This is a genomic window from Streptomyces sp. NPDC054796, from assembly GCF_053611545.1.
Genome location: NZ_JBSHAO010000053.1, coordinates 1 through 55,072, shown reverse-complemented (window position 1 = coordinate 55,072; position 55,072 = coordinate 1). Strand labels below are relative to the sequence as shown.

General features: G+C 72.9%; 47 protein-coding genes and 1 pseudogene. 17 read left to right on the top strand and 31 right to left on the bottom strand.

The genetic code is table 11. From position 1 onward, the window contains the following. Window positions 1–118 precede the first annotated feature (118 nt). A complete protein-coding gene (locus ACWGJ2_RS32310) occupies window positions 119–1,675 on the bottom strand; it encodes a PucR family transcriptional regulator ligand-binding domain-containing protein (protein ID WP_453349857.1) in 1,557 nt (518 codons plus the stop codon). Between the two features lie 205 nt (window positions 1,676–1,880). Between ACWGJ2_RS32310 and ACWGJ2_RS32305 the strand changes: the two genes are divergently transcribed. The 7 genes and pseudogenes from ACWGJ2_RS32305 to ACWGJ2_RS32275 all read left to right on the top strand — a co-directional run bounded on the left by ACWGJ2_RS32305 (window position 1,881) and on the right by ACWGJ2_RS32275 (window position 13,097). Next, a complete protein-coding gene (locus ACWGJ2_RS32305) occupies window positions 1,881–3,395 on the top strand; it encodes a sodium:solute symporter (protein WP_453349856.1) in 1,515 nt (504 codons plus the stop codon). Between the two features lie 75 nt (window positions 3,396–3,470). Continuing rightward, window positions 3,471–5,111 carry a thiamine pyrophosphate-binding protein gene (locus ACWGJ2_RS32300; RefSeq protein WP_453349855.1) on the top strand — a complete coding sequence of 547 codons (1,641 nt, stop codon included), beginning with the start codon at window positions 3,471–3,473 and terminating at the stop codon, window positions 5,109–5,111. 191 nt (window positions 5,112–5,302) lie between these two features. Further along, window positions 5,303–6,004, top strand: a pseudogene (locus tag ACWGJ2_RS32295) (ABC transporter ATP-binding protein); the annotation flags it as partial. 800 nt (window positions 6,005–6,804) lie between these two features. Next, entirely contained in the window at window positions 6,805–8,073 is a 1,269-nt protein-coding gene (locus tag ACWGJ2_RS32290; protein ID WP_453349854.1) for a hypothetical protein, read from the top strand. Window positions 8,074–8,218: 145 nt separating this feature from the next. Continuing rightward, window positions 8,219–9,322, top strand: a complete 1,104-nt coding sequence (locus tag ACWGJ2_RS32285) for an LOG family protein (RefSeq protein ID WP_453349853.1) — start codon at window positions 8,219–8,221, stop codon at window positions 9,320–9,322. Window positions 9,323–9,416: 94 nt separating this feature from the next. Continuing rightward, on the top strand, window positions 9,417–11,927 hold the full coding sequence (locus ACWGJ2_RS32280) for a LuxR C-terminal-related transcriptional regulator (protein WP_453349852.1): 2,511 nt from the start codon (window positions 9,417–9,419) through the stop codon (window positions 11,925–11,927). 150 nt (window positions 11,928–12,077) lie between these two features. Further along, window positions 12,078–13,097: an ATP-binding protein gene (locus ACWGJ2_RS32275; RefSeq protein ID WP_453349851.1), complete on the top strand. Its 1,020-nt coding sequence runs from the start codon at window positions 12,078–12,080 to the stop codon at window positions 13,095–13,097. Window positions 13,098–13,216: 119 nt separating this feature from the next. On the opposite strand, the gene ACWGJ2_RS32270 is transcribed toward ACWGJ2_RS32275, so the two are convergent. The 10 genes from ACWGJ2_RS32270 to rpsB form a co-directional block, all read right to left on the bottom strand. After that, the gene (locus ACWGJ2_RS32270) at window positions 13,217–14,245 is read right to left on the bottom strand and encodes an ABC transporter ATP-binding protein (RefSeq protein WP_453349850.1); all 1,029 of its coding nucleotides are present in this window, start codon (window positions 14,243–14,245) and stop codon (window positions 13,217–13,219) included. Then, entirely contained in the window at window positions 14,245–15,855 is a 1,611-nt protein-coding gene (locus ACWGJ2_RS32265; RefSeq protein WP_453349849.1) for an ABC transporter permease, read from the bottom strand. The genes ACWGJ2_RS32270 and ACWGJ2_RS32265 overlap by 1 nt, the downstream gene beginning before the upstream one ends. Window positions 15,856–15,950: 95 nt before the next feature. After that, window positions 15,951–17,027: a thiamine ABC transporter substrate-binding protein gene (locus ACWGJ2_RS32260; protein ID WP_453349860.1), complete on the bottom strand. Its 1,077-nt coding sequence runs from the start codon at window positions 17,025–17,027 to the stop codon at window positions 15,951–15,953. Between the two features lie 269 nt (window positions 17,028–17,296). Continuing rightward, window positions 17,297–18,403 (bottom strand): 23S rRNA (adenine(2503)-C(2))-methyltransferase RlmN, encoded by a 1,107-nt coding sequence (gene rlmN / locus ACWGJ2_RS32255; protein ID WP_453349848.1) that lies wholly within the window; start codon window positions 18,401–18,403, stop codon window positions 17,297–17,299. Between the two features lie 101 nt (window positions 18,404–18,504). Beyond that, window positions 18,505–19,281, bottom strand: coding sequence for a hypothetical protein (locus ACWGJ2_RS32250; RefSeq protein WP_453349847.1), 777 nt, complete (start codon window positions 19,279–19,281; stop codon window positions 18,505–18,507). Window positions 19,282–19,466: 185 nt separating this feature from the next. Then, window positions 19,467–20,711: a phosphatidate cytidylyltransferase gene (locus ACWGJ2_RS32245; RefSeq protein ID WP_453349846.1), complete on the bottom strand. Its 1,245-nt coding sequence runs from the start codon at window positions 20,709–20,711 to the stop codon at window positions 19,467–19,469. 47 nt (window positions 20,712–20,758) lie between these two features. Beyond that, the gene (gene frr, locus ACWGJ2_RS32240; protein WP_453349845.1) at window positions 20,759–21,316 is read right to left on the bottom strand and encodes a ribosome recycling factor; all 558 of its coding nucleotides are present in this window, start codon (window positions 21,314–21,316) and stop codon (window positions 20,759–20,761) included. Between the two features lie 183 nt (window positions 21,317–21,499). Beyond that, window positions 21,500–22,273, bottom strand: a complete 774-nt coding sequence (gene pyrH, locus ACWGJ2_RS32235) for a UMP kinase (protein WP_453349844.1) — start codon at window positions 22,271–22,273, stop codon at window positions 21,500–21,502. A gap of 216 nt (window positions 22,274–22,489) precedes the next feature. Continuing rightward, the gene (gene tsf / locus ACWGJ2_RS32230; protein ID WP_453349843.1) at window positions 22,490–23,326 is read right to left on the bottom strand and encodes a translation elongation factor Ts; all 837 of its coding nucleotides are present in this window, start codon (window positions 23,324–23,326) and stop codon (window positions 22,490–22,492) included. A 176-nt stretch (window positions 23,327–23,502) separates the two neighbouring features. Beyond that, window positions 23,503–24,435 carry a 30S ribosomal protein S2 gene (gene rpsB / locus ACWGJ2_RS32225; protein ID WP_453349842.1) on the bottom strand — a complete coding sequence of 311 codons (933 nt, stop codon included), beginning with the start codon at window positions 24,433–24,435 and terminating at the stop codon, window positions 23,503–23,505. A 427-nt stretch (window positions 24,436–24,862) separates the two neighbouring features. Here rpsB and ACWGJ2_RS32220 point away from each other — a divergent pair, with 427 nt between their 5' ends. Continuing rightward, window positions 24,863–25,948, top strand: a complete 1,086-nt coding sequence (locus tag ACWGJ2_RS32220; RefSeq protein ID WP_453349841.1) for a murein hydrolase activator EnvC family protein — start codon at window positions 24,863–24,865, stop codon at window positions 25,946–25,948. Here the strand turns inward: ACWGJ2_RS32220 and ACWGJ2_RS32215 are convergent. The 16 genes from ACWGJ2_RS32215 to ACWGJ2_RS32140 form a co-directional block, all read right to left on the bottom strand. Beyond that, window positions 25,902–26,441, bottom strand: coding sequence for a TetR/AcrR family transcriptional regulator (locus ACWGJ2_RS32215; protein WP_453349859.1), 540 nt, complete (start codon window positions 26,439–26,441; stop codon window positions 25,902–25,904). The genes ACWGJ2_RS32220 and ACWGJ2_RS32215 overlap by 47 nt on opposite strands. Before the next feature lie 71 nt (window positions 26,442–26,512). Continuing rightward, window positions 26,513–27,358 (bottom strand): RNA polymerase sigma factor WhiG, encoded by an 846-nt coding sequence (whiG, locus tag ACWGJ2_RS32210; RefSeq protein WP_453349840.1) that lies wholly within the window; start codon window positions 27,356–27,358, stop codon window positions 26,513–26,515. 272 nt (window positions 27,359–27,630) lie between these two features. Further along, complete coding sequence (dprA, locus tag ACWGJ2_RS32205) at window positions 27,631–28,782, bottom strand: DNA-processing protein DprA (RefSeq protein WP_453349839.1); 1,152 nt, start codon at window positions 28,780–28,782, stop codon at window positions 27,631–27,633. Further along, entirely contained in the window at window positions 28,779–30,383 is a 1,605-nt protein-coding gene (locus ACWGJ2_RS32200) for a YifB family Mg chelatase-like AAA ATPase (protein WP_453349838.1), read from the bottom strand. Before ACWGJ2_RS32200 ends, dprA begins: the two co-directional genes overlap by 4 nt. Window position 30,384: 1 nt before the next feature. Beyond that, complete coding sequence (locus ACWGJ2_RS32195) at window positions 30,385–30,768, bottom strand: YraN family protein (RefSeq protein ID WP_453349837.1); 384 nt, start codon at window positions 30,766–30,768, stop codon at window positions 30,385–30,387. 146 nt (window positions 30,769–30,914) lie between these two features. Continuing rightward, window positions 30,915–31,238: a DUF2469 domain-containing protein gene (locus ACWGJ2_RS32190; RefSeq protein ID WP_453349836.1), complete on the bottom strand. Its 324-nt coding sequence runs from the start codon at window positions 31,236–31,238 to the stop codon at window positions 30,915–30,917. Window positions 31,239–31,277: 39 nt separating this feature from the next. After that, complete coding sequence (gene lepB / locus ACWGJ2_RS32185; protein WP_453349835.1) at window positions 31,278–32,009, bottom strand: signal peptidase I; 732 nt, start codon at window positions 32,007–32,009, stop codon at window positions 31,278–31,280. A 114-nt stretch (window positions 32,010–32,123) separates the two neighbouring features. Then, entirely contained in the window at window positions 32,124–33,272 is a 1,149-nt protein-coding gene (lepB, locus tag ACWGJ2_RS32180) for a signal peptidase I (RefSeq protein WP_453349858.1), read from the bottom strand. Beyond that, a complete protein-coding gene (lepB, locus tag ACWGJ2_RS32175; RefSeq protein WP_453349834.1) occupies window positions 33,214–34,749 on the bottom strand; it encodes a signal peptidase I in 1,536 nt (511 codons plus the stop codon). The genes lepB (ACWGJ2_RS32180) and lepB (ACWGJ2_RS32175) overlap by 59 nt, the downstream gene beginning before the upstream one ends. A gap of 109 nt (window positions 34,750–34,858) precedes the next feature. Next, window positions 34,859–35,578, bottom strand: coding sequence for a signal peptidase I (gene lepB / locus ACWGJ2_RS32170; RefSeq protein ID WP_453349833.1), 720 nt, complete (start codon window positions 35,576–35,578; stop codon window positions 34,859–34,861). A 119-nt stretch (window positions 35,579–35,697) separates the two neighbouring features. After that, complete coding sequence (rplS, locus tag ACWGJ2_RS32165; protein WP_453349832.1) at window positions 35,698–36,048, bottom strand: 50S ribosomal protein L19; 351 nt, start codon at window positions 36,046–36,048, stop codon at window positions 35,698–35,700. Between the two features lie 130 nt (window positions 36,049–36,178). Beyond that, window positions 36,179–36,997 carry a tRNA (guanosine(37)-N1)-methyltransferase TrmD gene (gene trmD, locus ACWGJ2_RS32160; protein ID WP_453349831.1) on the bottom strand — a complete coding sequence of 273 codons (819 nt, stop codon included), beginning with the start codon at window positions 36,995–36,997 and terminating at the stop codon, window positions 36,179–36,181. Beyond that, window positions 36,994–37,587, bottom strand: coding sequence for a ribosome maturation factor RimM (gene rimM / locus ACWGJ2_RS32155; RefSeq protein ID WP_453349830.1), 594 nt, complete (start codon window positions 37,585–37,587; stop codon window positions 36,994–36,996). The genes trmD and rimM overlap by 4 nt, the downstream gene beginning before the upstream one ends. 195 nt (window positions 37,588–37,782) lie before the next feature. Then, the gene (locus ACWGJ2_RS32150) at window positions 37,783–38,022 is read right to left on the bottom strand and encodes an RNA-binding protein (protein WP_453349829.1); all 240 of its coding nucleotides are present in this window, start codon (window positions 38,020–38,022) and stop codon (window positions 37,783–37,785) included. Window positions 38,023–38,024: 2 nt separating this feature from the next. Further along, window positions 38,025–38,468, bottom strand: coding sequence for a 30S ribosomal protein S16 (gene rpsP / locus ACWGJ2_RS32145; protein ID WP_453349828.1), 444 nt, complete (start codon window positions 38,466–38,468; stop codon window positions 38,025–38,027). Between the two features lie 337 nt (window positions 38,469–38,805). Further along, window positions 38,806–39,468 carry a hypothetical protein gene (locus ACWGJ2_RS32140; RefSeq protein WP_453349827.1) on the bottom strand — a complete coding sequence of 221 codons (663 nt, stop codon included), beginning with the start codon at window positions 39,466–39,468 and terminating at the stop codon, window positions 38,806–38,808. A gap of 794 nt (window positions 39,469–40,262) precedes the next feature. Between ACWGJ2_RS32140 and ACWGJ2_RS32135 the strand changes: the two genes are divergently transcribed. From ACWGJ2_RS32135 to ACWGJ2_RS32095, 9 genes are all read left to right on the top strand, one after another. Next, entirely contained in the window at window positions 40,263–41,063 is an 801-nt protein-coding gene (locus ACWGJ2_RS32135; protein ID WP_453349826.1) for a methyltransferase domain-containing protein, read from the top strand. A gap of 131 nt (window positions 41,064–41,194) precedes the next feature. Further along, window positions 41,195–42,136 carry a GntR family transcriptional regulator YhfZ gene (yhfZ, locus tag ACWGJ2_RS32130; protein WP_453349825.1) on the top strand — a complete coding sequence of 314 codons (942 nt, stop codon included), beginning with the start codon at window positions 41,195–41,197 and terminating at the stop codon, window positions 42,134–42,136. Window positions 42,137–42,285: 149 nt separating this feature from the next. Beyond that, window positions 42,286–42,663, top strand: coding sequence for a PRD domain-containing protein (locus ACWGJ2_RS32125; RefSeq protein ID WP_453349824.1), 378 nt, complete (start codon window positions 42,286–42,288; stop codon window positions 42,661–42,663). 60 nt (window positions 42,664–42,723) lie between these two features. Further along, window positions 42,724–43,083 (top strand): DUF2620 family protein, encoded by a 360-nt coding sequence (locus tag ACWGJ2_RS32120; RefSeq protein ID WP_453349823.1) that lies wholly within the window; start codon window positions 42,724–42,726, stop codon window positions 43,081–43,083. 34 nt (window positions 43,084–43,117) lie between these two features. Then, entirely contained in the window at window positions 43,118–44,569 is a 1,452-nt protein-coding gene (locus tag ACWGJ2_RS32115) for a YhfT family protein (protein WP_453349822.1), read from the top strand. Between the two features lie 99 nt (window positions 44,570–44,668). Beyond that, window positions 44,669–45,709, top strand: a complete 1,041-nt coding sequence (locus ACWGJ2_RS32110; protein ID WP_453349821.1) for a phosphotriesterase family protein — start codon at window positions 44,669–44,671, stop codon at window positions 45,707–45,709. Between the two features lies 1 nt (window position 45,710). Then, the gene (locus ACWGJ2_RS32105; protein WP_453349820.1) at window positions 45,711–46,946 is read left to right on the top strand and encodes an aminotransferase class V-fold PLP-dependent enzyme; all 1,236 of its coding nucleotides are present in this window, start codon (window positions 45,711–45,713) and stop codon (window positions 46,944–46,946) included. 2 nt (window positions 46,947–46,948) lie between these two features. After that, entirely contained in the window at window positions 46,949–48,112 is a 1,164-nt protein-coding gene (locus ACWGJ2_RS32100) for an alanine racemase (protein ID WP_453349819.1), read from the top strand. A gap of 97 nt (window positions 48,113–48,209) precedes the next feature. Further along, window positions 48,210–49,439: a phosphopentomutase gene (locus ACWGJ2_RS32095; protein ID WP_453349818.1), complete on the top strand. Its 1,230-nt coding sequence runs from the start codon at window positions 48,210–48,212 to the stop codon at window positions 49,437–49,439. Window positions 49,440–49,479: 40 nt separating this feature from the next. On the opposite strand, the gene ACWGJ2_RS32090 is transcribed toward ACWGJ2_RS32095, so the two are convergent. The 4 genes from ACWGJ2_RS32090 to ACWGJ2_RS32075 all read right to left on the bottom strand — a co-directional run bounded on the left by ACWGJ2_RS32090 (window position 49,480) and on the right by ACWGJ2_RS32075 (window position 55,003). Then, entirely contained in the window at window positions 49,480–49,998 is a 519-nt protein-coding gene (locus tag ACWGJ2_RS32090; protein WP_453349817.1) for a GNAT family N-acetyltransferase, read from the bottom strand. A gap of 154 nt (window positions 49,999–50,152) precedes the next feature. Beyond that, window positions 50,153–51,724 (bottom strand): signal recognition particle protein, encoded by a 1,572-nt coding sequence (gene ffh / locus ACWGJ2_RS32085; RefSeq protein WP_453349816.1) that lies wholly within the window; start codon window positions 51,722–51,724, stop codon window positions 50,153–50,155. A gap of 177 nt (window positions 51,725–51,901) precedes the next feature. Next, the gene (locus ACWGJ2_RS32080; RefSeq protein WP_453349815.1) at window positions 51,902–52,402 is read right to left on the bottom strand and encodes an FBP domain-containing protein; all 501 of its coding nucleotides are present in this window, start codon (window positions 52,400–52,402) and stop codon (window positions 51,902–51,904) included. A gap of 99 nt (window positions 52,403–52,501) precedes the next feature. Further along, on the bottom strand, window positions 52,502–55,003 hold the full coding sequence (locus ACWGJ2_RS32075; RefSeq protein WP_453349814.1) for a [protein-PII] uridylyltransferase: 2,502 nt from the start codon (window positions 55,001–55,003) through the stop codon (window positions 52,502–52,504). Between the last annotated feature and the right edge of the window lie 69 nt (window positions 55,004–55,072).

Below are 55,072 nucleotides of genomic sequence, written 5' to 3'. Positions count from 1 at the left end.
GGGGCTACGGGGCCCGCTCGCGCCCGTGAGCTACCGGACCCGCTCACACCGGTGCGGTACGGGCACGCCCACACCAGTGCGGTACGGGCACGCTCGCGCCGCGCCGCTGCGCCGCGCCTCAGCGCCAGGTCAGCGCGAACCAGAGTTCCATGCGCGCGTCCGCCTCGCCCAGGTCGGTGCCCAGGAGTTCGCCGGCGCGCGCGATCCGCTGCCGCACCGTGTTGCGGTGCACCGAGAGCGCGACCGCCGTACGGTCCCAGCTCCCGTGCAGCGAGAGCCACATGCGCAGCGTCTCGACGAGCGCGGGCGACCCTTCGAGCGGCGCGAGCCGTGCCCGCGCGTACGCCGCGCGCTCCTCGGGCGGCACCAGTGAGGCCACACCGGCGCCGTCGGGCACCTCCGTGCCCTGGCGGACGAGGGCGCTCCGCTGCGCCAGCGCGCGGCGCAGCGCCCGTGCCGCCTCCGCGTCGCCGCGCGCCAGTTCGTCGGCGGTGACGGGCGCCGAGACGCCGAGCGTCCAGTGCGGCTGCGGCTCGACGGGCGCGGGCCCGCCGGGCGACGGGGGCACCAGGGCGCGCAGTTCCCCGCCCGTCACGTCGATCAGGTTGGTGCCGAGCCCGGCGGCCAGCGCGGAGAGCGCGAACGGGTCGTCGCCCGGGGCCTCCCCGCCTGCCGCTCTCCCGGCTCCTCCTGCTCCCCCGGCACGTGCGCGTCCCCGTACGACGGTCCACTCGCCGTCGCCGTCACCGTCACCGTCACCGTCGTCGCCGCCGTCGCCCAGCAACGCGGCGGCCTCCCGCGCCGGGGCGCCGAGCAGCAGCCGGACGAGCGCGGCCGAGCGGCGCGCGTCGGTGGCCGCCGCGCGCGGTTCGGTGAGCAGTGAGAGCAGCACGACGGCCACTCCGGCGACCGCGTCGTCCGTGCCGTCACGGTGCGGCGCGCAGACGCCCAGGGCCAGGCGTCCGCGCCCGCCGAGCCCGTAGACGCTCAGCCGGAGACCGCCGTGGGCACCGGCGGCCGAGGAGGGGCCGGGGCGCAGCAGCGCGGTGAGGGAGGCCAGTTCGGCGCGGGCCGCCTCGCCGGGAGGGGCACCGGCCGAGGCGAGTTCGGCGCCCTCGGGGCCGAACAGCGCGGCCCAGCCGTCGAGATGCTGCGCGAGCTGCCGCAGCACCGCGGGCACGGGGTGCTGGCGCGCGGCAGCGGCGGCCAGCGTCCGCTGCGCCTCGCTGAGCCTGCGCAGCGCGTGATGGCGCAGATCGGCCATGGCCTGCCAGACGGCGCGCGCGACGGCCGTGAAGGGCGTCGCGCGCGGCACCTCGAACAGCGGCAGTCCGAGCCGGTCGCAGGCGTCGGCCAGCGCGGGCGGCACGGTGTCGTGTACGGGCGCGATGCCGAAGCCGAGCGCGGCGGCCCGCGCCTCCACGGCGTGCGCGGCGAAGTCGTCCCAGTGCGCGTCGGCGTCGTCGCCCGTGGTGGCGGTGCAGTGCACCCCGGCGCTCAGCAGCAGTTCGCCGCCGAACAGGTAGGGGCGCGGGTCCGCCATCTCGCTGGTGTGGACGGCGTGTACGGGGGTGCCGGGGCTGTGCGGTCCTGCGATCTGCCGGAGCCCGAGCGCCGCGTCCTCGGCGAGCACGGAGAGCGGGACGGGGACGGTGGGCGGAACGGGGTCGTGCACGGGACGGCCTCCACGGCTCCATGGATGGTTCGTACAGCCCATGGCCGTGCGATGGAGGAAACGTACACTTCCCGGCCTTCTTGCGGACACCTAGGCTCACCGCCCAGCACGCCCCACCACCGTGCCCCGTGCCCGTGCACAGTTCGCCTCCCCTCCCCCTCCCTCCCCTTGTCTCCCCCCCCCGCCGCAGGACCGAGGAGCGCTCATGGCTGTCGACTACGCAGTGATCGTCGTCTATCTGGCGGGCATGCTCGCCGTCGGCTGGTGGGGGATGCGCAGGGCCAGGTCCAAGAGCGACTTCCTGGTCGCGGGACGGCGGCTCGGCCCGTTCATGTACTCGGGCACCATGGCCGCCATCGTGCTGGGCGGCGCCTCCACCATCGGCGGCGTGGGCCTGGGCTACCAGTACGGACTCTCGGGCGCCTGGCTCGTGTTCACCATCGGCTTCGGGCTGCTGGCGCTGAGCCTGTTCTTCTCCGCGCGCATCTCCCGGCTGCGGGTCTACACCGTCAGCCAGATGCTCGACCTGCGCTACGGCGGCTCCTCCGGGCTCATCTCCGGCCTCGTGATGTGGGCGTACACGCTGATGCTCGCCGTCACCTCGACCATCGCGTACGCCACGATCTTCGACGTCGTCCTCGGCCTGGACCGGATACCCGCGATCGTCCTGGGCGGCGCCGTCGTCATCGCCTACTCGACGCTCGGCGGCATGTGGTCGATCACGCTGACGGACATGGTGCAGTTCGTCGTCAAGTCCATCGGCGTGCTCCTTCTGCTGCTGCCCATCGCCGTCCACCGCGCGGGCGGCATCGACGGCATGCGCGAGCAACTGCCCGACGACTACTTCTCACCCATGAACATCGGCGTCCAGACGGTCTTCACCTACGTCCTGATCTACTCGTTCGGCATGCTGATCGGACAGGACATCTGGCAGCGGGTGTTCACCGCGCGCAGCGACACCGTCGCCCGCAGGGGCGGCACCGTCGCCGGTACGTACTGCCTGGTGTACGCGCTCGCCGGGGCCGTCATCGGGACGGCCGCGAAGGTGCTCTACCCGAAGCTGGACAGCCCGGACGCGGCGTTCGCGACCCTCGTCGACGACGCGCTCCCCGTGGGCGTGAAAGGGCTGGTGCTGGCCGCTGCGCTGTCCGCGGTCATGTCGACGTCCTCGGGCGCGCTGATCGCCTGCGCGACGGTGGCCAACAACGACATCTGGGCGCGGCTGCGGGCGCGGGTCACGAGCGGCCCCGTGGCGTCCGAGGACGCGTCCGGGACCGAGGACGCGCCGGGCGACGAGGTGCGGGGGAACCGCGTGTTCATCCTGGTGATGGGCGTGGCCACGGTCGTCGTCTCGGTCCTGCTCAACGACGTGGTCGAGGCCCTCACCGTCGCCTACAACCTGCTGGTCGGCGGACTGCTGGTGCCGATCCTGGGCGGGCTGGTGTGGAAGCGCGGCACGGCGGGCGGCGCGCTCGCCGCCGTCGCGGTGGGCGGCCTGACCGTGCTCGGCACGATGATCTGGAAGGGCGTCCTCGCCAACGAGCCCGTCTACTACGGCCTGTTGGCTTCCCTGGTCACCCATGTCGTCGTCAGCCTCGCGCAGCGGCCGACGGACCCGGCCGTGCTGGAGACATGGCGCAGGCGCCTGGCGGGCGAGGACACGACGGCCGGGTCCGGGGAGCGGGCGGAGGAGGGCGCTCCGGTCCGTACGGCCCCGTAGACCCGCACACGTCACACGTCGCCCCTCCCTGCGAGCCCCCCCCGCCCCCGCGAGAGAAAAGGCACCCACCGCACCATGAGCACACACCCGGCCCCCGTCCGCATCGGCGGCGATCTCGTCGTCGAGTCCCTCACCGCGCTCGGCGCCACGACAGTCTTCGGGCTGCCGGGCCAGCACGCGCTCGGCGCCTTCGACGCGCTGCGCCGCTCCACGCTGGAGTACGTGGGGCTGCGCGTGGAGAACAACGCGGGGTTCGCCGCCGACGCCTTCGCCAGGACGACAGGGCGCGTCACCCCGCTGCTCGTCTCGACGGGCCCCGGCGCGCTGATGACACTGGCCGCGCTCCAGGAGTCGGCGGCGGCCTCCGCGCCCGTCCTCGGCATCGGCAGCCAGATCCCCGTCTCGGGCCTCGGCGGCGCGCGCAAGGGTTACCTCCACGAGCTGCGCGACCAGTCCGCCGCCTTCCGCGACGTCGTCAAGTCCGTGCACACCGTGCGCGCGGCCTCCCAGATCCCCTCGGCGCTGGCCGCCGCCTGGGCCTCGGCGCTGGAGGCGCCCTCGGGGCCCGTCTGGGTGGAGATCCCGCAGGACGTGCTGCTCGCGCCCACCGCCGTGCCCCCCGTCACGGAGCTGGCCGCGACGCCGCGCCCGCTGCCGCCGCGCCCCGAACTCGTCGCCGAGGCCGCCGCCGCGCTGAACGGCGCGCGGCATCCGGCGATCCTGGCGGGCGGTGGGGTCGTACGGGCCGGGGCGCAGGGCCCGCTCCGCGCGCTGGCCGAGAAACTGGACGCGCCGGTGGCCACGACGTTCGGCGGCAAGGGCGCCTTCCCCTGGGAGCACCCGCTCTCGTTGCGCTCCTGGCTGGAGGACCGGCACACCACCGACTTCCTGGAGGACGCGGACGTCCTGCTGGTCGTGGGCTCGGGGCTGGGCGAACTCTCCTCGAACTACCACACGTTCGCGCCGCGCGGCCGGGTGATCCAGATCGAGGCCGACGCCGGCAAGCTGGAGGCCAACCACCCGGCGCTCGGGCTGCACGCCGACGCGGCCCACGCACTGGCAGCGCTCGTCGCCGCCGTCGCGCCGAAGCCACCGGGCGACGGGGTGGAGCGGGCCGCCGCGCTGCTCGCCCGCGTCCACGCCAGGATCGCGGACCAGGACCTCGGCCAGGAGCAGCGGATACTCGCGGCCGTCAGGGAGGCGCTGCCGGACGGCTCCCCCAGCTTCTGGGACATGACGATCCTCGCCTACTGGGCGTGGTCCGCCTTCGACCCGCGCGAGGGCGCCTTCCACTCGGCCCAGGGCGCGGGCGGCCTCGGCTACGCCTTCCCCGCCGCGCTCGGCGCCGCCACCGCCGACCGCACGGTCCCGGTGCTCGCCGTCTCGGGCGACGGCGGGGCGATGTACTCGCTGGCGGAACTGGCCACGGCACGCCAGTACGGGCTCCCCGTCACCTGGCTGATCGTGGACGACGGCGGCTACGGCATCCTGCGCGCGTACATGGACGACGCCTTCGGCGAGTCGACGGGCACCGAACTGGCTCGCCCGGACTTCGCCGCGCTCGCGGAGTCCTTCGGCGTACCCGCCATCCGCACCACCCCGGACGCGCTGCGCGACGACCTCGCCGACGCGCTGGCGCGCCCTGGGCCCTCGGTCGTCGTCCTGCCCGCGGTGCTGCGCATGTTCGCCCCCACCCACCTCCAGGAGGCGGACTGAGGATCCACCTGGCGGAATCCATTCGGTGGAACCTTCCCCACGCCGCGAGAGACCGCCCGCCGCACGCGGCAGGGCTGTCCGTACGGTGCGTCCGCCTGCGAGTGACCGATCCGCCGTGACGGTCGTTCACCCGACCAGGGGACGAGAGGACAGCGGAACCAGCGGAGCAGAGGTGAGTGAAGGTGCCACCGATGGCAGCACCACCGGAAGAGGGCGTGCTCTGGGCACGGGGACTGCACTACGCGTACGGCGGCTCTCCCGCCCTCCAAGGGGTGTCGGTGCGCGTGCGCGAGGGAGAGATCCTCTCCGTCACCGGGGCACGGGGCAGCGGTAAGACCACGCTGCTGAGCTGCCTCTCCGGGCACCTGGCCCCGCACCACGGGGAGATCTGGTTCGACGACGTCCCCGTCCACTCCCTCCGGCGCTCCTCGCGCGAGCGGCTGCGGCGCGACAGGTTCGGCTGGATCGGCAGCGAGCCGCACCTCGTCCCCGAGCTGACGGCCTGGGAGAACGCGGCGCTGCCGCTGCTGATGGCGGGCGTCGGCCGCCGCGCGGCCCGCGAAGCGGCGCACGAGTGGCTGGAGCGGCTCGACGTCGCGGCCTGCGCACGCAAGCGGCCGACCGCGCTCCTCCAGTCCCAGCGCCAGCGGGTGTCCATCGCCCGCGCGCTGGCGCACTCGCCCGCCGTCGTCTTCGCCGACGAGCCGACCGCGCCACTGCACGAGGCGGAACGCGCCCAGGTGCTGCGCACCCTCACCACGGCGGCCCGCTCGCACGGCATCACCATGGTGCTCGCGACACACGATCCGGCCGTGACGGCCACGGTGTGCACCTCGGCCCACGTCCTGGTCGACCGCACCCTCCACCTCGTCGACGGCCGCCAGGACGATGCCGACGAGGGCCACGGGCCCGTCCTCGGCCTCGGTCACGGGGCCCATGACGACAGCGCCGGTGACGACGACGACCGGGCCTCCAACGGAGCGGACCACGAAGACAGCACCGGCCCGCGTGCGGCCCACGCCCCGGCGCCGTACCCCGGTGACTCCGGCAGCGACCCCGCCCAGGACGAGGACCGTGACCGGGACCAGGACCAGGACCGGGACCGGGACTGGGACCAGGGCCAGGGCCAGGGCCGATTCCAGGTCCAGGATCGGGACCAGGACTGGGACCAGAGCCAAGGCCAGGACCAGAACCGGAGCCTGGGTCCGGGCCCGGACGGAATCGCAGGCACGGGCACGGGCACGGACGCGGCGGCGGACGCGGACAGCGACAGGGGGCGAGAGGACGCGGCGGACACGGGCCAGAGCCCCGGCCAGGACCGGGCACTGGTCGCCGACGGCCTCGCCCCGGACGGCGAGGACCACCACGGCAACGAGCCTGCCCCGGACCCGGACCAGGACCACGGTTCCCTGACGACCGGGACAGCCGGAGCGACCGGGGCGACCGGGGCAGTCAGGACGACCGAGGCCGCCGGGACCGCCGGAACAACCGAGACAGCCGAGGCAGCCGAGTCGCCCGGGACCGCCGGAACAACCGAGACAGCCGAGGCAGCCGAGTCGCCCGGGACCGCCGGAACAACCGAGGCCACCGGAACAACCGAGACAGCCCGGATGGCCGAGTCACCCGAGGCAGCCGGGACGACCCAGGCAGCCGGGGCCGTCAAGGGTGCCGAGGAGCCGAAGGGCAGGGCCTCGTGCTCGCTCTCCGGCTGATCCGCGGCTCGCACCCCCTCATCCTCCTCAGCCGCCTGCTGGTGGCCTGCGCCATGGCGGGGGTCGGGTTCCTGCTGCTCGCGAGCCTCAGTCACGCGCTCGCCCACCCGGGGCAGCCCGCCGCCTCGGTGGCCCGGCTGCTGTGGTGCCTCGTCCCCCTCGCCGCGGCGGTGCAGCTCGCCGTCGCCGTGGCCCGTACGGACCCGGGGCCCCAGGCCCGTAGCGCGCTGGACACCGTGCGGTCGGGCCCAGGGGGCGTGCCCGCGCTCGCGGCCGTCTCGACCGCCGTCTCCTGTCTGCTGGGCAGCGCCGTCGCGCTGCTGGTCTTCCTCCACCTGCGCGGCGAGCTGACCGGGATGCCGTTCGACGGCGCCGCCTCGGGTCTCCTCGCCGCCGACCGGCCGCTGCCGGTGGCCGCCGCGCTGACGCTGCTGTGCGTCGCGCCCGTGCTGGCCTCCTGCACCGCCTTCGCCCTGTCGGCGCGCGCGGCACACCCCTCGCGGCCCCGCGCCCACGGCGGCGACCGTAACCGCGGCCGGGACCACGCCCGCGCCACCATGGAAGCCCGGACCGTACGGGCCGCCTCCTCCGGCCGCGCCGACACGGCGACCCCCGCCGCAGACGACACCGCAGGCCCCGCTCCCCTCCCGGGATCGCTCCCGTGGGGCGCGGCGCTGACCGCGGCAGGGCTCGCCCTGGAGACGTACGCGAGCCGCTCGCAGCACCTGCCCGTCCCCCGCACCCTGGAGGGCATCGCGCCCGGCGTGCTGTGCGGCTGGCTGCTCATCGCCGTCGGTCTCGTGCTGGCCGGGCCCGGGCTCACCCATCTGTGCGGGACGCTCCTCACCGCGTACCGGCCCGGTGCGGTGCGGCTGCTCGCGGGGCGCGTGCTGCGCGAGGAGGCGGCGCGGGTCGGCCGTCCGCTGGGGACGCTGTGCGCGGTGGTCGCGGGGACGCTGGTCGCGGCCCGGCTGTACGCCGCGGCTCCCGGCGGCGGCCTCTCGGCCGTCGGCCCGATGACCGCGCTCGGGATCGCGCTCGTGCTGGCCTGTGCACTGCTGAGCGTGCTGACCTCGGCGGCCGAGTGGCGCTCGGCACGCGTCCGTACGAACGCGGCACTCGTACGCGTCGGAGCCCCGCGGAAGCTGCTGCGGCACGCCGCCGCGCTGCGGGCAGCCGTGCTGCTCGTCGCACTGGGCTCCCTCACCTGGGCGCTGAGCGTCCTCGCCTCGCTCCCCGTGCTCCCCTGACCCGCTGACCTGCTGGCCCCCTGGCCCCCTGGCCTGCTGGCCCGCTGGCCCGCCGAGCCGCCGCACCCCGCCGCCGCCCGGCCCCGGGGTGCGCGCCACGTCACATCCCGTGCCCGCGCGAGGGCCAACGACCTACCCTGGGCCGATGATTGACCGTGAGATCGAGAGCCTCGAAGAGTTCGACCACGTCATCGAGGGCACCGGCTCGCTGAACGGCTGGCGCGTGCAGTCCGTCGACCTCAGCGACCGCACCGAGGCGCTGACCTCGGCCGCGCACGAGACCGAGGGCGCCGTCTTCCTCGGCTGCCGGATGGCCCCGGAGGCGATGGCCGCGATACGCGACGGCGGGGGCCTGGTCTTCCCGCCCGTGCCGCGCGTCCCCTTCGACCCGTACCGCGGGCGCCTGTACTCGCCGGAGGAACTGTTCGAGGGCCTGTCCGACGGCGGCTACGAGTCGACGCCCGACGCGCGCTCGTACGCCTGGTTCCAGCGGACGAAGGCCGACGGCGACGTCTTCTCCTCGATGCTCCGCGCCGTCCACGACGACGCCGTCTCCGACGCGCTCGACGAACACCTCGTCGGAGCGCGCGTGGTCGGCGTCATGGGCGGCCACAAATTGAAGCGCGGCACGGACGCGTACGCGGGCGCGGCGCGCCTCGGGCGCGCCCTCACGCGCGCGGGTCACACCGTCGCCACGGGCGGCGGGCCAGGGGCCATGGAGGCGGCGAACCTGGGCGCGTACGCGGCGCCCTTCGACGACGGCATGCTGAGCAAGGCACTGGAGATGCTGGCCGAGAGCCCGTCGTTCGAGCCCTCCGTCGGCGACTGGGCCGAGGCCGCCTTCCAGGTGCGCGACGGCTGGCCGGGCGGCGGTGCCTCCGTCGGCATCCCGACCTGGTTCTACGGGCACGAGCCGCCCAACGCGTTCGCCCAGCACATCGCCAAGTACTTCGTGAACGCGGTCCGCGAGGACGGCCTGCTGGCCCGCTCCAACGCCGGGGTGGTCTTCCTGCCGGGCGCGGCCGGAACCGTACAGGAGATCTTCGACAACGCGACGCCGAACTACTACGGCTCACGCGGCGCACCCACCCCCATGGTCCTCGTGGACAAGGCCCACTGGACGGAGACGCTGCCCGCCTGGCCCCTGCTGACCGCCCTCGCGCAGGGCCGTCCCATGGAGCGGCGCATCGCGCTCGTGGACTCCGTCGAGGAGGCCCCCGCCGCACTGGAACGGCTGACCGAAGGCTGACCTGCGCCTAGGGGCGACGCCACCCACTCACAACGCGTAGCGTTGCGCGTACTCTAAGGTGCCGCCTTAGCGTCGGGCCGGGAGGGCAGAAGCCGTGACATTCGGGTTCAGCGGTCGCCGCAGCGGGCAACTGCCCGCGCAGGTCACCAGTTTCGTGGGCAGAACGGCCGAACTGGCCGACGTGGGCAGAACGCTGGAGCGGGCACGGCTCGTCAGCCTCGTCGGTCCGGGCGGGGTGGGCAAGACCCGGCTCGCGCTGCACTCCGCCATCGAGCGCGCCGAGCTGTACGCCGACGGTGTGCGGCTGGTCGAGCTGTCCGGGCTCAAGGACCCCGAGCTGCTGCCGCACACCATCGCCACCGCCCTCGATCTGCCCGAGCAGTGCTCGCGCCCGCGCATAGACCTGGTCGTGGAGTATCTCGCCGAGCGCGAGCTGCTGCTGATCCTGGACACCTGCGAACACGTGCTGGACTCCTGCGCGATGCTCGCCGATCTGCTGCTTCCCGAGGCGCCGGGACTCACGCTGCTGACGACCAGCCGCCAGCCCCTCGACGTCCCCGGCGAACACGTGCTGACGGTCCCGCCGCTCCCCCTCCCCGGCGAGCCGGGCGAGGGCGACGGCGGCGCGCTGGCCCTGTTCGCCGACCGCGCTGCGGCCGTGGTCCCGGGCTTCACGCTGACGGACGCCAACCGCGCGCAGGCGGTGGCGCTGTGCCGCAGGCTCGACGGCATTCCGCTGGCCATCGAGCTGGCCACGGTGCGGCTGCGCGCCCTGCCCCTGGACGAGTTGGCCGAGCGGCTGGGCGACACCTTCGCGCTGCTGGCCGGTGGCCGTCTCACCACGCTCTCCCGGCACCAGACGCTGCGCACCACCATCGGGTGGAGCCACGAGCTGTGCACCGCGCCGGAGCGGCTGCTGTGGGCGCGGCTCTCGGTCTTCGCGGGCACCTTCGAGCTGGCGGCCGTCGAGGAGGTGTGCACCGATCCCGAACTGCCGCCCGGCGAGGTGGTGCAGCATCTGATCAGCCTGGTCGACAAGTCCGTCGTGCTCCGCGTCGAGAACGGGGGCACCAGCCGCTACCGCCTGCTGGACACCATCCGCGAGTACGGCGCCGAGTGGCTGGAGTCGCTGGGCGAGACCGCCGCCTGCCGCGACCGCCACATCGCCCACTACCGCGCCCGGCTCCTCGACTTCGAGCGGCGCTTCCTCTCCTCCCAGCAGTTTCCGCTGCACAGCGCGCTGGCCGACGACCACGACAACCTGCGCGCGGCGCTGGAGTACGCCGTCGAGAACGACGCACGTACGGAGGACGGGGACGACGGGGAGGGCCCCGCGGAAAGCGCGTCGGACCGCCGTTCCGGGGGGCTCGCGATGACGGCGGCGATGTGGCCCTACTGGGCCTGCGGCGGGCTGCTCACCGAGGGCACCTACTGGATGGACAAGGCCCTGGCGGCGCCCCCCTGCGAACGCTCGGGCCCGGACCGCGCCAAGACCCTCGTCTGGTACGGGTTCTTCGCCGTCATGCTCGGCTGCCCCGACGACGCGCTGCCCCGCCTGCACGAGGGCCGCGCGCTCGCCGAGCGCATCGGCGACCGGCTGTCGCACGCCTGGGCCGTCGGCTTCGAGGGGGCCGCGTACAACTTCAGCGGCGACCACGAACGGGCCCTCACCCTGACCGACGAGGCCGTGGCGTTGGCCCGCGAGACCGGCGAGCGGCTGCCCCTGGTGATGGCCTGCTACGCGAAGGGCCTCGCGCACGCCCTGGTGGGGCGCCCCGACGAGGCACTGGCCGCCTGCGAGGAGGGGCTGCGGGAGCTGGGGCCCGACAGCAGGGAGCGCTGGAACCAGGGCTATCTGCTGATCGTGAAGGGGTTCGCCTACATCCTGCGCGGGCAGCGGGAGGAGTGCGCGGAGTCGGCACGCCGCGCCGCGCAGCTCAAGGGCGACATCGGCGACGTCATGGGCGTCGCCTACAGCCTCAGCCTGCTCGCCTGGGTCTCCTCCGAGCAGGGCCGCCACCGCCGCGCCGCCTGGCTGCTGGGCGCCTCGCTGGAGCAGTGGCGCGTGTGCGGGGACTCCAGGTTCGGCGGCATCGAGGCGCTGGAGCTGGTGTACGCGGCCGTCGAGGCCACGCTCAGGGACGCGCTGGGCGACGAGCGGTTCGAGCGCACGTCGCGGCAGGGCAAGCAGCTCACTCAGGCCCAGGCCGTGCTGCTCGCCGCCAACGACACCGACACGCTTCCCACCGTGCCCCGGCAGCCCCTCCAGCCGGACCGTTCGGATCGTTCGGACCGCTCCGGTGCCAGGCCGGTGACCGCGTGGGGCGGCGGTGCCGACGGCGCACGCACCCTCGTCCCCGACGGCGCGGGTGGTCCCGGCGGCGCCGGGTCAGGGGCCGAGGTGCTCACCCGCCGCGAGCGCGAGGTGGCGGGGCTGGTCGCCGAGGGCCTGTCGAACCGGGAGATCGCGGAACGGCTCGTCATCTCGAAGCGCACGGCCGACGCGCATATCGAGCACATCCTCGCCAAGCTGGGCTTCTCCTCCCGCGCCGAGATCACCGCGCTCCTCGGCAGGGACGGCGAGGTACGTACGCGCCATACCTAGGCGCTCCACGGCGCACGTCGAAACGTACGTATACCTATCCCTCCCCCCGACCGATGCCGGGACGGCATCCCCTGGACGACGCTGACGGAAATGGAGGAATCAGCGTTCAGAAGCGGAATCGTGATGCCAGGGATCTTCGGGGGAAGAGCCGTGAGGCAACGGAGCGAACAACCGGAGCGACCAGGTCTGATCGGCCGGGAGGCCGCGACGGAGGGGTTGCTCGGGCTGATGCGGGACTCGCGGCTGGTGACGGTCGTCGGCCCGGGCGGCGTCGGCAAGAGCGCGCTCGCCGCCGAGGCGGTGGAACGCATCGCCCGCACCGGGCACACCATCGGCACCGTCGATCTGTCCGAACTCAGCGACCCCGACCTGGCGCGGCACGCCCTCGTGCACGCCCTAGGGCCCCAGCGGGACGAGGGGCTGGGCGAGCGGCGCACGCTGCTCGTCGTCGACCACTGCGAACACCTCGCCGCCGCCTGCGCCGCCGCCATCGGGCGGCTCCTGACGGAGGTGCCGGGGCTGCGCGTCCTGGCCACCTCCCGGCGCAGGCTCGGCACGGCGGGCGAGACGGTGCTGCCGCTGGCCCCGCTCGCACTGGACGACGCCGTCACCCTGTTCGAGCTGCGGGCCGGTCAGCTCGGCGTACGGCTCGGCTCGGCCGAGGAGGACAGGGTCACCGCGGGGCGCATCTGCCTGCGCCTCGACAGCCTGCCCCTCGCCGTCGGCCTCGCCGCGGGCCAGCTGACCGGCTGCACGCCGCGCGAACTGCTGGTGCGGCTGTCACGCGCGGGCGCCTGCCTGGATCTGACGGGCGGCGGCCAGGGCGTGCCTGAGCGGCACCGGACCCTGCGCCGGTGTCACGGGCTGAGCCATGAACTGTGCGCTCCCCAGGAGCGGTTGCTGTGGGCGCGGCTCAGCGCGTTCGAGGGCACGTTCACGCGCTCGGCGGCCGAGACGGTGTGCCACGACAGGCAGTTGCCCAGGTCGGCCGTCGGCCGGACCGTGGAGGGGCTGGTCGGCCAGGGGCTGCTCTCCCATGTGATGGGCAGGCCCGAGCTGATCCGGATGCCGCGCACCGTGCGGGAGTACGGCGCCGAGTGGCTGGCCAGGCTGGGTGAGGAGGCCAGGCTGCTGGAGCGGGTGCTGCTGTGGTCGCGGGGGGCGCTGTGAGGGCGGCGGGCGGGCGCTGAGGGGGGCCGTACATGGCTCGGCCGGTTCGTGCGGAGGTTTACGGAGCTGTACGAGCCCGTACGGTGCGGGCCCCTCAGCCCCGGCAGCCCGTCAGCCCGTCAGCCCTCCAGCCGTACGACGTCCCGTGCGTCGAACGTGACGCCGATCGTCTCGCCCGGCTCCGGCGCCTCGCGCAGCCCGCAGGAGGCTTCCAGCACCGGCCCGTCCCCGGGGCGCAGCAGCAGCGTCACGGCCGAGGCGCTGCCGCCCCGGAAGGTGCGGGCCTCCACGGCGCAGCGCAGCCCGTCCTCGGGCGCTGTCAGCCGCACCCCGGTGGGGCGGACGAGCAGCAGGCAGTCGCCCTGCTCCGTACCGTCGGGCACCGGCAGCTTGCCCCAGGGCGTCACGGCGGTCTCGCCCTCCACGGTGGCCGCCACGACGTTGTCAAAGCCCAGGAAGCGCGCCACGAACTCCGAGGCCGGGCGGCGCCACACCTCCAGCGGGGTGCCCGCCTGCGCGACGCGCCCGTCGCGCATCACGACGACGCGGTCCGCGAGCGCGAACGCCTCGCCCTGGTCGTGCGTGACGGCGAGGACGGTGGTGCCCAGCCGGTGGAACAGCGCGCGGAGTTCGACGACGAGGCGCTCGCGCAGGCTGCGGTCGAGCTGGCCCAGCGGCTCGTCCAGCATCAGCAGCCTCGGCTGCGGCGCGAGCGCGCGGGCGAGCGCGACGCGCTGCTGCTCGCCCCCGGACAGCGCGGCCACCGCGCGCCGCCGCGCCCCCGGGAGGCCGACGAGGTCGAGGAGTTCGCCGACCCGCGCCGCCGACGCGGCCTTGTCCGTGCCGTGCATCCGCAGTCCGAAGGCCACGTTGCCGCCGACGTCGCGCTGCGGGAAGAGCTGGTGGTCCTGGAACATGAGGCCGACGCCCCGCTTGTGCGGCGGCACCCCCCACTGGTCGCGCCCCGAGAGCAGCACCCTGCCCTCGTCGGCCTCCTGGAGCCCCGCGACGACGCGCAGCAGCGTCGACTTGCCGCTGCCGCTCGGCCCGAGCACGCACACCGTCTCGTGCTCGGCCACTTCAAGGCCGACGGAGTCGAGGGCCGCGCGGTCGCCGAAGCGGACGGTCACCCCGTCCAGACGCAACATCAGAACTCTCCCGAGCGGTCGGTACGGATGCGTTCCAGCGCCAGCAGCGTGCCCGCGCACACCAGCATCAGCAGGGTGCTCAGGGCCATCGCCTGGCCGTAGTTCAGCTCGCCCGCGCGCCCCAGGAAGCGGGCGACGGCGACGGGCAGGGTGGGCGCGTCGGGCCGCGCGATGAACACCGTCGCGCCGAACTCGCCGAGCGAGACCGCGAAGGCGAAGCCCGCCGCGACCAGCAGCGCCCTGCGCACCAGCGGCAGGTCCACCTCGCGCCAGGCCCGCAGCGGCGAGGCCCCCAGCACCGCCGCCGCCTCCCGCAGTCCGGCGTCCACGGCACGCAGCACGGGCAGCATCGTCCGTACGACGAAGGGCACCCCGACCAGCGCCTGCGCCAGGGGCACGAGGATCCAGGAGGAGCGCAGGTCGAGCGGCGGCTCGTCCAGTGCGATGAGGAAACCGAAGCCGACGGTGACGGCCGAGGTGCCCAGGGGCAGCATGAGCATCGCGTCGAACCCGCGCACCAGCCGCCCGGCCCGCCGGGTGAGCGCCGCCGCGGCGAGCCCGCCGACGGCGAGGGCGATGAGGGTGGCGACGGCCGCGTAGACGAGGGAGTTGCCGATGGCCTCGACGGGCGCGACGACGAACGTGCCGCCGTCGGACACGGAGCCCAGGGCGCGGTAGAAGCCGAAACCGTAGCCCTCCGGGGTGTCGAGGGAGCGCTCCACGAGCACGGCGAGCGGCGTCAGGACCAGCAGCACGGTCGGCGTCAGCACGGACCACAGCAGCGTCCACTGGCCCGCGCCCGAGGGGCGGCGCGCGGTCTGCTCGGCGGGGACCAGCCGCAGCGCGGACTCCCGCCTGCGCACGGACCACGCGTGCACCCCCAGCAGCGCGGCCACCGCGGCGAACTGCACCAGGGTGAGGACGGCGGCGACGGGCAGGTCCAGCAGAGCGGCGGTCTGGCGGTAGATCTCCACTTCGAGGGTGGCGTAGCGAGGCCCGCCCAGGACCTGGATGACGCCGAAGGAGGTGAAGGTGAACAAGAAGACGATCAGTGCCGCCGCGCCGACGGACGGCGCCAGCGCGGGCAGGGTCACCCGGCGCCACGCGGCGAAGCGGCCCGCGCCCAGCACCCGCGCGGCCTCCTCCTGGCGCGGGTCGAGCTGGGACCAGAGTCCGCCGACGGTGCGCAGGACGACCGCGTAGTTGAGGAAGACGTGCGCGAGGAGGATGGCCCACACGCTGGTGTCCAGCCGCACCCCGAACCACTCGTCGAGCAGCCCGCCGCGCCCCAGGAGCGCCAGGAAGGCCGAGCCCACGACGACGGTGGGCAGCACGAACGGCACCGTCAGCACGGCGCGCAGCAGCTGCTTGCCGGGGAAGGCGAAGCGCGCGAAGACGTAGGCGCCGGGCAGCGCCAGGGCGAGCGTCAGCGCGGTCGAGGCGCCCGCCTGCCAGAGGGTGAACCACAGGACGCGCAGCACGTCGGGGTCGCCGAGCACCTGGCCGAGCCGCCCCACGTGCCACTGCCCGTCGGGGCGGAGCCCTCGGCCGACGATGGCGACGACGGGGTAGGCGAAGAAGAGCGCGAAGAACGCGGCGGGCACGGCCATGAGCCCGAGCCGCGTCCAGGTGGCGCGCGCGGACCGGGGGGCACGAGGCGTGCGGGAGGCCCGGGGGGCTTGGGGGGCTTGGGGGGCTTGGGGGGCTACTTCACGACGAGCGAGGTCCACGACTTGATCCACTGCTCGCGGTGCGCGGCGATCCGCTCCGGTGCCAGCGCCGCCGGGTGGTCGACGGTCTCCCCGTACTTGGTGAACAGCTCCGGCACCTCAGCGTCGTCGCGGACCGGGTTCACGAACATCTGAAGCGGCATGTCCTCCTGAAACCTCTTGCTGAGGAGGAAGTCCAGCAGCGCCTTACCGCCCTTCTCGTTCCCCGCACCCTTGAGCAGCCCGGCGAACTCGGTCTGCCGGAAGCAGGTGTCCTTCGCGATGCCGGTCGGTGCCTGAGCGGGCTGCGGCTTCTTGTCCAGTACCTCGACCGGGGGACTGGAGGCGTACGAGACGACGAGCGGCCTGTCCCCCTTGCCCTTGCCGCCGCGCGAGCCGGAGAACCGGTCGTTGTACGCCTGCTCCCAGCCGTCGGTGACCTCGACCCCGTTGGACCTGAGCTTCTTCCAGTAGTCCTGCCAGCCGTCGTCGCCGTACTCGTCGACGGTGGCGAGGAGGAAGCCGAGCCCTGGTGAGGACGTGGCGGCGTTCGGGGTGACCAGGAGGTTCTTGTACGCGGGCTTCGTGAGGTCGTCCAGCGTCCTGGGCGGGTCGAGCTTCTTCTTCTCGAAGTACGCGCGGTCGTAGTTGACGCAGATGTCGCCGGTGTCGATGGGCGTGACCCGGTGCCTTTCCGCGTCGAGCTGGAGCTTCTCGGAGACCTTGTCGAGGTCCTTGGCGCGGTAGGGCGCGAAGACGCCCTCGTCGAGGGGGCGCGAGAGGAGCGTGTTGTCGACGCCGAAGAAGACGTCGCCCTGGGGGTTGCCCTTGTTGAGCACCGCCTGGTTGACGGCGGCGCCCGCGTCGCCGCCGCGCAGGACGTCGACCTTGTAGCCGGTCTTCTTCGTGAACTCCTTGAGCACGGACTTCGAGGCCGCGAAGGAGTCGTGGGTCACGAGGGTCACCGTCTTGGTGTCGCCGCTCCCGGACCCCCCGCCGCAGGCGGCGAGGGTGCCCACGAGGGCGAGGACGACGGTGACGGCGGCAGCGGTGTGCCGCGCGGACTTGTGCATGCTGATCATTCGACTTCCTACCCGGCATGACCCGGGCGAGGTTCGAGGGTCTGCGGTGACGCGACGTCCGCGTCCGCACTCTCAGCGCTGTGAGCGCTCCCCTGTCGGTGTGTTCTGCGTATTCGGTGTGTTGTGGACGGTGCCGCTGCCCGTCGGCCGCCACCCGTGGCATGGCCGGTGGGTATCGACACCTGTTCGAACAGTATCAGCGTCCGGGCCGTAGGTGAGGGCCCCGGCGCACGCCGAGGCCCTTTCCTGTTCGCGGAGGGTCAGCGCTCGGTGGCGGCGAGCTGTCCGCAGGCGCCGTCGATCTCCTGGCCGCGGGTGTCCCGTACGGTCACGGGCACGCCGTGCGAGGCGAGAGTCCGCACGAACTCGGCCTCGTCCTCGGGGCGCGAGGCGGTCCACTTGGAACCGGGCGTCGGGTTGAGCGGGATCAGGTTGACGTGCACCCGCTTGCCCTTGAGCAGCCGCCCGAGCAGGTCGGCGCGCCACGCCTGGTCGTTGATGTCCCTGATCAGCGCGTACTCGATGGAGATACGGCGCCCGGACTTCTCGGCGTACTCCCAGGCCGCGTCCAGCACCTCGCGGACCTTCCAGCGGGTGTTGACGGGGACGAGGGTGTCGCGCAGCTCGTCGTCGGGCGCGTGCAGCGAGACGGCGAGGCGGCACTTGAAGCCCTCGTCGGCGAAGCGGAGCATCGCGGGGACGAGGCCGACGGTGGAGACGGTGATCCCGCGCTGCGAGAGGCCCAGCCCGTCGGGCTCGGGGTCCGTCAGCCGCCGGATGGCGCCGACGACGCGCTTGTAGTTGGCGAGCGGCTCGCCCATGCCCATGAAGACGATGTTGGACAGGCGCGCGGGGCCCCCGGGCACCTCGCCGTCGCGCAGCGCCCGGATGCCGTCGACGATCTGGTGCACGATCTCGGCCGTCGACAGGTTCCGGTCCAGCCCTGCCTGGCCCGTCGCGCAGAACGGGCAGTTCATGCCGCAGCCGGCCTGCGAGCTGATGCACATGGTGGCCCGGTCCGGGTACCGCATCAGCACGGACTCGACCAGCGTCCCGTCGTGCAGCTTCCACAGCGTCTTACGGGTGGTGTCGTCGTCACAGCTGATGTGCCGCACCACGCTCATCAGCTCCGGCAGCAGCTCCGCCGCCAGCTTCTCGCGCGCCGCGGCCGGAACGTCGGTCCACTCCGCGGGGTCATGGACCAGCCGCGAGAAGTAGTGCTGCGAGATCTGCTTGGCACGAAACGGCTTCTCCCCCACCGCGGCAACCGCCTCACGGCGCTCCTCGGGAGTGAGATCAGCAAGATGCCGCGGCGGCTTCTTGGCCCCGCGCGGCGCGACGAAAGTGAGTTCTCCGGGTGCAGGCATGGTCCGTCCAGTGTGGCAGACGGGGGAGGGTGGCCCTGGCCCCGCGGGGCGTGGGCGCTGTCACCCCGGGGCGGTCACCCGGGGCGGCGGCACCGCCCGTCTCAGCGCCCCCTGCGCGCGCTCGACGGGCCGCTCCGGGCGCGGGTCGGTGCGAGCGGCGGACGGGTCGCCGACGTGGGCCTGACTCCCTGGGGGCGGCCTCCCCTGGCGGGCGGGCTGTACGCGCGGACAGCCGTGGCCTTGACCGGTGAATCGACCGCCGACGCCTGGCCGGAACCCGGGCTCGCCGGGTTGACCCTCGCCTGCGCTGCCCGCTGGGTGCTCGGGAACTCCCCCTCGCTCGCCGGAGAAGCCGTCCCGCGCTGTGCGCGCTGTGCTTCGCGGGCCTCCTTCCCCGCCTCCGCCGCTCGGGCGCGCTCCTTGGCCTCGAGGTCGGCCGACGCTTCCCGCTCCCGGTCCAGCTCCGACCACCTCCGGTGGGAGTCGGCCGCGACCGCGGCATGCTCCCAGCTTCCCGGGTTGTCCGCCGCCCGCTGCTGGGTCTCCCGTACCTCCAGCGCCTCCCTGGCGGCGAGGTTCTCGGTCAGGCCACGATCGATGGCCTCTTCCTTCGCGCGCTCCTGGTGCCACGCCTGAAGCTCCGCCGCCTCCCCCTCGACGGCCTGCGTCTCGGCGGGCTGCGCCTCGTCGGCGGCCTCGGGCGACTGCGGCAGGTAGCGCTCGACGGAGTCCGGGAGAACGCGCTCGGCCGCGGCGTCCTGCGAGGGAGACTTGGCCCCCGGGTGCTCGGTCGCGAGGCGCTCGGACGGCGGCTTCGGCGAGAAGCGCTTCGCGGGCGGTTCATCGTGCGAGGAGGGCGCACGCTTCTGAACAGACACCCTTGTCCCCTTTCCCGCTCCCGCGAGCTGTCGCACAGCGGTGCCGCCTGCCCGGCACGCCTCCTACGGGACTACGTGACCTGGGCGGGAGCGGTTCACACACCCCCACCGGCACCAGCGCGCACAGCCCGGCCCCGGCCCACCGCCCCGCGTCGCCCCGCCCCCGTCGAACCGGAGAGGACGGATCAGCCGGCGCCCACGAACACCACGAACAGCAGCCACACCACGGGCGCCGTAGGCAGCAGGGAGTCGAGGCGGTCCATGATGCCGCCGTGGCCGGGCAGCAGCGTGCCCATGTCCTTGATGCCCAGGTCCCGCTTCATCATCGACTCCCCCAGGTCACCCAGCGTCGCGCTCGTCGCGACCGCGAGGCCCACCAGGAGCCCCTGCCACCAGGTGCCGTCGTCGATCAGGAACTGCATGCACAGGGCGCCCGCCGCCATGGCGAAGGCGATGGCGCCGACGAGCCCCTCCCTCGTCTTGCCGGGGCTGATGCGCGGCGCCAGCTTGTGCGTACCGAAGCGCCAGCCCACCGCGTACGCGCCCGTGTCGCTGACGACCGTCAGCACCAGGAACGTCAGCACCCGCCACGGGCCGTCGTCGGCGGCCAGCATCAGCGCGACGAACGTGGCCAGAAAGGGAACGTAGAAGGCCGCGAAGACGCCCGCGGTGACGTCGCGCAGGTAGTCGTGCGGGGACTCGGTCATCCGCCAGACGAGGACGGCGAGCGCGGTCAGCGCCATGGCGACCCAGGCACCGTCCGCGCCCCGTACGTATCCCGCGACGATCATCGCCGCGCCGCCCACGGCGAGCGGCACCAGCGGTGCCTTGATGTCCTTGCGCTCGTCGAAGCGCGAGGTGAGTTCCCACAGGCCGACCACGACGGCGACGACGATGACGCCGACGAAGACCGGCTTGTAGACGAAGAGGGAGGCGAGGACCACCGCGCCGAGGCCGAGGCCGACCCCTATCGCGGCCCCCAGATCGCGGCCGGCGCGCTTCTTGCCGCTGCGGGGCGCGTCGGCCGCGGGCGCCTGCGCGTCGGCGCCCGCTCCCCCGTGCGCCAGGGCGCTGCCGTCTCCGGCGCCCCCGGCGGAACCGTTCACATGGCCGTCCGGGGACCCGTACCCGGGCCCCTCCACATAGCCGCCCATGGGCGCGCCCGTGGACGGATCGTGCTGGTCAGGGCGGCCGGAGCCGCCATGGTGGTCGGGGCGGCGCTGACGGCCGCCGGGGTGGTGGCGGTCGTCGTCCTGTCCGCCACCGCCAAGGCTGCCGGGACCCCCTGGGTCGGACACGATGGGCATACGCCGAGTCTGCGACGCGTCGCCGCCCTCGTGCGCGGGACCCGCCGGTGCGGCGGGCCCCTGGTCGGGAGGACCCCGGAATCCGGCGCTCGGCGGCGGAGCTCCCCAGGATGAGTCGTTCACGGATTGCAGCCTTAGACCTTGACCTTGGACCTCAGCGAACTCTGAACTCAGACCTCGAGCAGCTCCGACTCCTTGTGCTTGAGCAGCTCGTCGATCTGCGCCACGTACTTGGACGTGGTGTCATCGAGTTCCTTCTCCGCGCGACGGCCCTCGTCCTCGCCGACGTCGCCGTCCTTGATGGCCTTGTCGATGGTCTCCTTGGCCTTGCGGCGGACACTGCGGACGGAGATCTTCGCGTCCTCGCCCTTGCTCTTCGCGACCTTGATGAACTCCTTGCGGCGCTCCTCGGTCAGCTCGGGGAACGTCACCCGGATGAGGTGGCCGTCGTTCGACGGGTTGACGCCCAGGTCGGAGTCGCGGATCGCCTGCTCGATGTTGCGCAGCGCGCTCTTGTCGAACGGCGTCACCACCGCCATGCGCGGCTCCGGCACCGAGAACGACGCCAGTTGGTTGATGGGAGTCAGCGTGCCGTAGTACTCCGCCACGATCTTGTTGAACATCGCCGGGTGCGCACGCCCTGTACGAATCGCGGCGAAGTCCTCCTTGGCGACGACGACCGCCTTCTCCATCTTCTCCTCGGCTTCGAGGAGGGTCTCTTCGATCACCACGTGCTCCTGGTTCGATGAATGAGCGTTGCGAATAGCCCTGATGCCTGCACGGTGTCCGACCGGCAGGCGGTTGTCCATCCCCGTGCCGTGCCCTTCCGCAGGCACGGTGTTGCCGAACGCGCCGAACGTGCCGGACCGTCAGCGGCGGTCCCTCAGCGACGAACCGTCAGTACCGGACCGTCAGTGGCGGGTGCCCTGGTTGCTCACCAAGGTGCCGATCTTCTCACCCTTCACCGCGCGAGCGATATTGCCCTCGGCGAGCAGTTCGAAGACCAGGATGGGCAGTTTGTTGTCGCGGCAGAGCGTAATGGCCGTGGCGTCGGCGACCTTGAGGTCCCTCGTGATGACCTCGCCGTACTCCAGGGCGTCGAACTTCACCGCGTCGGCGTTCTTCGCCGGGTCGGAGTCGTAGACCCCGTCCACGCCGTTCTTGCCCATCAGCAGCGCCTCGGCCTCGATCTCCAGGGCGCGCTGCGCGGCGGTGGTGTCGGTGGAGAAGTACGGCATGCCCATGCCCGCGCCGAAGATGACGACGCGTCCCTTCTCCAGGTGCCGTACGGCGCGCAGCGGGATGTACGGCTCCGCGACCTGCCCCATGGTGATGGCGGTCTGGACGCGGGAGTCGATGCCCTCCTTCTCCAGGAAGTCCTGGAGGGCGAGGCAGTTCATGACCGTGCCGAGCATGCCCATGTAGTCGGAGCGCGCCCGGTCCATGCCGCGCTGCTGAAGCTCCGCGCCGCGGAAGAAGTTGCCGCCGCCGATGACGACGGCGATCTCCGCGCCGTCGCGGACGACCGAGGCGATCTCACGGGCGACCTTGTGCACGACGTCGGGATCGACACCGAGGCCCCCGCCCCCGGCGAACGCCTCGCCGGACAGCTTCAGCAGAAACCGTCGCCTTCCGCCGCGGCCGACGCCGACGCCGTCCTTGTCGGTTTCGGTGTCCTTGCTCATGAGTTCTCCTCGTGCATCGTGCACAGACGAAGGAGGCCATTGCCGTCGGATCCCCGCAGGTTCCCTCTCCGGCAATGGCCTCCTCGTCACAACTGCCCTGTGCCCGACCTTATCGGGCGCGTACCGCGTCCCGCGGCACGACCTGCTCGCCGTGCGTGCGCGGGGCGGCGTGCGACGTACGTGGTCGTACGGTCGTACGGGGTGTACGGGGTGTCGTCAGGCGCCGACGCGGAAGCGGGCGAAGCCCTTCAGCGTGACACCGGCCTCGTCCAGGATCTTCTGGACGGACTTCTTGTTGTCCTTGGCGAAGGGCTGGTCCAGGAGGGCGTTCTCCTTGAAGAAGCCCGTGACCCGGCCCTCGACGATCTTCGGCAGCGCCTGCTCCGGCTTGCCCTCCTCGCGGGCGGTCTCCTCGGCGATACGGCGCTCGTTCTCGACCGTCTCGGCGGGGATGTCCTCGCGGGAGAGGAACTTCGGGGAGAAGGCCGCGATGTGCTGCGCGACGTCCTTCGCGATCTCGGCGTTCTCCTTGTCCAGCTCGACGAGGACGCCGACCTGCGGGGGCAGGTCCGGGCTGGTGCGGTGCAGGTACGAGCCGACGTAGCCACCGGAGAACTGCGCGAAGCGGTCGAGAACGATCTTCTCGCCGAGGGTGGCGTTGGCCTCGTCGACGAACGCCTGGACCGTCTTGCCGGGCTCGATCTCGGAGGAGCGGAGGGCCTCGATGTCGGCCGGGGAGGTCGCGGCGACGTGCGCGGCGATGGCCTCGGCGGCGGCGACGAACTTGTCGCCCTTGGCGACGAAGTCGGTCTCGCACTTCAGCTCGACGAGCACGCCGGAGGTGTTGTCGTCGGCGATGAGGGCCACGACCGCGCCGTTCTCGGCGGTACGGCTCTCGCGCTTGGCGACGCCCTTCTGGCCCTTGACGCGGAGGATCTCGACAGCCTTGTCGACGCTGCCCTCGGCCTCGTCCAGCGCCTTCTTGCAGTCCATCATGCCGGCACCGGTGAGCTCACGGAGCTTCTTGACGTCGGCGGCGGTGTAGTTCGCCATGGTCTGTGAATCTCTTCTCGAAAAGTCGATGAGGATGGTCGGTCTGCTCGGAGTGCGGCGGGGCCGGGCAGATCGGGAGCGGGTCCCAGGTGCTCCACGGTGATACGGCGGGGACTGATCGCCCCCGCCGTATCACCTGTCACGCATCAGCGTGGAAGCAGCTCGCCTGCGGTGAGTCAGCCCTGCTCGGCGGACTTCTCGTCGGCCTGCTCGGCGTCGGCGGCCTTCTCGGTCTCGGGCGAGGACTGCACCTCGGCCTCGGCCTCGGGCTGCGCGGCCTCGGCTGCGGGGGCCTCGGCCGCCGCGGGCTTCTCGGCGTCCTCGGGCTTCTCCGCCTTCTCGCCCTCCAGCAGCTCGCGCTCCCACTCGGCCAGCGGCTCGGCGGGCTTCTCGCCGCCCTTGGCGGCCTCGGCGGCACCGGAGCGGGCGATGAGGCCCTCGGCGACGGCGTCGGCGATCACGCGGGTCAGCAGCGTGACGGAGCGGATCGCGTCGTCGTTGCCCGGGATCTTGTAGTCGACCTCGTCGGGGTCGCAGTTGGTGTCGAGGATCGCGACCACCGGGATGTTGAGCTTGCGCGCCTCACCGACGGCGATGTGCTCCTTCTTGGTGTCCACGATCCAGACGGCGCTGGGCACCTTCTGCATCTCGCGGATACCGCCGAGGGTCTTCTCCAGCTTCGCCTTCTCGCGGGAGAGGACGAGCAGCTCCTTCTTGGTGAGGCCGGAGGCGGCCACATCCTCGAAGTCGATCTGCTCAAGCTCCTTCAGGCGCTGAAGGCGCTTGTAGACGGTCGAGAAGTTGGTCAGCATGCCGCCGAGCCAGCGCTGGTTCACGTAGGGCATGCCCACGCGGGTGGCCTGCTCGGCGATGGCCTCCTGGGCCTGCTTCTTCGTGCCGACGAACATGATGGAGCCGCCGTGGGCGACGGTCTCCTTGACGAACTCGTAGGCGCGGTCGATGTACGACAGCGACTGGAGCAGGTCGATGATGTAAATGCCGTTGCGCTCGGTGAAGATGAAGCGCTTCATCTTCGGGTTCCAGCGGCGGGTCTGGTGCCCGAAGTGGACGCCGCTCTCCAGCAGCTCCCGCATCGTGACGACGGCCATGGCCGTTCTCCTTGAGGTACTCGGTTGTCGTCAGCGACGGCCCGGTCGGCCGCCGCTTGCCTGACGCCCCTGACGCGCAATGCCGGGGAAATGCCTGGTGAAGGGCCTTCCCGAGGACCGAGATGCGCGGCCACCGGGTGAGGGTGGCGGGGCGTGCGAAGTCAGCCCGGTCACCCGGGCCGCACTCAGCAGTGTACGGGACCGCGGAAGTGTGCCGCGCCCCCACGGCAGGCCACCCCCGGACGCGGGGGTGTGCGTGCCGTGTGACGAGTCTGTGCAGATCGCCTCCGACGGGCTTCCCGCGGATCCCCCGCGCGGAGTCCGCCCGTCCCCCCTCACGGGTGACGGCGTTGTCCACATGCGCCCGGTCGTCCACGGAAATTCTCCATGATCCCTGCCGTCGGCAGGGACGCGGGACGGTCTGCCCATGAGCCCGCCCACGCACCTGCCCATGAAGCTGTTCACGCATCTGCCCCTGCGCCCGTCCAGGAGCGGCGGGCGGCTGACGCCCCGTGCGGAGCGCGCCGCGCCGAGGCCGCGCCACGCACGTCCCGCGCTGATCACGCCCGTGATCACCCTCACGCTGTGCCTCCTGGCGGCTGCGGCACTCTTCGCGCGGGTTCCGCCTTCGCGGGCGGAGGCCGGGAAGGTCACGGAGGCCGCCCCAGTGGCCGCCAGGGAGGCCAGGCCGGACAGGGGTGACCGGGCATGGCCGGTCGAGGGCGCTCACGGGGCGCTGCGGCCGGTGGTCGTCCGGGGCTGGGAGCCGCCTCCCGAACCGTGGGCGGCCGGTCATCGCGGGGTGGACCTGGCCGCACGCTCCGGCCAAGCGGTCCGCGCCGCCGCACCCGGCAAGGTCGTCTTCGCGGGCAACGTGGCGGGCAGAGGCGTGATCTCGGTCCAGCTCACGGGCTCGGGCAGCCCGCCCCTCCGCACCACCTATGAACCCGTGCGCCCGTCAGCGCGCAAGGGCGACCGCGTGCGTGCGGGCGAAGCGGTCGGCAGGCTGGCCCCCGGCCCGTTCCACTGCGAGGAGGGCTGCCTCCACTGGGGCCTCCTGCGCGGCGACCGCTACCTCGACCCCCTCAGCCTGCTGCCGTACGCCCTGCTGAGGGGAGGCGCCGCACGCCTCCTCCCCGTGTTCGGGGTTCCCCTGCCCCCGTCGCGAGGCTCTGGGCGAGGGACGCCGCCGCTGGAACCGGGGCCGGCCCACGCCTCGGCGGCGGGGCGGACGGGAGGGGGCCACGCCGCGTCGGCGGTGCCCCTGGCAGCCTCGGCAGCAGCGCTGTGCAGGACGGCGCTGTGGGCGCACGCACGCCTCGTACGGGGATGCGGGATGCGTGGCGCGGGGGCGGGAACACGCGTCGCGGGGGCCAGACCCCGGCCACGGGCCGGAACCCCCACAGCCGCAGAGGACACCCGGGCATCGGCCGGGCAGGAGGGACAGGACGGGCAGGACGGGAAGGTCAGCCGCGGACGCCCCGGAGGGCCATCGACACGGCGGCCTCCGTGATCTGCGCGGGATCCTCCGCGGCTCCCAGCTCGATGCGTCGCACCGCGGCATCCACCACGCCCTGCAACAGCATCGCGGCCAGCCGGGGCTGCTCGTGCCCGAGGGCGCCGAGGGCCTCGACGACCATGGCGATCAACCCGCCGTGCGCGGCGCGGATCTTCTCCCGCGCTCCCGCGTCCAGCTCTCCCGCGGAGATGGCGACGACGGCGCGGTGCCGACGGTCGCCGACGAGGGCGAGCTGTCGTCTCACATACGCCTCGATCTGGGCCTCCGGCGTCCCCGCGGCGGCCATCGCGGCCTCGACCTCGGCCGCCCAGACCGGGAAGTCGACCGCACACAGTTCCTCGACGACGGCCGCCCGGGAGCGGAAGTACTCGTAGACGGAGGAGCGCGCGAGACCCGTGCGCTGGGCGAGGGCGGGGAAGGTCAACGCCTCCGTACCTCCTTCGGACAGCAGCGAGCGGGCAGCGTCCAGCAGAGCCGCGCGCTGCATGGTGCGGTGCTCGGCCACAGAGGCCGCTCGAATCCTGGGCACCCCCCTACCTTACGGAGGGCAGTACCGATTCAGCGACCCACGTCGGCAAGCTTGGCGCGCAATTGCAGGACGGACTTGGTGTGGATCTGGCTCACCCGGCTCTCGGTAACCCCGAGAACCTGGCCGATTTCCGCCAGTGTGAGTCCTTCGTAGTAGTAGAGCGTGACCACCGTTTTCTCCCGCTCCGGAAGGGTGTTGATCGCGCGGGCCAGCAGCCTGCGCAGCTCGCGGTCCTCGGCGACCTCGACCGGGTTGTCGGCGGCCGTGTCCTCCAGGGTGTCCATCAGGCTGAGCCGGTCGCCGCCCTCGCCGCCCGCGTGGAGGAGTTCCTCCAGGGCGACGACGTTGGCCAGTGACAACTGGCTGAAAACGCCGTGCAGTTCCTCCAGCGGAATGTCCATCTCCGCCGCGACCTCTGCCTCGGAGGGACTGCGTCGCAGGCTGGCCTCCAGCGTCGCGTACGCGCGCTCGACCGCGCGGGCCTTCTGCCGCACGGACCTGGGGATCCAGTCCAGGGCGCGCAGCTCGTCGATCATGGCGCCGCGGATCCTGGTGATCGCGTACGTCTCGAACTTGATGGAGCGGCCGGGGTCGAACTTCTCGATCGCGTCGATCAGCCCGAAGACGCCGGAGGACACGAAGTCCGCCTGTTCCACATTGGGCGGCAGCCCCACGCTGACGCGCCCCGCGACGTACTTCACCAGCGGCGAGTAGTGCAGGATCAACTGCTCCCGCAGCTTGTCGTCACCCGTGGTCTTGTACGCCCGCCACAGCTTGTCCAGCGCGGTGGGAGCAGCACTGGACACGGCGTCATCGACTGCGGTCGGTGCCGCGCCAGGGACGGTGCGGTCAGACCCGGAGATGTGCTGGGGCATTCGTCGCCTTGTGTCATTTCTGCCGAGGAGGGCGTTAAGTGGAGAAGTCGTGATCGTGTGTCACTTTCAGACTCGATGTGAGCGTAGCGTGACTAAGCCGTCGCAGTGCGCGATGCGCGTTCGGCCTGGCATGCGCAGATACGTTCCGCTGCCCGCACGCCGGTGTGACGAGCACGCCAGCACCCACCACAGGCGTTCGGGGTATGGGGCGGGCGGGCAAACGCATGCGTATCACCTTTTCACTCGATATCCACTGGTCAAGCACCCGCTTATCACTCGTTGGTGTTCCCGTCCCTCCTCCGCGCCAACTGCCAGCCCTCGCCGGTGCGTTCGACGAAGCCCAGGGCGCGCAGCTCGTGGAGGCGTACGAGGGTGACCTCGCCCGCCACGCCCGCCGCCCGGGCCAGGGTGAGGGGGTCGCTGGCGCCCCGCGCGGGCATCGCCTCCAGCACGCGTGCGGCCTCCTGGGGCAGGGCGTCCCGTGGCAGATCGGCTCCGCGCCGCGCGGGGGCCAGCTCCCCCATGTCCCCGACGAGTTCGATCACTTCCGGCGCATCGGTGACCACGAAGCTCTCCTCCTCCCGGAGAAGTCCGTGCACCCCCTCGGACAGCGACGAGGTGACCGGCCCCGGCGTCCCCATCACCAGCCGCCCCATGCGCCGCGCCGACCGCGCCGTCACCAGCGCACCGCTGCGCAGCGCCGCCTCGACGACGACGGTGCCCCGGGTCAGGGCGGCGATCACCCTGTTCCGCAGCACGAAACGGCTCCGTGTCGGGTGATCGCCCGGCGGCAACTCCGCGAGGAGCAGGCCCTCTTCCCCGATGCGCCGGATCAGCGCCCCGTGCCCGGGCGGATACGCCACATCGATCCCGCAGGCCAGCACGCACGCCGTCGGCCCGCCCCCGGCCAGCGCGCCCCGGTGTGCGGCGCCGTCGATCCCGTACGCGCCACCCGACACCACCGTCCACCCGCGCCCCGCCAGTCCGGAGCCCAGCACAGCGGCGACATGCGCGCCGTAGTCCGTGCAGGCCCTGGATCCCACCACCGCGACCGACCGCAGCGCCCAGAACCGCAGCGAGGGCTCGCCGCGCACCCATATCCCGAACGGGCGGGCGTCGGCCAGATCGTCGAGCTGCGCCGGCCACTCCGCGTCCCCGGGGCACACAAAACGCCCCCCGACGGCCCGCGCCCTCTCCAGATCGGCTTCGGGCTGCCCCTCGTCCGTACGCCTGGCCCGTATCCGCAGCCCCGACCAGCGCCGCTCGCTCGCCCCGTCCAGCGGCGCACCCTCGCCGGTCAGCGCGTCCACGACCTCCCGCGCGCCGTAGGTCCGCAGCCAGCCCCCCACCAGTTCGTCACCCGGTTCCGCGATCCGCGTCAGCGCGGCACGGGCGAGCCTGTCCCCCTCGTCGTGACCGGTCATACGGGGCTCCCTGCCCGTGGGGCGCCACGGTGGATGCCCGTGCGCAGTTCCAGCGCCCAGTTGACGTCCTGCTCCGTCGGGCGGTCGTGGCCCGCGAGATCGGCCACCGTCCAGGCCACGCGCAGCACCCGGTCCAGGCCGCGCGCGGTCAGGAGTCCGCGCTCCATGTCCTCCTCCGCGTGACCGAGCGCACCCGGCACGACGGGCCAGCGGGTGCGCAGCTCATGCCCTGGCACCTCGCTGTTGGTCGTCCAGGGCGTCTGCGCGTAACGCGCGGCGGCCCGCTCCCGCGCGGCCAGGACGCGCTCCGCGACGACGGCCGTGGACTCCGCCGTGCCCTCGTGGGAGACCAGCTCAGCGCGGGAGAGGGGCGCGACCTGGATGCGCAGATCGACGCGGTCCATCAGCGGCCCGGACAGCCTCGCGCGATAACGCCGGACGGAGGCGGGCCCGCACTCGCATCCTTCGTCCCGTATGCCGTGCCGCCCGCAGGGACAGGGGTTCGCCGCGAGGACCAGCAGGAACCGTGCCGGCATCCGCAGCATTCCGGCCGCCCTGGCCACGACGACGTGCCCGGACTCCAGGGGCTGGCGCATCGCGTCGAGCACACGCACACTGCATTCGGCCGCCTCGTCCAGGAACAGCACTCCGTGGTGCGCCAGCGAGACCGCGCCGGGATGCGGCAGTCCGCTGCCACCTCCGACGAGCGCCGCCATCGTCGCCGAGTGGTGCGGCGCGCAGTACGGCGGCCTGGCCACGAGCGGCTGCCCCGGAGGCAGCAGCCCGGCCACCGAGTGGACCGCGGTGACCTCCAGCGACTCCTTCGAGCTGAGCGGTGGCAGCAGCCCGGGCAGGCGCTCGGCCAGCATCGTCTTGCCCGCCCCCGGCGGCCCCTTGAAGAAGATGTGGTGCCGCCCCGCCGCCGCGACCTCCAGGGCCCGCCTGGCCTCGGACTGACCGGCCACGTCCCGCATGTCCATCAGATGCTCCCCGCGCCCCATGCCCAGACCGGCCGCGGGCACGGAGAGCCCCGCGACGAACGGGTCCGGACGCCCCTCCTCCACCGGGGTGTCCTCCTCCGGCACCGGCTCGTCGGTGAGCAGCGCGATGAGCTGCCGGAGGCTGCGGACGCCCAGCACGGTGACGTCCGGAACCAGGGAAGCCTCGGCGGCCGCCGCCTCGGGCACGACGACACGGCGATATCCCGCGTCCGCCGCCGCCAGCACGGCGGGGAGGACGCCCCGGACGGGGCGCACCATGCCGTCGAGCCCCAGCTCGCCGATCATCATCAGATCGGCGATGGAGCGCGGATCGATCCGCTCGGCCGCGGCGAGGACGGCGCAGGCGACGGCGATGTCGAACCCGCTGCCGCTCTTGGGCACGGAGGCGGGACTGAGCCCCACGGTCAGCTTCTTCTGCGGCCACTCGCCGCCCGAGTTGACCACCGCGGCCCGCACCCGGTCCCTGCTCTCGGTCAGACTCTTGTCCGGCAGCCCCACCAGCGTGAACGTGGCGACCCCCGGCTCCAGATCCGCCTGGACCTCGACGGGGACGCCCTCCACACCGACGAGCGCCACCGAGCACGTGCGCGCGAACCCCATCTCAGGCCACCCCCTTCGCGTGCTGCACCAGCGGCGCCCCGCGGTCGGGAAGCAGCACCCCGACGAGATCGATCCGGACCCCGCCACGCGGCGGAGCGCCGTACCGCGCGACCCACCGCTCGCTCAGCCAGCGCGAGGCGAGCCGCCGCAGCCGGGCGGCCTTGGCCGGGGTGAGCGCGGCCATCGGATGTTCGTACGTCCCGTGCCGACGGGCACGGCGGGTCTTGACCTCACAGATCACCAGGGCGTCCGCGTCCCGGGCGACGATGTCCACCTCGCCCTCGACGCAGCGCCAGTTGCGCTCCAGAACGGCCATTCCTGTCTCACGCAGCCGCCTGGCTGCCAGATCCTCGCCGTAACGGCCGAGTGCTCCACGGGCGCTCATGCGCACCACCTCCGTCACTGACTGTGACGGAGGTGGAGGCGTCCCAGGGATCATGAAGGTTTTCCGGGGACAACCCGGCGACTGTGGAAAACGCCCTCACCGTTGTGGGTGAGAGCGACGGCGGGACGGGCGGCTCGGCGCGCGGCTCAGCCGTTGAAGCCGGAGTCCTCCGGAAGATCGAGATCGCTCTTGTTCAGCTCCTCGATATTCACGTCCTTGAACGTGAGCACGCGGACCTGCTTCACGAACCGCGCCGGCCTGTACATGTCCCAGACCCACGCGTCGGCCATCGAGACCTCGAAGAACACCTCACCCTGTACCGAATGCACCTGCATCTCGTAGTCGTTGGTGAGATAGAAACGCCGCTCCGTCTCGATCACGTACTTGAACAGACCGACGACGTCCCGATACTCCCGGTAGAGCTTCAGCTCCATCTCGGTCTCGTACTTTTCGAGGTCCTCGGCGCTCATGGCATGTTCCCCTTCAGCCGTGCGTCCCCCCATTGTGCGTCAGCCCCGACCGCCTCGTCCGGCCCGCCGCGCGATCGGCCCGTACGCGGCTCCGGCCAGGATCAGCACAGCCCCCGCGACGATCGCGACCGCGACCGGCCGGAGCGGGCCCTGTTCCGAGATTCCGCCGGGCATGGCGGCGAAGCCTCCGGGCCGCGCCAGCATCCCGAACCCCTCCATGGGCCATGCCACGGCGTCGACCCGCGCGTTCACATCCGCACGGGCCACGGCACCGTGGTCCCCGTCCTGGAGGTGGACCCGCGAGTCCACGGAGTCGATCCGGTGGTCCCCCAGGAGGAACAGCTTGCCCTGCGGGACCGTCGTCTCCTTGAAGGGCGACTGGCTGTCCGGGCCCTGGTCCTTCAGATAGGACTCGTCGACGGACTCGCCGTTCACCGTCAGCCTGCCCTGCTTGTCGCAGCAGGCGACCTTGTCGCCCCCGACGCCGACGACCCGCTTGACCATCGGCACGTCGCCCCACACGGAGTCCTGGAAGACCACGACGTCCCCGCGCCGTACCTCGTCGCCGTCGATGCGCTCCGCCAGCACACGGTCACCGGCCTTGACCGTCGGGTCCATGGAATCCGTCGGCACGGTGTACGGCTGGTACAGCACGGCGCCCCAGACGAAGCCGCCGAGGAAGAGCACACAGCCAAGGGCCACCGCCAGCCCGGACAGCGCGTTTCCCACACGGCCACCCTGGCTGGCGGCGGTACGTCCTGGCTTGCCCATACGTGCACACTCCCGGGTGGCTGCGTCGGCCTCAGAAGATCCCTGCTGAGAAGTCTGGCCGCACCCTACCCGGGCGTATGAACGGGAGTCAGCCCGTGATCGACAACCGGTTCCTCAGTCCCGGACCGAGCCCGGAGCGCCGGCCTCCGCACCCGTCCGACTCTCCTGACGCGTCAGACGCCTGCGCCGCCACAGCACCAGCGGCAGGGCCCCGGCCACGCCCAGCGCGGCCGGTGCGGTGGCCGCGGCCTTGGCCGCCAGGCCCTTCTGCTCGAAGGTGTCCGGCACCGGCAGCGTCGACCAGCGGGTGACCGGCCAGGCCACGACGATCGCGCGGCCGACGACCTCCTCCTCGGGAACCGTGCCACCGCCTGCCAGGTCCTGGTGGTAGCGCGAATCGAGGGAGTCCTGACGGTGGTCGCCCATCACCCACAGCTTGCCCTGGGGGATCTTGATGGGGCCGAAGGGGCGGTCGCCGCACGGGGTGTTGCCCGGGAAGAGGTAGGAGTCCTCCTTGAGCGCCTTGCCGTTGACCTTGACCGGGCCGCTCTCCTTGCACTCCACCGTGTCTCCGCCGACGGCGATGACACGCTTGATCAGGTCCTTCTCCTCGGCGGAGGGCATCAGTCCGATGAAGCTGAGCCCCTCCTGGACGGCACCGCCGATCCCGCTGGGCTGCGCCATGGGCGACTCGTTGAGCCAGCCGCCCGGGTCGTGGAAGACGACGACCTCGCCGCGCTCGGGCTTGGACCCGAACCACGGCGTCAGCTTGTCGACCAGCACTCGGTCGCCCTGCTGCAACGTGTCCTGCATCGAGTTCGAGGGGATCGAGAACGCCTGCACCAGGAACGTCTTGATCAGCAGGGCGAGCACCAGGGCGATGAGGATCAGCAGCGGCAGCTCCTTCCAGAAGGAGCGCGACTTGGCAGAACCGGCGCGCTTGGCCTTGCCTCCGCCGGGCCCGAAACCGCTGCCGGGGCCATGGCCCGAGCCGCCGTCGTGTCCCTCGCCGTCACCGTCGCCGGGTCCGGCTCCGGGTCCGGGCCCTGCCCCGGGTCCGACGGGGCGGTCGGCCGCGGCCTCGCCGTACTCGCCGCCGCCCTGGGGGGCCTCACTCGCACCCGAACTCACGCTGTCGCCACTGCCTCTCTCCGCGGTCGGCGCCGAACCGTGCGCCACAGTCTGTTCGGGTACGTCGGGTGCGTCAGGACGCCGGTCCTCCGGGTCTCCGTCGCCGGAACCGGACCGAGCGCCGACCGCCAAGTCCCCCACAATCACTCCTTACACCGCGCTGCCGCCTGCCCGAGACCCGGTACAGGCCCACCACTCCCATAACGAGCGGGAGTTCCGCAGGAATCGGGAGTTGCGTCACTCGATTGTCGCCAATGGCCGACGCCGAGTCCGCCGCGCCACGCGCGTCAGGTACCGAAGCATAGGTCTCCGGTTCCTCCAGGCGACGCCAGTGGTCGAACGGCCAGGCGATCACGACCGCGCGGCCCAGCACCAGGTCCTCGGGAATCGTGCCCTTGCCCGGGTCTCTCAGGTGATAGCGGGAGTCCGCCGAGTTGGCGCGGTGATCGCCCATCACGAACACCTTGCCGACGGGGACCGTCACATCGAAGTCCATCTCGGACGGCTTGTTGCCGGGGTGCAGATACGGCTCGTCGAGCGGGGTGCCGTTGACGGTGACCCGGCCGTCCTTGTCACAGCACTTGACCCTGTCGCCGCCGACCCCGACGACGCGCTTGATCAGATCCTGTTCGTCGTCGGAGGGCAACAGGCCGATGAAGGTCAGGAACTCCTTGACCTGCTTGACCCCGATGGGGTCGTCGCCCGTCGGCTTCTTCTCGCCCTCGAGCCAGCCGCCCGGGTCCTTGAAGACGACCACGTCACCGCGCTCGGGCTTCGACCCGAACCAGGGCGTCAGCTTGTCGACGAGCACCCTGTCGCCGATCTTGATCGTCTGCTCCATCGACCCGGAGGGGATGACGAACGCCTGCACCAGGAACGTCTTGAGCACCAGGGCGATGAGCAGCGCGACGACGATGAGGATGGGTATCTCTTTGGTCGCCGACAGCCTTCTGCGCCGCTTGATGCGCTTCGCCGCCCTGCGCCTGTCCGCCCGGCCCTCACCGGGCCCCCGCAGCGGCTCCAGACGCCCGGTGGCCGCCTCCGGAGCGTCCTCCGCGTCCTCGGCGCCGGGCCCCGCGTGCGCGTCCCCGTGCGGAGGCGCCAGGGGGCCTGGCGGGCGCGGTACCTGCGTGCCCAGGCGCATCGTCTCGCCGCCCACGCCGGCCGGTGGCCACGCGGCGGTCCGCCCGCCGGGGTCCGCGCCCCCTCCGGCCCCGTTCACATAGCCGTTCGCATGGCCGTTTCCGGGCCCCTGCCCGGTCCCGGCGGCACCAGCGCCGTACCCGTTCCCCGACCCGTACCCGTTGCCCGTGTAGTCGAAGGGCTCGCTGTACTCGTACGCACCCGTGGGGCCGTAGCCGCTCCCGTTGGCGCCGCCCTGGGGGTAACCGGGCTGGGGCGGGCGGCCGTTGAGGGGCGCGTCGCCCCCGGCGTAACCGTTCCCGTGGCCGTTGCCGTAGCCGTTGCCGTAGCCGTTGCTGCTGCCGTAACCGTTGCTGTTGCCGTAACCGTTACCGCTGTTTCCGCCGATGTGACGGCCGCCGGGGTCACCGTCTCCGTGGCCGTGGTCGTCGTACTCGTCGTAATCGCTGTCATCGTCGCTCGGCACGCCGTACGCGTACCGGCGTCCGCGCCCCGGGGGCCGCCCGCCGCCTCCGGGCCAGTCCTGGGAACCGGCGCCCTGCCCGTACCCCGGGCCCGGACCCGGGCCGCCGCGATCACCCATGGCCGGCCGTCCCCGCGCCGACGGGGGCGCCCCAGCGGCCGATGGGCCAGCCGATCCAGTCGGCCCTTCCGATCACGCGGTCCAGCGGCACCGTGCCGCCTCCGGGCTCGCCGAGGTGGTCGCGGGAGTCGCTGGAATTGGCGCGGTGGTCCCCCATGACCCACAGACGGCCCTGCGGCACCTCGATGTCGAACGGCACGACCGATGGGTCGTCCCCGGAATGAAGGTAGTCCTCGTCCACCGGCTCACCGTTCACCTCGATCCTCCCCCGCTTGTCACAGCAGCGGACCCGGTCTCCGCCGACGCCGATCACGCGCTTGACATAGTCGGTCTCCGACGGCTTCAGCACGCCGACGGCCGCTCCCGCCTCGCGGAGCAGCCCGCTGACGGGGTTCTCGCCCGACCCCTCCTCCACGAACGAACCAGTGCCATCGAAGACCACAACGTCTCCGCGCTCCGGATCGTTGCCGAAGCGGTAGGCGAGTTTGTTGACGAGTACCCGGTCGCCGATTTTCAGCGTAGGCGTCATCGACGAGCTGGGAATCAGAAAAGGCTGCACCACGAAGGCGCTGACCAGCAAGAGGACCAACAGCAGCGCCGCCAGGGGTGTCCCATAGCGAACGGAGCGCGACCTGCGCCCCCGCCCCTCTTCACCGGGGCCGGAGGAGCGGTCGCGCTCCGCGTCGTCGTACTGCTGTGCGTCGGTGTTCATCGGGCCGAAAGCCTATCCGGCCACGGCCGGAACCCCGACAGCGAGATCGATCCGGGCTCCCCGCCGCCACCGCCCCGCCACAGAGTGGCCGAGGCGCTCGCGCGGGGAGTCCGCCGGGATCAGTTCTCGCGCTTCTCCTTGATCTTGGCGGCCTTGCCGCGCAGCTCACGCAGGTAGTAGAGCTTGGCGCGACGGACGTCACCGCGGGTCACGACCTCGATCTTCTCGACGATCGGGGTGTGCACCGGGAAGGTGCGCTCGACGCCGACGCCGAAGCTGACCTTGCGGACCGTGAAGGTCTCGCGCACGCCGCCGCCCTGGCGGCGGATGACGACGCCCTTGAACTGCTGCACACGCGAGCGGTTGCCCTCGATGACGCGCACGTGCACGTTGACCGTGTCGCCCGGGCGGAACTGCGGGACGTCGCTGCGCAGGGAGGCAGCGTCGACAGTGTCGAGAAGGTTGGCCATGACCGTCTGCTTTCCTCGCCGATGCCACAGGTCATCGACGGAATGATCGTGATGAGGATGGAGTGCCGCCACTCCGTGCGGGCGTCGGTCCCCCTGTGGCAGGGTCGCGCGCCGGATGTGAGGCAGCGGCCTATTCTTCCACGGCCCCGCCCGGCCGCCCAAATCGGCCGTCCGTTCGCCGCTCCCAGCCCAGCGCCTCAAGGGCCGCGCGGTCGTGCTTGTCCCACGCCTCAGGGCCGGTGCGCTCGATCAGGTCGGGGCGGTTGGCCGCCGTACGGGCGAGGGCCTGGTCCCTGCGCCAGCGGGCGATCCGGCCGTGGTGCCCGCTGACCAGCACCTCGGGGATCTCGTGGCCGCGCCACTCCGGGGGCTTCGTGTAGACGGGGCCCTCCAGGAGGTCCGCCATGGCGCCGGGCGCGAAGGAGTCGTCCCGGTGGGACTCGGCGTTCCCGAGCACCCCGGGCAGCAGGCGCGCGATGGCCTCCACCATGACGAGCACGGGTGCCTCGCCCCCGGCGAGCACGTAGTCGCCGATGGAGACCTCGCGCACGTCGAACCGGTCGCCGTAGTCCTCGATCACGCGGCGGTCGATGCCCTCGTAGCGCGCCGGTGTGAACACCAGCCAAGGCGCCCGGGACAGCTCGACCGCCAGCTCCTGGGTGAAGGGGCGGCCACTGGGCGTCGGGACGACCAGCACCGGAGGCTGCGCCTCCGGCCCGCCCGACGCGACGATCTCGTCCAGCGCCTCGCCCCACGGCTCGGGCTTCATCACCATGCCGGGACCGCCGCCGTACGGGGTGTCGTCGACGGTGTGGTGCTTGTCGTGCGTCCAGGCGCGCAGGTCGTGCACGCGAACGTCGAGCTGGCCCCTGGCCCTGGCCTTGCCGACGAGCGAGACGTTCAGCGGCTCCAGGTACTCCGGGAAGATCGTGACGACGTCGAGCCTCACCGGAACGCGCCCTCACCGGGCCCGCTGGACCCGTCGGACTCGCCGGTCCCGTCACGCTCGTCGGACCCATCAGACCCGTCAGGCTCCTCCAGGAGCCCCGGCGGCGGGTCGACGAGCGCGCGCTGCGCCTCCAGGTCGATCTCGGGGACGATCTCCGTGACGAAGGGGATCAGCACCTCGGCGCCGTCCTCCCCCTTGACCACGAGCAGGTCCTGCGCCGGCAGGTGCGCGATCTCCTGGATGCGGCCGAGCTCCCTGCCGTCGACCGTGACGACGTCGAGGTCGATGAGCTGGTGGTCGTAGAACTCCTCCGGGTCGTCCGGCGTCTCCTCCGGATCGACCTCGGCCACGAGCAGGGTGTTGCGCAGCGCTTCGGCGGCGGTGCGGTCCCGCACGCCCTCGAAGCGCAGCAGCAGGCGCCCGCTGTGGACACGGCCCGTCTCGATGGTGAGGGGGCCCGCGGAGGCGGGTTCCGTGGCGAGTACGGCGCCGGGGCCGAGCCTCAGCTCGGGCTCGTCCGTACGCACCTCCACGGTGACCTCGCCCTTGATCCCGTGGGCGCGGCCGATACGCGCGACGACTAGCTGCACTGTGCCTGTCCCTGCCTCTGTCCCTGTCGTTCCTTGCCCGGCCCGTTCCCGTACGTCGTCTCCGTCGCCCCCGCCGTCGTCCTCACCGGCTCCGCCTCCGCGCGCTGCCGGGGCGGGCGGGGGCGGCGAACGCGAACACGGGCCGGGGACGGCGAACTGCCGTCCCCGGCCCGTGCCGGTGCTGCGTTCTGCGGCTCAGCGGACCTGGTCCACGTCGACGAGATCGACGCGGACACCTCGTCCGCCGAGAGCACCCACGACCGTGCGCAGGGCGCGGGCTGTGCGGCCACTGCGGCCGATCACCTTGCCGAGGTCGTCGGGGTGGACCCTGACCTCCAGCACACGCCCGCGACGCAGGGTGCGGGAAGCGACCTGCACCTCGTCGGGGTGGTCGACGATGCCCTTCACCAGGTGCTCGAGGGCTTCCTCGAGCATCCTCAGGCCTCGGTCGACTCAGTGGTGGACTCGGCCTTCTCGGCCTCGTCCGCCTTCTTGTCGGCCTTCTTCGCCTTCGGGGTGATCGCCTCACCCTTCGGCTCGTCCGCCGACTCCTTGGCCGCGGCCTCGAAGAGGGCCTTCTTGTCGGCCTTGGGCTCGGCGACCTTCATCGGCGCGGGGGCGGGCAGACCCTTGAACTTCTGCCAGTCACCGGTGACCTTGAGGATGGCCGCGACCGGCTCGGTCGGCTGCGCGCCGACGCTCAGCCAGTACTGCACGCGCTCCGAGTCGACCTCGATGCGCGAGGGGTTCTGCACCGGGTGGTACAGGCCGATCTCCTCGATGGCCCGGCCGTCACGGCGGGTACGGGAGTCGGCGACGATGATGCGGTAGTGAGGCGCGCGGATCTTGCCCAGGCGCTTCAGCTTGATCTTGACTGCCACGGGTGTGGTGTCTCCTGGTCTTGACGTGGTTGGACACGGCGAGTTGCCACGTGGGGTTGTGGTACCCGAGTGTCCGATGGACGCGTCAGCCGGAGGAGAGAGGGGTCCTGTGCGGCTGTCGAGTACAGCCGCCCATCATGCCACACCTGGCCGTCCCGGCCGAACCCGGCTCCGTACCGTGAAGCGCGCACGGGGGACGCGCTCGGACAGAGCGGCGGGCGGGCCGGGGTGGGGGGCACCGGGACGGGCCGGGCTGAACCGAACCGGAAGGACCGAGGGGGCCGAGCGGACCGGACGGGCCGGGCCGGGCCGGACGGAGGCCGGGGCACGACGGCGCTCAGCCGACGGCCACCACCGCCTCGGCTGCGGCCTCGGGCACATCCGGGATGCGGAACGGCTTGCCGCACGCGCCGCACATGATCGGGGCCTGGGCCAGGACCGAGGGGACGACCCGGACATTACGGCCGCAGTCGCAGACCGCCTTGACGCGGACGCCGCCCCCGGAGGAGCCGTGGCGCGCGGCGGGGCCGCGGAAACTTCTGCCGGTGTCGGTCTCCGTCGCGACGCTGTACGCCTTCAGCGCGCGCTGAAGGCGCTCGATGGTCGGGCGATAGCGGCGCCTCGTCTCGGGCGTGAGTGCCACGAGCGAGAACCCGCTGCTGGGATGTGGCTCCTCGGGGTGATCCAGACCCAACTCCTCGGCGATCGCCAGGAAACGGCGATTGTGGTAGCGGCCCGCTCGCGAGGTGTCCCGGACGCCGCGTGCGGCGGCGATGCCGTGGACTGCCTCGTGCAGGAGCCGTTCGAAGGAGAGGCCGCCGCCACAGGCGGACGAGGACTCTCCGATCAGCGATTCGGGCGCGGCCAGATCCGGCAGCTCGGGATGGTGCCGTTGAATGTCGGCCCAGGCGGCTGCCAGCTCGGCGGCGAGAACTGGTGGTGTCGTGCTCACGTCGTGCCCAACGAGCCGGACTGCCCCAGTGTTCCGATTCCGGGGCATCCTAAATATTTTGCACGTACCAGTCAGTTCACGCTGATGGGTCTGGACGAGGGCGGGTGCGCAGAACTGAGGAGAAGCGGCACACCTGCCGCAAGCCGGGACGTACCGCCACTGGCTCCGCCGCCGTAGCGATCAGTACATGCCGGGCGGCGGATGTTTTCCACCGACCCGCGCGACGATATCCGCGCTCCCTGAGAAACGGACGGGCGGGGGGTGCTCCCGGTTCCCGTCCGGCCGTGGGACCGGCGGGCCGGGGGCCGGGGGTCGTCCACGCGGCCCGCGGGCGGGCTCCGGCGTCCGCCGTCTCGGGCGCCTCGCCCGATGGCCAGGGCGCACGCCATGAAAACGGCGTACGCGCCCTCGTGGAGGCGTACCGCGCGTACGCGCGCCTCCGCACGGATGAGCTGGCCGTTGCGTCCCTCCCGCCGGAGGAATTCCGGCGTACATCGGGGCTCCCCCGCGCACGCCACACGGAGCACCGCCTCCGCGCCCCGGCCGTCCGACGGCACGCGGCCTCCGGGTGCGCACCTCCAGGGCGAGGCGCCCTCCGCCCTTGAGGGCGGTACGGGTGGCTTTGGCATGGCGCGCTTCGTATGTCTGTGGGCACAGTAGAGACGAAACGCATTACCGCCGTGCGTCAGGGGCGCACACGAGGGGCGTGGAAGACATCCCGGCGCAACCCCTGGACGCACGGACAGATGCGCAGTTCCCTGACGTGTGGGGGCGGACTGCGCGAAAGCAGCGGGGGAACCACGGAGCGGCGACGATTCTTCGGCTGATTGGGGCGCGTTGCGATGACACCCACGCTCGTACACCAGCATCACCACCTGCCCCAGAGGGCCCGTGACTGGGCCGAGATCCAGGAACGGATGCTGGTACCGCTCTACGAGGCGGTGTACGAACGCCTGGAGGTCGGGCCCCACACCCGGCTGCTCGGTCTCGGCTGCGGGTCCGGGCTCGCGCTGCTGCTCGCGGCCTCCAGGGGCGCCTCCGTCGTCGGCGTGGAGTCCGACGAGGAACGGCTCGCCCTGGCGCGCGAGCGGCTGCTCCCCGAGGGGGGCGACTGGAGCGCCCGCCAGTGGGACGCGCGGCTCGTGACCGGTGAGGCCGACGATCCGCTGCCCCTGGGCGGCCCCGCGCCGACTCTGGTGACCGCCTTCGACGCGCTGCCCGAGGCCGTCGCGCTGGCCGGGACGACGGGCACTTTGGAGCGCGGCACTCCGGTCGTCCTCGCGGGCTGGGGGCCGCCCGAGCGGTGCGCGGCTGCTCCGGTGCTGCGGGTGGCGGCGCGGCTGGCCGAGCCCGCCGCGGGGTCATGGGAGCCGGGCGGCCGGGACGATCTGGAGGAGCTGGCGCTGCGCTCCGGGCTGCGGCTGGACGGGTCGGGGCGGGTGTCGTGCCCCTTCGGTTACGCGGACATGGACAGCGCGGTGCGCGGGCTCGTCTCGACGGGCCTCTACGACGCGGCGGTGGGTGCCACGGACGAGGAGCAGGTGCTCAAGGAGCTGACCGAGGCGCTGCACCCGCACCTCCGTCCCGACGGCACGGTGTGGATGCCGAATCTCTTCCGCTACGTGGTGGCCCGTACCGTGTAAGGCTGAGGCACTGGCCCCATGGGCTTGGGGCCCGCGCGGTGGCCGTGGCAAGGCTTCTGACCTGCGGGGACGCGGGCGCATCGGCATAAGGCGGCGTTGTCAGTATCCAGGATCCTGGTTACTATCCGGTCATGAGCAGCGGCGGAGACGAGCGCTTCCTGACGCGGAACGGACTGGCGGCACGTCAGCTCGCCGCGCTCCTGCTGACGTACGAGCCGGACACCCGTCTCCCGCGCCTGCGCGACTTCGCCACGGAGCTGAAGGTCGGCAACGGCACCGTCCAGGCCGGGCTCCAGTTGCTGGAGGAGGCGGGCGCCGTGGAGACCAGGGCGCGCGGCCACCTCGGTACCTATCTCGTACGGGCCGACCGGGCCATACTCTGGCGGCTCGCCGGGCTCGGCACCCTCCTCGCGGCGATGCCGCTCCCCTACTCGCACCGCTACGAGGGCCTGGCCACCGGGTTGCGCGCCGCCTTCGAGGGCGCGGGCGCGCCCTTCGCGATCACCTTCATGCGCGGCGCCTCGACACGTCTCGGCGCACTACTGGAGGGCAAGGTCGACCTCGTCGTCCTCTCCCGCTTCGCCGCCGACCGGCTCTGCGCCGAGCACCCCGTCGAACTGGTCACCGACCTGGGGCCCGCGACGTATGTGGGGGCGCACGGGCTGCTGCTGCGGCGCGGGGTCACGCAGGAGACGCCGGGGCTGCGGGTCGCGACGGACTCCTCGTCCGAGGACCTGCGCATGCTGGCCACCCGCGCCTTCGCTGGGCGCACGGACGTGGAGTGGGTCGAGACCTCGTACATGCAGTTGCGGGACCTGTTCGCGCGCGGCGAGGTGGACGCCACCGTGTGGAACCTCGACGAGGTGCGGGACCATCTCGGCCCGGACGTCGAGGTGCTGCCCCTGGGCGACGAGATCACCCGCGATCTGGCGCTGCGCAACTCCAGCGCCGCCGTCATCGGCAGGTCCGACGGGACGCGGGCGCTCGACGCCGTGCGGGAGTCGCTGGACTTCTCCGTCGTCACGGATCTCCAGGCCCAGGTCATGCGCGGCGACCGCGTCCCCCTCTACTGATCCCCCGCTGATCCGCCCCCGCCCCCCGCCCCCTGGGCGTGACCACCGCCACGCGAAACAAAGGGGCTCCCCCCTCTCCTCAATAACCAGAATCCTGATTACTGTGGGAGGAGAGCGCACGAGAAGGGCGCGCACGAAAGGAACACGCCATGGAGGACAAGCTGGCCCTGCGGATCCGGCTGTTCCGCGAGAGCGGGCAGGTCAGGCCCGAGGTCGCCGCCTTTGTCGCGGACGAGCTGGCGGCCCTGGACACCGAGGGGTTCGCCGTGTCCGAGGACACAGCGGGCATGCTCACGAGCCACCTGATGATGGCCCTGACCCGGCTGCTGGACGGCGAGCCCCTCGCGGAGTCGCCGGGCGACGCGCACATGGAAGCCGAGCTGGCCGAGCACCCCGAGGCCGTGGAGCGGGCCCGTTCCGTCGCGGCTCGCGCGCACGAGGCCCTGGGCGCGGCGCTCCCCGGCTCCGAGGTCGGCTTCCTGGCGATGCACCTGGCCGTGCTCGCGCAGCGCTCCCCCGCCACCTGAAGCCCCACCTCAGACGTAAGCCCCTCAGACCTAAGCCCCCTCAGACGTAAGGAAACCGCCATGACGAAGATCCTCACCGGCGGACTCGGCAAGGCCGAGGTCGCCGAGACCCTGCGGAAGCTGGACCTCCCGGGGCTGGAGACCGACGTCTCCAGCGACATGGACGCGGCGATGAAGCTGCGCGCGGGCCAGGCCGACTACTACCTGGGCACCTGCCACACCGGAGCGGGCGCCTCCCTCGGGCTGCTGCTGGGCCTCCTGGGCAGCGACGCCTGCCACACCTTCGGCCGCTCCGTCCCCACCGAGGACGAGGTCACCGCCCTCCTGGACGGCGGCAAGAAGGTCTTCGGCTTCGGCATCGACCAGCTCGCCGACACCACCCCCGTCATCGCCCGCGCCATCGCCGCGCGCACCGCCTGACCCACCGGGCGTCCGGGAACCAAGGAGCAGTCCCGTGAGCACCAGCACCATATTGGCCACCGCGGCGGACGGAGGCGGGCACAGCCTCGACTTCTCGCTCGCGCAGCAACTCACCGTCATCGTCCTGTGCGCGCTGACCGCGTTCATCTCGCACATGGCGCTCGCCGTCTTCAACGACGGTGTCCGCCCCTTCCTGCTCGACTTCATCCAGGGGCGCGGCACGCGCAGCGCCACCACCGCGGTGTCCTTCGGACTCTCGGCCGGGTTCATCTTCGGGCTGGGCGCGCCGATGGCGCTGTCCACCGGGGTGCTCAACCCCTGGCTCCTCTTCCTGCCGACCGACGTCCTCGGCCTGCTCTCGCCCAAGAAGTGGCTCGCTCCGCTCCTCGGCGGCGCGTGGGGCGCGGTGGTCGTCTTCGGGCTCGACGGGGCCAACGGCCTCGCGCACGACCTGCCCGTGGACTTCCTGACGGCCATGCAGGAGATGTCGACGCCGATCCTCTTCCTGTTCACGCTCTTCCCCGTGCTCGCCATCACCCGGCAGTTCGGGAAGGTGCGCGGCGCCGTCGCCGGAGTCGTCGAGCTGGCCCTGGTGCTCCTCACCATGAAGCTGTGGCCCGACATGTTCGCGGGCGCGCTGGCGATGGCCGTGGGCGTGCTGATGCTGATCGGCTTCGCGGTCGTCAAGGACGTGAAGCAGCGGCGGCTGGACCGGGCCGAACTGCTGCGGTCCGCCGCGCCCGGAGGCAGAGGGGGCGGTACGGGGGCCGAGGGCACGGCCGAAGCGGGCAGTACGGGAGACGCGGCCGGCACGGGCGGCACGGGGGCCTCCGTACCGGCCGAGGATCCGATGAACTCGCTGTTCAGCGCGAGCGCGGCCCGGCTGCGCCGCTATCTGCCGCTGTTCATGGTGCTCGGCGCCGGTGTCTGTCTGCTGGCCCAGATGCACGTCTTCGGCGGCGGCGAGGCCACCAGCTTCCTCATCGCCAAGGGCGACTACGCGGGCGCCGCACAGGTCGACTTCTACCGCGTGTTCGGCTTCGTGCCGCTCATCGCGACCACCGCGCTCGCCTCCGGCGCGTACGGCATCGCGGGCTTCACGCTCGTGTACCCGATCGGCTATCTGCTGCCGAACCCCTGGCTCGCGGTCGTCGTCGGCGCGCTGGTCTTCGCCGTCGAGGTGCTGGCCCTGTCGTACATCGGCAAGGTGCTCGGCAAGCTGCCCTCCGTGCGCGACTCGTCCGAGCATCTGCGCAGCGCGATCAGCGAGACGCTCCAACTGGCCATCCTCTTCGGCTCGCTGATGGCCGCGAACACCATGGGCGGCGGGCTCGGCATCCTCATCGTCGGCGGGCTGTACCTGCTGAACGAGGCCATGGGCAGGGTCGTCGTCCGGATGGCGGCGGCTCCGGCGGCCGTGCTCGTCGGCGGCGTCCTCCTCAACCTCCTCTACTGGCTGGACCTGTTCACGCCGGTCAAGGGCTGACCGGCGCGGCACGGCACGGCCCACAACGCCCCCGCCCGGCCCCGAACACCCTTCGCACCACTCGCACCACCGGCACGCCCGGGAAGGCAGTACCCCCCCATGAACCACTCACCCGGAACCCGAGACCCCGCCCACACCCACGCCCCCGCGCCCCCTCCGGAGCTGCGCACCGTGACGGGCCCGCTCGCGACGGACCTCGTCCAGGGACCCGTACTCGCCCACGAGCACCTCGCCCTCGACCTCACCCGCGACACCGACCCGCACGCCCTCCTCGATCCGCGCCGCCACGGCGCCGCCGTCACCAGCGAGCTGGCCGCGCTGCGCGAGACGTACGCGCTCTCCCTCGTCGTCGAGCTGACCTGCCGCGGCATGGGCCGCGACCCCCGCGCGCTGGCCGGGATCGCGGAGGAGTCGGGCGTCGCCGTGGTCGCGGCGACGGGCTGGTACTACGAGTCGTTCCACCCGCCCGAGGTCGCGGACACCGACACGGGGGCGCTGGCCGACCTCCTCGTACGGGACATCACGCACGGGCTCGACGGCACCGGCGTCCTCCCCGGGGTCATCGGCGAGGTCGGCAGCCACGGCGAGGCGCCCAGCGGGCCCGAGAGGCGCACCCTGGCCGCCTCGGCCCGCGCGGCCGTCGAGACCGGACTGTCGCTGACGACCCACGCGCAGTTGGGCAGGGGCGGCCTCGCCCAACTGGAGCTGCTGACCGGGGAGGGGTTGGCGCCGCACCGCGTGTGCGTCGGGCACCAGGACCTCCTGGACGACAGCGCCGTGCACAAGGAGCTGGCCTCCCGGGGCGCCTACCTCGCCTTCGACACCGTCGGCAAGGAGGGCTACCAGAGCGACGGGACCCGGCTGCGGCTGCTCCTCGCGCTACTGGAGGCCGGGTACGCCGACCACGTGCTGCTGAGCTGCGACATCTCCCGGCACGGCTATCTGCGCGCGGAGGGCGGCCAGGGCTACGGGCACCTGTTCCGCTCGTTCCTGCCGCGCCTGCGCGAGGCGGGGGCCGACGAGGACCTGATCGACCTGCTGGCCCGCCGCAACGCCCTGCGGTTCCTGACCGGCACGACCGGCACGACGGCGGAGGCGACGGCTTGCGCGACAGCCGACGCGACGGCGGAGGAGAGCTGAGATGGCGCACGACGATGCCCCCCGTACGGGCGAGCGCGCAAGGCAGGACACGCCCTCCCTGCCGCCCACCCACCCGCTGCCGACCGTCCCCCTGGAGGACGCCGTCTCCCGCCAGTTCCGGCTGCTGGAGTGCACGGCGCGGCACTTCGAGGGGCAGCAGCTCTTCGAGGCCGACGCGGGCGTCGTGCCGGGGCTGGGCCGCCCCCGTACGACAGCCCGCGTGGAGGCCGTGCTCGCCGACTTCTTCGGCGCCCAGGACGCGGCCCTCGTGCAGGGCGCGGGCACCGGTGCGATCCGGGCCGCGCTGGCCGCCGTGCTCGGCCCCGGCGAGCCCCTGCTGATCCACGACGCGCCCGTCTACCGGACCACGGAGGTGACGCTGCGCGGCCTGGGCGTCGAGACCGCGACGGCGGACTTCAACGACCCGGCGGAGCTGCGCGCCGCGCTCGCCTCGGGACGGTTCCGGTACGCCTACGTCCAGCACACGCGGCAGCGCCTCGCGGACTCCTACGCCCCCGGGGAGGTACTGGCCGCCTGCCGGGAGTCGGGCGTGCGGACGGTCGTGGACGACAACTACGCGGCGCTGCGCGTCCCGGAGTGCGGCGTCGAACTCGGCGCCGACGCCTCCTGCTTCTCCCTGTTCAAGCTGCACGGGCCCGAGGGCGTCGGCCTGGTCGTCGGCGCGGCGGACATCGTCGGACGGGTGCGCGCCGACAACTACTCAGGCGGCGGGCAGGTCCAGGGCCACCAGGCGCTGGACGCGCTGCGCGCCCTCACCCACGTACCGGTGCTGTGGTCCTTGCAGTCGCGGGCCGGGGCCGAGGCCGCCGAGCGGCTGGCCGCCGGCGAGGTGCCCGGAGTCGCCGAGGTGCGGCTCGCCAACGCGCAGGACCGCTGCCTGCTCGTACGCCTGGACCGGCCGCTCGCGCGCGAGGTGCCCGACGCGGCGGCACGGCACGGGGCCGCGCCGTACCCGGTGGGCTCCAACTCGCGCTACGAGGTGGCGCCGCTCTTCTACCGCATGTCCAGCTCGGCCCTGGACGACCGCCCGGAACTGGCCGACTGGACCGTCCGGATCAACCCCATGCGGGCCGGTGCGGACCTCGTCCTGGACATCCTGCGACGGGCGCTGCGCGACGTGTACGCGGCACACCCGCTGCCCCATCCACCGCCCGGTACGGACGCGGCCCCGCAGACGCCACAACCCCCGCAGACCCCAGACGTCCCGGAGGACTGACCGTGTTCCTCGACACCGTCCTCACCCGCAACCCCGAACTGGTCACCACGGCGGCGGCCCTGCACGACGCGGGCACGATCCCGCCCGACACCTACGTGGTGGACCGCGACGCCGTGGAGGCCAATGCTGCGCTCCTCGCCGCCGAGGCCGAACGGCTCGGGCTCTCCCTCTGGTTCGTCGTCAAACAGCTCGGCCGCAACCCCGAGCTGATCCGGGCCATCGCCCGCCATCTGCCCCGCTTCGCCGCCATCGACCTCCCCGAGGCCAGGGTGCTGCGCGCGGCGGGCGCGGCGCCCGGCAACCTCGGCCACCTGGTGCAGCTCCCCCGGCGCGCCCTGGACGAGGCGCTGTCCTGGCATCCGGAGGCGGTCACGGTCTTCGACGCGGACAACGCCCGCGCCGTCTCGGCCGCCGCCCTGCGCCTCGGCCGCGTCCAGGACGTCCTCGTACGCCTGGAGGGCGCGCCCGGCTCCGTCTACCCGGGCCAGGAGGGCGGGGTGTCGCTGGAGGGGCTCGACGCGTTCGTGGACGAGGCCGAGCGCATGGCGGGCATCCGCGTCGCGGGCGTCACCGCGTTCCCCTGCCTGCTGTGCGACCCCGCCACGGGGGCGCCGCGCCCCACCCCCAACCTCGGCCTGCTGACGAAGGCCCGCGAGGTCCTGGAGGGCAGGGGCCACACCGGGCTGACGGTGAGCGCGCCGAGCGCCACGTCGGCGGCGAGCCTCCCCCTCCTCGCCGCAGCGGGCGCCACGCACGGCGAGCCGGGGCATGCGCTGACCGGCACCACCCCGCTGCACGCGCGGGATCCGCACCAGCCGGAGAAGCCCGCTTACGTGTACGTCAGCGAGGTCGCGCACACACTCGCCGACGGACGGCCCGCGCTCCACGGGGGCGGGTTCTATCCGCGCGGCGGGGTCAAGGAGGCGCTGCTGCACCGCTCGGGCCTTCGTCTGCCCGTGCAGGACGCGCCCGCCGAGAACATCGACTACTACCGGCTGCTGGACGCGCCCCCGCCTGGCGCCGACGTCCGGCACGGCGACACGGCCGTGCTCGCCTTCCGCACCCAGATGTTCGTGACCCGCAGCAACGTCGCCGTCGTCGCCGGGCTGTCCTCGGGCAGCCCGGAGCTGACGGGGCTCTACGACCCGCTCGGGCGGCCCTACTGACCCCGCTGCCCCCGCCACACACCACCGCACCACCGCACCACCGCACCACCGCACCACCGCATCACGAACGGGGACCGCACCAGGAGATGAGCGAGACATGAGCAGCAGGACCGTCATCGTCGTCGTGGACGGCCTCGGCGTCGGCGCGATGCCCGACGCGGGCGTGCTGCGCGCGGGCGACCGCCGCGCCGACACCCTCGGCCACGTCCTCGACCACTGCCGCGAGGCGAACGGCACCCCCCTGCGCCTGCCGTCACTCGGCGCGCTCGGCCTCGGCCTGGTCCACCCGCACCCCGGCCTCGCCGACCGCACGGCGCTCCCCGTAGCGGCGGGCAGGGCGGCGCTCGGCTACCCGGGCGCCGACACCTACGCGGGCCACCAGACGATGATGGGCGCCGACTTCAGCGAGGTGACCGTCGCACGGCTCGGCGCGCACCTGGACGAGGTGACGGGCGCCCTCAAGGAGGCGGGGCACACCGTCGAGCCCCTGGCGGGCAGGCCGCTGCTGGTGGTCGACGGGCACGTCCTCGTCCACGACAACCTGGAGGCCGACCCCGGCATCAACTGGAACGCCTCCGGACGGCTGGAGGACCTGCCCTTCGCGGGGATCCTCGCCATCGCGCGCACGGTGCGCGAGGTCGCACCGGTCGCGCGGGTGATCGCGGTCGGCGGGCACGCGGACCGGCCGCTGGCCGACTCCGTGCGCGCGGGCGACGGCGGAACCGTCGGCCTGGACACCCCGGCGAGCGGCTTCTACCGCAACGGCGGCCTCCAGGTGCGCCACCTGGGCGCCCCGCTCGACCACACCCGCCAGCTCCCCGAGCTGGCGGCACGCGCCGGTATCCCGGTGACGCTGGTGGGCAAGGCCGCCGACATCCTCGCGTGCGAGGCCGCCGCGCGCCGCCCCGCCGTGCCCACGGCCGAGGTGCTGGCGCACACCCTGGACGCCGTACGGGCCACGGAGCGGGGCGGGGACGCGCTCGTCGTCGCCAACGTCCAGGAGTCGGACCTCGCGGGGCACCAGCAGGACGGAGTCGGTTACGGGGCCGTGCTGGAGCGGGTCGACGAGGGGCTCGGGGCGCTGACGGAGCTGCTGGACGCGCCGGGCGACCGGCTGATCGTCACCGGGGACCACGGCAACGACCCGACGGTCGGGCACGCCTTCCACACCCGTGAGTACGTGCCCGTCCTCGTCCACAGGCCGGGCGCCGCCGGGCTCGAACTCCTCCCCGACGCGGGCAGCCTCGCCGACGTCGGCGCCACCGCGGCGCGCGCCCTCGGCCTCGACCCGTCGGGCCTGGCGAACGGCGCACCGCTGCGCGCCTGACGTCGGCGGGGCGGGCCGTGCTCAGAGGGCCCCCACCGGGTCAGCCCAGGCCCGGCCATTCCTCGGCCGTCAGCGCGAAGCGCTCGTGGTCGCGCCAGGCGTCGTTGAGGTAGAGCATCCGGGGTGAGAAGCCCTCGTGCCGGAAGCCGAGCCGCTTCGCCATGGCGAGGGAGCGCGCGTTCTCGGGCTGGACGTTGATCTCCAGACGGTGCAGCCCGAGCCCGTCGGGGCCGCCGCTGAAGCAGCGGTCGACGATCAGGCGCAGCCCCTCCGTCATCCGGCCCGTGCCCGCGTAGGGCACATAACTGTCGTAGCCCAGCGCGCCGTTGCGGAAGCGGGCCCGCACGATGTTCGCGACGTTGACCCGCCCGACCAGACCGTCGTCCTCCTGGTCGAAGACCATGAACGTGCGCAGTGTGGGGCCCTGGCGCCGCAGGAGGTCGGGGAAGCCGTCGGGCTCGACCGGGTTCCACGGGCTGAGGTGGTCGGCGGAGCGGACGACCGCCTCACTGTACTGACGCTCGTCGGAAGGCCGCGGAGGGCGGATGTATACGCGCATGGACGACATCATCCGCCTTCGGGCCGCGAGACTCATCCCGCACCCCGTCGCGCCGCCGCCGCGCGCCAACGGGGCGCCCGCGACGGCCCTTTCGGGCCCGGAGGCGCCCCGTTGACATGCTGACGTGCGACAGGGCGATGTCCTGGAGAACGTCCTACTTCGGGGGCAGGATGTCCCTGAACTCCTTGGGCAGTTCGAAGTCGCCCGCGTCCTGGCCCGCGCCCGGCAGCCCGAAGGCGTTGCCGCCCTGCCCCTGCCCCTGTGCGGGTCCCGCGGCCTTGCGGTCCGCCGCGGCCTGCTCCTCCTGCTTGCGCTTCATCGGGTTGCCCGACTGGCGCTTGCCCTTGGCCTTCTTCTGCTGCTTGCCCTTCTTCTTGCCGCCGCCCATGCCGGGCATCCCCGGCATTCCGGGCATGCCGCCACCCTGCGCCATCTTGGACATCATCTTGCGGGCCTCGAAGAAGCGCTCCACGAGGCTCTTGACCGCGCTGACGTCCACACCGGAACCGCGGGCGATACGGGCGCGGCGCGAGCCGTTGATGATCGTGGGCTCGGCGCGCTCACCGGGGGTCATCGACTTGATGATCGCGGCCGTGCGGTCCACGTCACGCTCGTCGAGATTGTTGATCTGGTCCTTCATCTCGCCCATGCCCGGCATCATGCCGAGCAGCTTGGAGAGCGAGCCCATCTTGCGGACCTGCTCCATCTGCGCGAGGAAGTCGTCGAGCGTGAACTCCTTCGGGCCCTTCGCCAGCTTGGCCGCCATCTTCTCGGCCTCTTGCTGGCTGAAGGTCTGCTCGGCCTTCTCGATGAGCGTGAGCATGTCGCCCATGCCGAGGATGCGGGACGCCATGCGGTCCGGGTGGAACGCGTCGAAGTCGTCCAGCTTCTCGCCGTTGGAGGCGAACATGATCTGCTTGCCGGTCACCTGCGCGACCGACAGCGCGGCGCCGCCTCGCGCGTCGCCGTCGAGCTTGGAGAGGACGACGCCGTCGAACCCGACGCCGTCGCGGAACGCCTCGGCCGTGGTGACCGCGTCCTGGCCGATCATCGCGTCCACGACGAAGAGGACCTCGTCAGGGCTGACCGCGTCGCGGATGTCGGCGGCCTGCCGCATCAGCTCCTGGTCGATGCCCAGGCGGCCCGCGGTGTCGACGATGACCACGTCGTGCTGCTTGTCGCGGGCGTGGACGACGGAGTCCTCGGCGACCTTCACCGGGTCCCCGACGCCGTTGCCCGGCTCCGGCGCGTAGACGGCCACGCCCGCGCGCTCGGCGACGACCGAGAGCTGGTTGACCGCGTTCGGGCGCTGGAGGTCACAGGCCACGAGCAGGGGCGTGTGGCCCTGCTGCTTCAGCCAGAGGCCGAGCTTGCCCGCGAGGGTGGTCTTACCGGCGCCCTGGAGGCCCGCGAGCATGATGACGGTCGGCGGGTTCTTGGCGAAGCGCAGCCGCCGGGTCTCGCCGCCGAGGATGCTGACGAGCTCCTCGTTGACGATCTTGATGACCTGCTGCGCGGGGTTCAGCGCCTGGGAGACCTCGGCGCCGAGCGCGCGTTCCTTGACCTGCTTGATGAAGGCCCGGACGACGGGCAGGGCGACGTCCGCCTCCAGCAGGGCGATACGGATCTCGCGCGCCGTGGCGTCGATGTCCGCCTCGGACAGGCGGCCCTTGCCCCGGAGGTTCTTGAAGGTCGCTGCGAGGCGATCGGAGAGAGTGTCGAACACGGCGGTCGCGGATCCTTCGCGTCTGGGTTCAAGTCGGCGGTCGACCCCCAAGGGTATCCGCCCTCGGGGACACCGGTCAGGTGCGGTCCGGCCGGTCCCCGCGCCAACCGGACATTACGGGCTTCCGTATGCTCGCGCGCCCGTGTTCCGGGGGCCGCCTTCCGGCCCCGCCGCACGTCAGCCGTTCAGCACCCTGGCGAGGAACTCGTCGAGATTGACCGCGAGCCGCTCCAGTTGCTCGTCGAGCGTCAGCCGCCCGTGGTAGCGCTTGACGAGCAGGGACTGCTTCTTGCCCCTGACGTAGAGCGGGCAGGCGAGATCGGCGCACACGTACGCGCCGACGGTGTTCCCCTCCCGGCCCGCCGGCCCCGCGAGCCGGGCCGCCAGCAGCGCGACGCCCGTGCCCGCGTGCGCGGTCTCGCACAAGGAGCAGACGTTGGTCTTGGTGAGGCTGCGCCGCACACCCCTCGGAGCACGCAGCGTGACGCCCAGCGGCCCCTCCTCGCGGGGCACGACGAGATAGCCGCGGTCCGGGGCTCCGGGGTCGCGCCAGCCGAGGAAGTCCAGCTCCGGCCAGGGCAGCTCGGCCAGCCCCGCGGGGAGGCTCAGCCTGCGCGCTTCCCCCTTGGAGCAGTTCACGAAGGAGGCGCGGATGTCACTTTCGCTGAGCGGGTCCATGGCACGGGAAACTAACAACGGAGGGAAAGCCACGTCATACGGTTTTTCCGCGCCCCCGCCCTCCGCGCGCCTCTCACCACCGCACCCCGTCACCGACCGTCAGCGCAGCGCCGTCTCCAGGTCGCGGGCCAGGGCCGCCGCCTCCGCCGGGGGCAGCGGGGCCGCTTCGGGACCCGTCACGTAGAAGGCGTCGACGGCGTTGGCGCCGAGCGTGCTGACGTGCGCGCTGCGCACCATCACGCCCGCGCCCTCCAGCGCGCGCCCGATGCGGTGCAGCAGTCCGGGCGCGTCCTGCGCCCGTACCTCGATGACGGTCGCGAGCTGCGAGCTTCCCGGCGCCACCGTCACCCGGGGCGGCGGCGGGGGCGTGCCACGGCGGCGCGGCCTGCGGTAGGCGGCCTCCCGCTCGGCGAGCCGCGCGGGGATGTCCAGGGTGCCGTCCAGCGCCCGTACGAGGTCGGCCCGCAGCCGCGCCGCCTGCGGCAGCGAGCCGTACTCCGCCGCGACCCGCCACGTCAGCAGCAGCACGGATCCGCCCGCGCGGTCCGCGCTCCCCGGGGCCGCCTCCGACGCGACCTCGTCGGGCAGCGGCAGCACCCGCAGATCGGCCGCGCGCACGGTCAGCCGGTGCAGCGCGAGCACCCCCGCCACGCCCGGCAGCACTCCGGACTGGTCCGGCAGGGCGATCAGCAGCTCGACGCCCACGGGTTCCGCGCCGCCCTCCCCCGCTCCCGTTCCGTCCGTTTCCGCGTCCGCCGACGGCGCCTCGGCGCGTGCGTGCAGCGCCAGCACGGGCCCCTGCGTGCGCCATGCCTCGACGGCGAGGCGCTCGGCCTCCGCCGTCGGCACGAAGGGCTCGCTCTGCTCCTCGGGGCTCTCCCCCGCGAAGACGGCGGCGACGCGCTTGACCAGGTCGGCCACCAGCGCCCCGCGCCACGCCGACCAGGCCGCGGGCCCCGTCGCGAGCGCGTCGGCCTCGGTCAGCGCGTGCAGCAGCTCCAGTGTGTCCGCGCTGCCGACGAGATCGGCGACGGAGCGCACCGTCTCCGGGTCGTCCAGATCGCGGCGGGTCGCCGTCTCGATGAGCAGGAGGTGGTGCCGCACGAGGACGGCCAGGACCTCGATGTCGGGCTCGTCGAAGCCGATGCGCGCCGCCATGTCCCGCGCGATGGTCTCCCCTGCCACGGAGTGGTCCCCCGGCCAGCCCTTGCCGATGTCGTGGAGCAGCGCGCCGACGAGCAGCAGGTCGGGGCGGTGCACGCGCCGCGTGAGGGCCGAGGCGCGGACGGCCGCCTCGACCAGGTGCCGGTCGACGGTCCAGCGGTGCACGGGGTTGCGCTGCGGACGGCAGCGCACCCGCTCCCAGTCGGGCAGCAGCCCCGTGATCAGGCCCTCCGCCTCCAGCGCCTCCCACACGGGCACCGTGGCCTCGCCGGCGCCGAGCAGCCTCACGAACTCGTCCCGCGCCTCGGCCGGCCACGGCACGGGCAGCGGCTTCACCGGGGCGCCGGGCCCCGTGCCCGCGCCCGTCGTCCCCGTAGCGCGCGCCATGCGCCGCACCGAGGGCAGCGAGAGCGGCAGCCCGGCCTGGGCCGCCGCGGCGGCGGCACGCAGGGGCAGCACGGGGTCGCGGTCGGGCCGCGCCGTACGGGCGAGCGCGACCTCGCCCTCGTGCTCGACGACCCCCTCGGCCAGCGGCGTCCGCTCCTGCGTGGCGGCGGGCCCCCGGCCGCCGCCCAGCAGCCCCCGCAGCCGGGCCCGCCCGGACCGCGCGGCGAGCACGCGGCCGACCTCGCGCCAGGTGACGTCGGAGGCGTAGGAGAGGGTGCGCGCCGACTCGTAGACGTGCCGCAGCAGTACGTCGGCGTCCAGCAGCCCGAGCGCCGCCGCGACCTGGTCCTGGTCCTGGAGCGCGAGCCGGTCGGTGGCCCGCCCGGTGGCCAGGTGGAGCGCGTCGCGCACGTCGAGCAGCGCCCCGCGCGCCGCCTCCAGGCCCTCGCGCGGCGCGTCGGCGAGCCAGGAGGCGGCGACGGCGCGCAGCGCCGTGGCGTCCCTGAGCCCGCCGCGCGCCTCCTTGAGGTCGGGTTCCAGGAGGAACTGGAGCTCGCCGTGCCGCTCGGCCCGCTCGGCGGCCATCTCGTGGAGTTCGGGCAGCCGCTTGGGCGCCTGGGCACGCCACTGCGCGAGCACCCCGGTACGCAGGTCGGCCGTGAGTGCCGCGTCGCCCGCTACATGCCGCGCGTCCAGCAGCCCGAGCTGCACCTTGAGGTCGTCCTCGGCGGTCTTACGGGCCTCGGCCGTGGTGCGTACGGAGTGGTCGAGGGCGAGGCCGAGGTCCCAGACGGGGTACCAGACGCGGTCGGCGATCTCCGCGATCTCACCCGGTCCGGTACGCCCGTCGTGGAGCAGCAGCACGTCCAGATCGCTGCGGGGCGACAGTTCGCCGCGCCCGTAGCCGCCGACCGCGACGAGCGCGACGCCGTCGCGCGGGGTGCCGAGCAGCCCGGCCAGCCACTCGTCCGTGAGCCGTGCCAGCTCCGCACGGCGCGGCGGCCCGGTCCGCGTCTCCTCCTGGAGGGGGCGCCGGCGGGGCCCCCCCAAAACCCCCCGGGGGGGGGGGGGCCCCCCGGGGGGCACATACCGGTTGTGGGGGAAGTGGGGGGCCCCACA

What these genes read in the sequence shown, in the direction of transcription:
- tsf (WP_453349843.1), bottom strand. Translation starts at nt 23,326, where the DNA reads ATGGCGAACTACACCGCCGCCGACGTCAAGAAGCTCCGTGAGCTCACC.
- ACWGJ2_RS32140 (WP_453349827.1), bottom strand. Translation starts at nt 39,468, where the DNA reads ATGCCCCGGAATCGGAACACTGGGGCAGTCCGGCTCGTTGGGCACGAC.
- rlmN (WP_453349848.1), bottom strand. Translation starts at nt 18,403, where the DNA reads ATGCCTGCACCCGGAGAACTCACTTTCGTCGCGCCGCGCGGGGCCAAG.
- ACWGJ2_RS32260 (WP_453349860.1), bottom strand. Translation starts at nt 17,027, where the DNA reads ATGCACAAGTCCGCGCGGCACACCGCTGCCGCCGTCACCGTCGTCCTC.
- ACWGJ2_RS32195 (WP_453349837.1), bottom strand. Translation starts at nt 30,768, where the DNA reads ATGAGCGCCCGTGGAGCACTCGGCCGTTACGGCGAGGATCTGGCAGCC.
- lepB (WP_453349835.1), bottom strand. Translation starts at nt 32,009, where the DNA reads ATGGGCAAGCCAGGACGTACCGCCGCCAGCCAGGGTGGCCGTGTGGGA.
- ACWGJ2_RS32305 (WP_453349856.1), top strand. Translation starts at nt 1,881, where the DNA reads ATGGCTGTCGACTACGCAGTGATCGTCGTCTATCTGGCGGGCATGCTC.
- ACWGJ2_RS32135 (WP_453349826.1), top strand. Translation starts at nt 40,263, where the DNA reads ATGACACCCACGCTCGTACACCAGCATCACCACCTGCCCCAGAGGGCC.
- ACWGJ2_RS32285 (WP_453349853.1), top strand. Translation starts at nt 8,219, where the DNA reads ATGATTGACCGTGAGATCGAGAGCCTCGAAGAGTTCGACCACGTCATC.
- dprA (WP_453349839.1), bottom strand. Translation starts at nt 28,782, where the DNA reads ATGACCGGTCACGACGAGGGGGACAGGCTCGCCCGTGCCGCGCTGACG.
- ACWGJ2_RS32095 (WP_453349818.1), top strand. Translation starts at nt 48,210, where the DNA reads ATGAGCAGCAGGACCGTCATCGTCGTCGTGGACGGCCTCGGCGTCGGC.
- ACWGJ2_RS32300 (WP_453349855.1), top strand. Translation starts at nt 3,471, where the DNA reads ATGAGCACACACCCGGCCCCCGTCCGCATCGGCGGCGATCTCGTCGTC.
- pyrH (WP_453349844.1), bottom strand. Translation starts at nt 22,273, where the DNA reads ATGAGCAAGGACACCGAAACCGACAAGGACGGCGTCGGCGTCGGCCGC.
- ACWGJ2_RS32200 (WP_453349838.1), bottom strand. Translation starts at nt 30,383, where the DNA reads ATGGGGTTCGCGCGCACGTGCTCGGTGGCGCTCGTCGGTGTGGAGGGC.
- ACWGJ2_RS32215 (WP_453349859.1), bottom strand. Translation starts at nt 26,441, where the DNA reads ATGCAGCGCGCGGCTCTGCTGGACGCTGCCCGCTCGCTGCTGTCCGAA.
- ACWGJ2_RS32190 (WP_453349836.1), bottom strand. Translation starts at nt 31,238, where the DNA reads ATGAGCGCCGAGGACCTCGAAAAGTACGAGACCGAGATGGAGCTGAAG.
- ACWGJ2_RS32265 (WP_453349849.1), bottom strand. Translation starts at nt 15,855, where the DNA reads ATGGCCGTGCCCGCCGCGTTCTTCGCGCTCTTCTTCGCCTACCCCGTC.
- ACWGJ2_RS32125 (WP_453349824.1), top strand. Translation starts at nt 42,286, where the DNA reads ATGGAGGACAAGCTGGCCCTGCGGATCCGGCTGTTCCGCGAGAGCGGG.
- ACWGJ2_RS32080 (WP_453349815.1), bottom strand. Translation starts at nt 52,402, where the DNA reads ATGGACCCGCTCAGCGAAAGTGACATCCGCGCCTCCTTCGTGAACTGC.
- ACWGJ2_RS32270 (WP_453349850.1), bottom strand. Translation starts at nt 14,245, where the DNA reads ATGTTGCGTCTGGACGGGGTGACCGTCCGCTTCGGCGACCGCGCGGCC.
- ACWGJ2_RS32120 (WP_453349823.1), top strand. Translation starts at nt 42,724, where the DNA reads ATGACGAAGATCCTCACCGGCGGACTCGGCAAGGCCGAGGTCGCCGAG.
- rplS (WP_453349832.1), bottom strand. Translation starts at nt 36,048, where the DNA reads ATGGCCAACCTTCTCGACACTGTCGACGCTGCCTCCCTGCGCAGCGAC.
- rpsB (WP_453349842.1), bottom strand. Translation starts at nt 24,435, where the DNA reads ATGGCCGTCGTCACGATGCGGGAGCTGCTGGAGAGCGGCGTCCACTTC.
- ACWGJ2_RS32090 (WP_453349817.1), bottom strand. Translation starts at nt 49,998, where the DNA reads ATGCGCGTATACATCCGCCCTCCGCGGCCTTCCGACGAGCGTCAGTAC.
- ACWGJ2_RS32150 (WP_453349829.1), bottom strand. Translation starts at nt 38,022, where the DNA reads ATGCTCGAGGAAGCCCTCGAGCACCTGGTGAAGGGCATCGTCGACCAC.
- lepB (WP_453349833.1), bottom strand. Translation starts at nt 35,578, where the DNA reads ATGAACACCGACGCACAGCAGTACGACGACGCGGAGCGCGACCGCTCC.
- ACWGJ2_RS32220 (WP_453349841.1), top strand. Translation starts at nt 24,863, where the DNA reads ATGAGCCCGCCCACGCACCTGCCCATGAAGCTGTTCACGCATCTGCCC.
- yhfZ (WP_453349825.1), top strand. Translation starts at nt 41,195, where the DNA reads ATGAGCAGCGGCGGAGACGAGCGCTTCCTGACGCGGAACGGACTGGCG.
- ACWGJ2_RS32105 (WP_453349820.1), top strand. Translation starts at nt 45,711, where the DNA reads ATGGCGCACGACGATGCCCCCCGTACGGGCGAGCGCGCAAGGCAGGAC.
- whiG (WP_453349840.1), bottom strand. Translation starts at nt 27,358, where the DNA reads ATGCCCCAGCACATCTCCGGGTCTGACCGCACCGTCCCTGGCGCGGCA.
- ACWGJ2_RS32110 (WP_453349821.1), top strand. Translation starts at nt 44,669, where the DNA reads ATGAACCACTCACCCGGAACCCGAGACCCCGCCCACACCCACGCCCCC.